Raw genomic sequence first — 57671 nt, forward strand, 5'->3', positions numbered from 1 at the left:
TGATGGCGGTGGCAACTCTGGTAACAGTCGCGATTGGCGGCCTGGTCCAGATCACACCGTTGTTCTACCTCGACAACACTATTGAGCAGGTCGAAGGGGTACGCCCTTACAGCCCGCTGGAGCAGGCGGGGCGCGACATCTATATTCGCGAAGGCTGCTATGTCTGTCACAGCCAGATGATCCGTCCATTCCGTGACGAAGTCGAGCGTTACGGCGCCTACAGCCTGGCAGCGGAAAGCATGTTCGATCACCCTTTCCAATGGGGGTCAAAGCGCACCGGGCCTGATCTCGCCCGTGTCGGCAATCGCTATTCCGATGAATGGCATGTTCAGCACTTCGAGAATCCGCAGAGTGTCGTTCCCGAGAGCATCATGCCGCAATACGGCTTCTTGAAGGATACACCGCTTAAGGTGCCGGACGCGGAAGGCATGCTGGTCGCGCTCAGCCGCGTAGGCGTGCCCTACAGCGATGCCGACATCGAAATGGCTGAAGCCGATCTGATGGGGCAGGCTGATCCGGATGCCAATCCGGGCGACCTGACTGAGCGCTATCCCAAGGCGCATGTCCGCGACTTTGACGGAAACCCTGACATGGTTTCAGAGATGGATGCGCTGATTGCGTACCTGCAAATGCTGGGCACGCTGGTCGACGTAAATAGCGCCGCCGCGCAGCAGGAACTGGCGGAGGAGACCGGCCGATGAGCACTTATGAAACCTTGCGTCACTTTGCTGATAGTTACGGCCTGCTGGTGACCATGCTTCTCTTCGTTGGTCTGTGTGCTTGGCCGTTCCGTCCCGGCGCGAAAGACCGCAATCACCAAGCCGCCAACTCCATCCTTGAGGACCATGACGATGGCGAATGATCCGAACATTGAAAAACGTATCGATGAACCCACCGGCACTGAATTTGTCGGCCATGAATGGGACGGCATCGAAGAGCTGAACACGCCGCTGCCGCGCTGGTGGCTGTGGACCTTCTATGCAACTGTTGCCTGGGGACTGGCTTACACCGTCGCATACCCGGCGTGGCCCATGCTGAGCCAGGCGACTGAAGGTATGATGGGCTGGACGAGCCGCGGCCAGTTGGCGGAAGAAATCGCTCAAGCCGAGGTGGCCCGCGAGGAAGTTCGTGCACAAATCGCTGCTGTACCAACCGCCAGCCTGACTGAGAATGAGGGTCTGTTCCAACAAGCCGTTGCCGGCGGCGCGGCCGCGTTCAAGGTCAACTGCGTTCAGTGCCATGGATCTGGCGCGGCGGGTTCTGAAGGCTACCCCAATCTCAACGACGATGATTGGTTGTGGGGCGGCGATCTTGAAGCGATCGAATTCACTATCCAGCACGGTGTGCGTTGGGAGGGTTCACGCCAGAGCCGCTTCAGCTTGATGCCGGGCTTTGACGGCCTGTTCCGCGATGCCGAAATCAATGCACTGGCCGGCCATGTCCTTTCGTTCACCGGCGCGGGCGAGACAAGTCCGCGTGGAGCCGAGCTTTATGCAAACAACTGCCTTGCCTGCCACGGACCTGCTGGCGGTGGCGATCGTTTCCAGGGCGCACCCGCGCTCAACGATGCGATCTGGCTCTATGGTGGTGAGGAGAGTGACATTCGCGCTCAGATTTTGAACCCCAGCCACGGCGTCATGCCTGGTTGGAAGGATCGCCTTGATCCGGTAACAGTTAAGATGTTGGCCGCCTATGTCCACTCGCTGGGCGGAGGTGAATCTTCACCGGTGGCTGAAGAAGCCGAAGTCGCGGTAGAGGGCGATGAGCAACCCTGACCAGCCAAGAGACGCGAAAGAAGCGCCGAGCCGCTGGGAAAAGGCGGTGCCCGGCGCTTCTGCTCGTCCAGCAACTCAAGGCGCTTCGGCGCCTATGGAGCTGTATGAGAAGCACAAGGTCGTCCACAATCAACGTATCGATGGGCCATTCCGCCGCTTCAAATGGTTGGTGATGATCGTCACTTTGACGATCTATTGGGGCACGCCGTGGTTACGCTGGGATAGAGGGCCATTTGCCCCTGACCAGGCTGTGCTGGTCGATCTGGCCAATCGCCGTTTTTACATGTTTGGCATCGAGATCTGGCCGCACGAATTCTATTTCGTCGCTGGTCTTTTGATTATGGCCGGGATTGGGCTGTTCCTGGTGACCAGCGCGGTCGGTCGCGCCTGGTGTGGCTATGCCTGCCCGCAAACAGTGTGGACTGACGTCTTCCAGCACGTTGACCGGTTCTTTGACGGTGATCGCAATGCCCGTCTCCGGCTGGACAAGGCACCATGGGGACTAAAGAAGATCGCACGGCGGCTCTCCAAATGGAGCGTCTATCTGCTGATTGCATTTGCAACAGGTGGAGCTTGGATTCTCTATTTTGCCGATGCGCCGACGCTCTTCCGCGACTTCTTTTCGCTGGAGGCCGCTCCGGTTGCCTATGCCACAGTTGCCATTCTCACCGCGACCACGTTCACCTTGGGCGGCTTCATGCGCGAGCAGGTTTGCATCTACATGTGCCCTTGGCCGCGCATTCAGGCCGCGATGCTGGATGAGAAATCGCTCATCGTCACCTACAAGGACTGGCGCGGCGAAAAGCGCGGCAGCTTGAAGAAGGCGCAGAAGAACCCGGATGAGTATGGCGACTGCATCGATTGCATGAAATGTGTCGCGGTGTGCCCGACGGGTATCGACATCCGCGAAGGTCAACAGATCGGCTGCATCACCTGCGCGCTATGCATCGATGCGTGCGACCAGGTCATGGCCGAGATCGGTCGCCCCCGCGGACTAATCGACTATGCAACGCTTGAGGACTGCGAACGAGAGGCTGCTGGTGCGGAGCCGCGTGCAGCATGGAAAGCGTTGGTCCGCCCCCGTACATTCATTTACCTTGGCGTTTGGAGCGCAATCGGATTGGCTTTGCTATTCGCGCTTGGTGTGCGCAGCCATACGGACCTGACTGTATCGCCCGATCGCAATCCGCCTTTCATGCTGCTGAGCGACGGGTCAGTGCGCAATGCCTACACGCTCAAGCTGCGTAATATGGAAAGCCGACCGCGCCAGATGGAGATCAAGCTGGAGGGGTTACCAGGCGCGGTTCTTTGGACGGACACCATCCCGCAGAGCGCCGCTGCTCGCAGCCATGTGCTAGATGTTGCACCAGATCTGACCCGCACTGTGCGGGCTTATGTCGCTGCGCCCGCTGGCGTAAGCGAGCAAAACTTCAGCTTTGTCCTGACTTCAAAGGATGAACAGGCCGAGCAGGACTCGGCAGAAACACTCTTCAATGCTCCGGGAGGCAGATGATGCAGACCAAACCAACAAAGGGCCAATTCACCGGGCGCCATATGCTGATGGCCATGATCGGCGGATTTGGTATCGTCATCGCAGTCAATTTTTACATGGCCAGCCTTGCGACAAGCGGTTTTGGCGGCGTGATCGTCAAGAACACCTATGTTGCGAGCCAGAAGTTCAACGGCTGGCTCGACGAGGCTGAGCGCCAACGCGAGCTGGGTTGGGAAGCACAGCCCCAGCGTGCGGATGACGGACATTTGGTAGTTGAGACACTTGGTGTGCCAGAGCTTGCCATGGCATCCGCCATGATCCGCCGCCCACTGGGCGAACTCGAGGCCAGCGAGCTTGAATTGGTTCGTCAGACTGACGGCAGGTTCCGTTCCGTCGAACCAATTGCGGAGGGACGCTGGATCGTGAGGCTGGAAATAACGTCCGCCGGGCAAAGCTGGCGACAGGAGCAGCAGATCCGGTGAGCGCCCACCGCCCCTTGACCGTTGATGATGCCGTAGAGCTTGTCGACAGCCGTTTTTCCGTTCCTGGCATGCGCTGCGCAGGCTGCATCGCCAAACTTGAGCGTGAGTTGCCCAAGGTCGAAGGCGTTGCGGAAGCGCGCGTGAATTTCTCTGCCAAACGCGTCGCCTTGCGTCACGCTCCCGCCGTTGACGAAGACGCTCTGATCCATGCCATCGAGGATCTGGGGTTCGAGGCGCAGCGTATCGAAGACAACCCGCTTGGCACCAATGACGCGGATCGCAAACTCTTGCTCCGCGCGCTGGCTGTCTCCGGCTTTGGAATGATGAACATCATGCTGCTTTCGGTCAGCATCTGGTCCGGGGCGAGCGACATAACCAAACAGCTGTTCCATTGGCTTTCAGCGATCATCGCAGTTCCAGTCATTGCCTATGCCGGACGTCCATTCTTTGCTTCTGCCTGGATGGCGCTGAAGCACTGGCGGACCAACATGGACGTTCCGATCTCCCTTGGGGTTCTGCTCGCCAGCGCAATGAGCTTCTATGAAACCGCGACCGGCGGAGAACACGCCTATTTCGAAAGCGTGGTCATGCTGCTGTTCTTCCTGCTGTGCGGACGCGCGCTCGATGCGATGATGCGCGGCAAGACCCGCGCCGGGATTGATGCGCTGCTCGGCAAAATGGGGAAGAGCGCTGCTGTGGTCGGTGAAGATGGCAGCGTCAGTCGCGTGCCCGCAAACGAAATCGAACCAGGCATGGTGATGCTTGTCGCAGCTGGCGAAGCGCTGGCAGCTGACGGCGAGGTTATCGAAGGCTCCAGCGCGATCGACAACTCGATGCTGACCGGTGAGAGCCGGCTTGAACCGGCCAAACCGGGCAGTGAAATTCATGCCGGCACGATCAATGTCATGTCACCCCTTCGCGTGCGCGCCACTGCGGTTGCCAGCAATACCAAGGTCGCAGAAATTGCGCGGCTCATGGATGAGGCCGGGCAATCGCGCAGCCGCTATGTCCGCATTGCTGACAAGGCTTCGCGCTATTATGCCCCTGCGGTACACACGCTGGCCGCACTTGCCTTTACCGGGTGGATGATCGCGGGCGCAGGTTGGCATCAATCGCTGATCATCGCGATTGCGGTCCTGATCATCACTTGTCCATGCGCGCTGGGGTTGGCCGTGCCTGCTGCGCAAGTGGTCGCGAGCAACCGGCTGCTAAAAGAGGGGCTTCTGGTCAAGGATGGCACAGCGCTTGAACGCTTGGCTGAAGTCGACAGCGTATGTTTCGACAAGACCGGCACGCTGACGCTGGGTGAGCCTCGCCCTGATGTGAGTCAGCTGAGCGAAGAGGCGAAAGCGGTGGGCTTGGCCCTTGCCCAGAACAGCCGACATCCGCTCAGCAAGGGCCTTTCGAAGACACTGTTGTTAGAGGGAGCTGCACCTGCGGCGATCTCTGACGTTACTGAGCGCCCCGGTGAAGGTGTGTTTGCCAGTCTTGATGGAACGGAGGTTGCGCTTGCACGTCCATCCGAAACATCGGACCACCCAACCAGCGAGCTGCGGATCGGCGACAAGGCGTGTGTGATCCATTTTGCTGACCCACTACGGGAAGATATAGCCGAGACCTTGAAATCGCTTGACGAGCTTGGCCTTGAATCCGCGCTGCTCTCAGGCGACCGAGTCGAGGCGGTTGATGCTGTGGCCAGTCGCTTTGGCCTTGCCGGAAAGGGCGGCTTGTCGCCGGCAGACAAACTCGAATTGCTCAACGCGATGAAGGCTGCGGGCCAGCTTCCGCTAATGGTGGGAGATGGGCTGAATGACGGTCCAGCTCTTGCTGCGGCGCATGCCGCGATTGCGCCGGGCAGCGCCAGTGACGCCAGCCAGCAGGCCGCGGACGCGGTATTCATTGGCGAGAGATTGATGCCGGTTGCAAAGGCAGTGCGGGTCGCGCGCGCAACCATGCGGGTAGTTCGGCAGAACTTCGTGCTCGCGATTGGATACAATATCCTTGCAGTTCCGCTTGCCTTTTTCGGCATGGTTACGCCGCTTATCGCGGCAATCGCGATGTCGATCAGTTCGCTCATCGTGGTCGGCAATTCACTCAGGTTGGCAGGAGCGATCAAATGAACGGATTGATGTTCCTTATCCCGGTTGCGTTGGGAATGGGCGCATTTGGCTTGGCGATGTTCTTTTGGGCCATGAAGGACGGACAATTCGAAGATCTTGATGGGGCTGCACAACGCATTCTGATCGATGACGAGGATGAGCCAAAATGATCCCGCGCCTAGCTGCTTTTGCCTTTGTGCTCGCTTCAATCCCTGCGCCGCCAGCAAATGCGGAGGCAGATGTTCTGATCGCGGCGCTGTGTAATGGTGGCACCATTTCCATCCCGCTTGGCGACGGCGAAGACAAGGCCCCGGATGAGCCTTGCGACCTGAAGGCATGCCACGCTGGCACGTGCCGGCCAAAATCGAAAAGGACGGTTTGATCTGGCTCAAGGACGCTACGCGCGCCCTGCGCTTTAAGCGTTTGTATGTGGACGTACTACCCAGAGCTACTCGAGCAGCCAGTACCTAGGTACACGAGCTATCCAACGGCCGCCGACTTCGACGACCTTCCCTCGGCGGCGATGCGGGATGCTTTGGAGCGAACTTCGGGGGATGTTTCGTTGTATGTCCACATTCCCTTTTGTGAGAAAATCTGTTTCTATTGCGGTTGCAACACTGCGGCAGCTGGCAGGCGACAGCGTGTGGGAAGCTATCTTACGGCGCTGCACGCTGAAATCGTCACAATGAGCCGCATTCTTCCAGGTTATGCGAAAGTTCGGCGGATCGTATTTGGCGGGGGCAGCCCCAATGCAATCTACCCCAGCGAGTTTCTAGATCTGGTTGATGCCTTGCATGAAAAATTTCCGATCGATGATGCTGAATGGTCGATCGAGATTGATCCGCGGACAATGACCGCCGACTGGGCACGGGCCATCGGCGCTGCCGGCGTCACCAGAGCCAGCATGGGAGTGCAGACATTTGCACCACATTGTCAAAAGGCCATCGGTCGCGAGCAAAGCGACACGATGATCTGGCGCAGCACGGATTGGCTGCGCAATGCAGGTGTAACCTCGCTTAATTTTGATCTGATGTACGGACTGCCGCAGCAGACAATGTCCGATCTGGAAGAGAGCTTGGAAAACACGCGTCTGTTCGGGGCAGACCGGATCGCGCTGTTTGGCTATGCGCATGTGCCGCATATCGTGAAGCGTCAGACAGCGATTGATGCAGATGCTTTGCCCGATGCCCGAAAGCGATTTGACATGGCGCGCCATGGTTATGAGTTCCTGACCACGCATGGCTATGACGCGATTGGCTTCGATCACTTTGCTTTGCCGAACGATCCGATGGCGCATGCTGCGCGCGAAGGGACGCTAAAACGCAATTTCCAGGGGTTCACAGATGATAGATCTTCGACGCTCATTGGTCTGGGGGCTTCAGCGATCAGCGTGTTCCCGGACCTGTTAATCCAGAATGAAAAGAACAGCGGACGTTATCGGATGCTCGCTTCCCAAGGGCTCCTTACCGGTTCTCATGGTATTGAGCGAAGAGCACGGGATCTGATGGTGGGCAAAGTTATCGAAGGCCTGCTTTGCAATGGACGTGCACGGCTCTCACCCTGCCAGCTGGCCTCGCGTGGTTCGCTGCTCCAGCCGTTTGTTGAGCGAGAACTCGTTACGATTGAGGGACTTGATCTGACTATCACCGACGATGGCCGACCCTACTCACGGACCATCGCAGCGATTTTCGACCAGTACCGACAGGCAGGCCAATTTCGCTTCAGCTCTGCAGTTTGACCGCACTGCAGCCAGTGTGTTGCTGACGAGACACAGCTGATCCAAATAAGTCAACTTGGCCGTCACAGATACTTGATAGCCATGACTTTACGATGTTTATCTAAAGGTCCGGGGCTGACGTTGGCGAGGTGTACACCTTGTCAATTCAACATTTGATAGGATGCTGAAGTAGCTCAGCCCGACAGGGGAAAACTCATGAAAAGAAGTTCCGGATTCTCGGATCCGAAAGCCGTACGATGGCTAACCAGTGCTGGCGTATCAGCATTGGCTATAACACTTGCAAGCCCAGCATTGGCACAAGACAGTGCAGCCGAAGGTCAGGATGAAGTTGTCGTAATCGATGACACCAATGCCCAGACTCAAAGCGAGGGCCAGATTGTTGTCACCGGTTCTCGCATTCGCCGCAATGAAACGACGAGCGCTTCTCCGCTAACCATCATCGATCCGGAATTGCAGCGTAAGCAGGGTTTGAACACTGCGGCTGAAATCATTCAGCAATCACCGATTGCGAATGGTTCGACACAAATTACGTCGGCGATTTCGGCAAACACCATTTCCAACGGCGGACCTGGTGCTCAGACGGTATCGTTGCGTGGCTTGGGTGCCGAGCGTACGCTTGTTCTGCTGAATGATCGTCGTGCAGGCCCTGCAGGCACACGTGGCGCGGTCTCTGCCTTTGATCTCAACGTTTTGCCGGGAATCATCATTGAACAGGTCGATGTGCTGAAAGACGGCGCATCGTCGATTTACGGCTCAGACGCAGTTGCCGGTGTGGTAAATATCCGTACCAAAAAGCAGACCGATGGGTTGGAGTTTGACTTCTTCCGCTCCCAGACTTTTGAAGAGGGTGGCGAGGAAACCAGCGTCAGCCTTGCTTGGGGCAAGGAATTTGATCGAGGCCACATTCTGTTGGCAGGCGACTATTACAAACAACGCGAGTTGCAGCGTCAGGATCGCGACTTCCTAGGGTGTCCGCAAGATTACGTGTTTAGCGAAGATGGTGAGCGTCGACTCGACCTGATTGATCCGCGCACTGGTGAAATTGGTTGCCCGGATGGTACGCTTTGGGGTCACGTCTGGACCTATTTCTCTGACAACTTGCAGGATCAGGATCCGAACTTCTTCAACCCGACTATCGTGTCACTACTGCAATATAGCTACGGCAATGACAACTTGGGCGCATACATCCCGCCTCCGGGCCCGGCAGTTAACCCGTTCAACGTAATAACACCGCCCGATTGGTATGTGGTTAGTTACGAAGACCCCAACGCCTATATCCTGCGCAATGCCTATCACCCGTTTGAGCAGGCGAGCACAGTTATTCCTGAGACCGAGCGTTTCACAGCCTATCTCGATGCCTCTTTCGAACTGACCGAAGGCGTAGAGATTTATGCGGAAGGTCTCTTCAATCGCCGCGAAACCTACGTCGATACATATTCGCAGTTCTATAATTTCGGCTACACGGATCTTTATGCTCCGGGTGATCCGGACGACCCGTTCCCGGGCTGGACCTCTTTCGGTGGTTTGGGGGCCTTCATCAGCCCGACAGGCATCCTTGATCAGTACGACAACTGGATCGACGTTGACTATTACCGCGGCGTCCTCGGCGCGCGTGGAGACCTGAGCGACACTTTATCGTACGATATCCATGGCCAGTACAGCCGTTCAGAAGGCAAATATACGCTGCAGCAGATCCTGCAGGACAGTATCACGCAGCAAACTGACCGTGCTTACGGTTATGGCTGCTCCGGCTTGTTCACCGCCATTGAGGAGAAGCCTTGCTTGCAGATCAACTGGGTTGATCCGCGCGTCATGGCTGGTGATCTGACACCGGAGGAAGTCGACTATCTGGTTGATACTGAAACCGGCAAGACAGTATACGAGCAGATGTTCGCTGAAGCTTCTGTTTCGGGTGAATTGTTTGAGTTACCCGCAGGTCCGCTTGGTTTCGCAGTCGGTGGTGTGATCCGCCGCGATGAAATCAACGATACGCCAGGCGACATCACATATGCCTTGGTGCCGGGTGGCGATCCGAACAATCCGGATGATTATGTCGACAACGGCTTTGCAAACAACTTCTCGTCGACGCCAACTCGCGGGCGGACAACCACGAAGGAAGCTTTTGCCGAAGTCCGCATTCCTTTGATGGTCGATCAACCTCTGGTTCAGAACCTGGAGGTATCTGCTGCTGCGCGTGTCACTAATGTGAGCGCAACCGCACCTGATGGTCGCAGCGACTCAAGCAACGGAAACTGGACTTACAAGTTGACCGGTAATTGGCAGGTGTCAGACTGGCTCCGGCTGCGTTCAACTTACGGTACATCCTATCGAGCTCCGGCATTGTTCGAGCAATTCCTTGGCAGCCAGGCCAGCGGAGCGCGCCAGCGTAACGTTGACCCCTGTGTCCGTTGGCAGGAACAGCTTGATGATGGAACGATCACGCAAACCATGGCAACGAACTGCCAGGCCGATCAGACATTCCTGAACGGTCCGGCCGGTGGTATCCCTGCCGATCACACAGGCGCAGGAATTCAGGTGACTGTGTTTACATCTGGCGGGCTCGGCGTGCTTGAGCCGGAAACGTCCACTGCTTTCACGGCCAGCATGATCCTTACGCCATCGTTCGATTTCCTGCCCGATACAGATATTGCTCTGACGATCGACTACTTTGACATCAACGTCGAGGGCGAGATCTCGCAGCTTGATCCGTATCAGATCGTTTCGGGCTGCTATGACGCCGCTGACTTCCCGAACAGCCCGTTCTGCTCATTCTTCGAGCGTGGTCAGGACGGCGATATCAATAATATCCGCTTCGTGAACCGTCAGTTCATCAATATTGATGAACAGAGCAACAAGGGTTTCGATTTCACTCTGCGTGTTCGGCACGATCTGGGTGACATGGGCGAATTGTCTCTGCTCGGTCAGGCCACTCTGCAAACCAAGGACCAGATCATCACGTTCGGGTCCGATGCTGCAAACCTGACGGAGGACGAGAAGCTTAACGGTGACGTTGGTGATCCGAAGTTCACCGGCAACATGATAGCGACCTGGGAAAAAGGTAACACAACTTTGCTATATGGTGTCACTGTTATCGGTGCTTCATCGAGCGAGGCAGACTACATCGAAGACTTCGGTAGTTTGTGTAACCCGACGCCCTCTTTCGAGGTGGTCTATGGCGAGCCTTACTGTGTTGTGCCGCGCACGAATGCAGTCTGGTATCACAATGCCTCAATCACCCAGAGCTTCCAGGATGATCGCTTTGAGGTCACACTGGGCATTGCGAACCTGTTCGATACCGAGCCACCTCAGGTCTCAGGTCTCGTTACACCGTTCGCAAACGTGCCACAGGCATCGCAGTATGACTTCCTTGGTCGTCGCGCATTCCTGCAAGCTCGTGCGAAGTTCTAAGTCGAACGCGTAGACGATAGTAGAGGGGTGGCGGGCATTGTCTGTCACCCCTTTTTTATTGGGCTTGGCCTCATTGACCCGTTACATTGAATCCGATCATGCCTGAGATTCACCTCAAACCTGACGATCTGAACGCGCGCAATGCTGAATTCGAGCAGGTACCACTGGAAAAGCATCTGTTCCTGAATTCGGTGCCGAAATCAGGCAGTCATTTGCTGCGCAATATCGTCCGAATGTTTGTGCCGGTCGAGCAGCATTATGATCGGGATTTTATTCAGTATGGAAACCTGCGCGATCATCTGGCCGCATTTGACGGCCCGCCAGCCAAACTGAGCTGGGGGCACCTGTTTCATTCAGATGTATCCGCGATTGCGACCAGTGTGGCTAGGAAAGTGCTATTGGTACGCGATCCTTACAGCTGGGTGCTATCCAAAGCACGTTTCATGCTGTCGGATGAATTTACTGGCGAATTGGAGATGTTGAAGTCAGCGCCGATTAGCGCTGATGACCTCATCAGCATGGTCATCTTTGGCATCCCGCGAGCGCTGCCAGCGCTTAAGGAAACCTACTCCCACAACGCAGTAGCCTGGCTCGGCACCGGTGTTCATCTCGTGCGATATGAGGAGCTGGTAGCGGCCCTGCGTGATCTTGATGCGCCTGCGTCTGAGGTGTATTTTCGCGACCTGCTTGAGGCTTGCGGCATCAACATGCCAAACGACTGGCGTGATCGAGTGAAGATTGGTGCTGACCCGGCTAATAGCGGTACCGCGAAACAGAACCTATCGGGCAACCTTACCTCTCTTCCAGAGGAACTGACAGAGCAGCAGCGAGCCATCGTTGACTTCGCAAGCCCCGGTTTGCGCGCGATACTGGGTTATGGATGAGCCGAAGATCGTGAAGAACGGTAATTCAACATCCGGAATTAAGGAAACCGATCCACGCACCGTTCTGACCGAGTTGCAAGGGCAGTTGAGGCTTTCGCCACACGACCCCAAGCTTTTGCGCGCTGCAGCAGCGGTGCACCGCCAGTTGGGTGAGGCTGCTGAAGCGCATCAAGCGGAGATTTCGGCCATTCATCACAGCTCTGCTGTGCAGGCACTGACCGAAGCTGCAAGACAGATGAATGCGAAGGAATTTGGCGAAGCTAGTCGAGTTCTGGCTGAGCATTTGCAGCGTGAGCCTGAAGACCTGGCCGCACTAACGCTGTCGGCAGAAGCTGGAATCGCTCTTGGTGTGGCATTTAAGGTGCTGCCCATGCTGGAGAAAGTCCTCAGCCGCGCTCCGGGGTTCCTGCGTGCGCGAATTCTCTATGCCAATGCGCTGATGCTGGTTGATAGGTTGACTGATGCCTTGCGGATAATTGAACCGGTTGTTGCGAGACGCCGCGATGACGCCGAACTGGTCAATTTGGTTTCGCGCATACACACGGAGCGCGGTGACTATGCGAGCGCGACCAAGGCCAATAAGGAATTAGTCCGGCTCGATCCGAAATCGCCCGAGGCACTTACCAACCTTGGTGACAGCCTGCGTTTTGACGGCAAACGTGCAGAAGCATTGGCAGCTTATCGCAGCGCGATTGCGCAAGATACCAATCATGGTCGCGCATGGTGGAGCCTCGCTGACCTTGATGCATCTGTTCTTACAGATGATGATATCGCGCAGATCGAAAAGTCGCTTGCTCAGCGCGGCGATCAGCCCGAGCATGCGGGCAATCTTCACTTCGCGCTCGGCATTGCGCACGATGCGAGAGGCAAGTTTGAGTACGCATTCGCTCAATTCACAGCGGGAAACAGGCTTCGCCGATTAGCGCAGCCCTATGATGCGAAAGAGATCACATCGCAAGTTGACAGATATCTTGATGCACTTGGCGACAATCCCGAGCCCGCCGTGCATCGACCAGACTCCAAAGAGCCAGTTCCAATCTTCGTTCTCGGAATGCCCCGGGCAGGTTCAACCTTAGTCGAGCGAATGTTGGGCAGGCATTCGCGCATTGAGGCTTTGGGCGAGCTTTCGATCGTGCCGCATATGGTCGATCGGCTTCGTAACGATGCAGGCGAAGACAGACTGGAACACACCGTCGCGGGGCTAAGTGATGGGTCTCTTGCCAATATGGGGCAATGGTATGTGGCTCGCGCAAAGGAACGCATGAAGACTGACGCTGGCTTCTTTGTCGACAAGCTTCACATGAACTGGCGCCATTTGCCGCTGATCCTACGCATGCTGCCCCAAGCACGCATCATAGACATTCGACGCGATGCGATGGATTGTTGCTGGTCAAACTTCAAGACGCTGTTCGCCAGAGGTCATCCAGCCGCCAGCGATCTATCCGATATCGGCCTCTTTTACCGAGATTATGTTCGCCAGACGGATACATTGTCGCGGCGTTTTCCGGGGCGGATCCAACTTCAGAACTACGAAGCTTTGGTGGATTCAGCCGAGAGTGAGACCATGTCCATGTTCTCGGCGATGGATATCCCGTTCGAGCCGCAAGTGCTTGAGTTCCATCTTTCCAAGGAACCGGTTGCGACCGCGAGCAGTGAGCAAGTGCGCAAGCCGCTCAATCGCAAGGGCATCGGCGTATGGAAGGCCTATGAACCTTGGCTAGGCCCCTTGCGCGCTGCTTTGGGAGAATTTGCGCATGACTGATCCTCGCAGTGATCCCTTGCGCAAGATCCTGATCGTCGGCGGTGGTTCAGCCGGTTGGATGGCTGCAACATTTCTCTCGCGCATATTGGGACGCGTTGCTGAAATCGAATTGCTTGAAAGCGATGCAATTGGCGTCGTGGGTGTAGGCGAAGCGACGATCCCGCCGATCCGCAAGTTCAACCAGTTCTGCGGGATTGATGAGGCTGCGTTTCTGCGCGACACGCAAGGTACCTTCAAAGTTGGTATCCAGTTCGAGAATTGGGGAAAGGTAGGGGATCGGTACCTTCATGCTTTTGGCCGTGTCGGCCAAGAGCTGGACGCACTGGTGAGGATGCATCACTGGTGGCGCCTCGGGCAGCAGGCGGGTGCAGCCGACTACCCCAGATGGGAAAGCCTGTTCTTGGGCCGCGCAGCAACTGATCAAAGCCGGTTTGGGTTCGATCCCCGCAATCCTGGACAACTCAGCGACTTGCTACCTCATGCATACCATTTTGACGCCATTGCCTATGGAGCGCACCTGAGGAAGGTGTCTGAAACCCAAGGTGTAACGCGAATTGAGGGTGTTGCTGTGGGTGTAGAGCGCTCACCCGAGAGTGGGGATGTAGACGCAATCAATCTCGAAGATGGACGCAGGATCAAGGCAGATCTGTTCATCGATTGCTCCGGTTTTCGCAGCATGCTCTTGGGTGAGGCGATGGATGAGCCCTTCGACGATTGGAGCCATTGGCTCCCTGCCGACCGCGCTGTTGTTATTCAGAGCAAACCTAACTCCTCTCAAATCATACCAGCCACACGCTCGATAGCGCATGCAGTAGGTTGGCAGTGGCGGATCCCCCTTCAGCGCCGTGTGGGCAACGGCCATGTCTACGCCAGTTCGTTTTCGTCCGACAATGACGCCGAGGCGCGCCTCCTGACCAATCTGGACGGAGAACTCATAGGTGATCCGCGTCTATTGCGATTCACCACAGGGCGCAGGCAACGGGCCTGGGTGGGAAATGTAGTCGGATTAGGGCTGGCTGCGGGTTTTCTCGAGCCGCTGGAATCCACCAGCATTCATCTGGTGCAAACTGCGCTGGAACGACTTGCTGACCTCCTGCCAGCAAGGGACATCAGTCCTGCCTTACGCGATCGATTCAACAATCAAAGCTCTAGGGAATGGTGTCAGGTGCGAGACCTTATAATCGCACACTATAAGGTTAATCAGCGCGATGACTCTGAATTTTGGCGCTATTGCGCGGCGATGGACGTGCCGGAGTCGCTGGCTGAAAACCTGGATCTCTGGGAACGCGAGGGAGCACTAACCATAGATGGTGGACACCTGTTCCAGCTCGGCTCGTGGGCCGCTGTTCTGATTGGTCAGAACCTATTGCCCCAACGCGTTCATTCCTTGACTGCGCGCGTCGCCGCCAGCGACATCGCGCCGCATATCGAACGGCTTGCAAAGTCTCTACAGCAACAGGCGCAATCCCTTCCCGACCATGCTTCCTTTCTTGAAAGATACGGGGCAAGTTCATCCTGAAAAGGCGGCCAATCCGCCTGCACAAATGCTGAGAGTGGTAAAGCAAACCTGTGATCCGCGATATTCTGCGCCCTGTCTGAAGGTGGAGGGCAAATATCGCAGGCGTCGCGCATCTGTGCGAAGCTGGCCTGCCAGTTATTGTGGGGACGGTGGCGCGGAAGTCGGCGCGACCGGGTACAATATGCTTGGAACGTCACCTGAGCCGGCAGCCGGTAAATTGATTGCAGAGTCAATGCAGGGTCACCCCCCCACCTTGATTCACACGCTTAGTCGCCCAAAGGGTTCTAATAGTGGTGCTTGTCCGGCTGTCGGAAACTTGTCTCGTTCTGTGAAAGCATCTCTCAGGCTAAGATCAGGCGCCGGTTTGCTTCAAGTCTTCACAAAATCGCTTGGTCCAGTCCTGCACGTTATCATCGCGGATCGTGTCGATCATCGCCAGATAGCGCGCCTTACGTTCTTTCAGAGGCATGTCGAGTGCAACGCGGATGGCGTGACTGAGGTCATCGGGGCTGTGCGGATTGACCAGCACTGCGTCACCTAGCTGGTGCGCAGCACCTGCGAAACGTGACAGAATCAAGACGCCAGGGTCATCGGGGTCTTGCGCCGCGACATACTCTTTTGCGACAAGATTCATGCCATCCCTCAGTGGCGTAACCAGACCGATTTTTGAAGCGCGGAAAAAGCCATACAACTCCGCATGACTGTAGCCATGGTTCACGTAACGGATGGGGACCAGATCGACCTCGCTGCGCGCGCCATTGATCTGCCCTGTTTTCTGCTCAAGCTCGGTCCGGATCTTCTGATAGCTTTCCACATCCTCCCGACTTGGCGGCGCGATTTGGATGAACACCAGATCGCGGACGCGTTCGGGATGCTGGTCAAAAAAACGGCCGATGCCATCAATCCGCTCTGGAAGACCCTTGGAGTAATCGAGACGGTCCACTCCGATCATTGCTGTCCGGTCGCGTGTAGAGGATAGAAGCCGCTTCTCGGCAACTTTTGCTTCCTCTTTTGCCCCTTGCGCCTGAAAGTGTTCCCAATCGATCCCGATGGGATAGGCCCGGGCAATAGCGGTTTGTCCTTCAAAGCTGATCTGGCCGCTGTTCTCGTCGACATCAGCGCCCAGCTCCTTGCGGCAATAATGCAGAAAGCTCTCGAGCCATTCCTCCGTCTGGAACCCGATCAGATCATAATCGAGCATCGTGCGAACCAGCCGCTCGTGATAAGGCAGCGAAACGAACAGTCGCGCTGGCGGCCAAGGTATGTGCAGGAAGAATCCGATGCGGTTCTTTAGACCCCGTGACCGCAGACGTTCGCCCAGTGGCAGCAAGTGATAATCATGCACCCAGACTAAATCATCTTCTTCAATCAGCGGCGTAACGCATTCGGCAAAGCGCTCGTTTACGCGCTCATACCCCTTGCCGGTCTCACGTTCATATTCGGTCAGATCGAGCCGATAATGGAATAAGGGCCAGAGCGTCGAATTGGCATAGCCGTTATAATATTCATCGATATCACGGGTTGAGAGATCAATGGTCGCGGTCGTGACACCGTCATTGCGTTGCAGGTTAATATTGCCGGTGCGATCTTCACTTTCCTCGCCCGACCAACCGAACCAGATGCCGCCGTAATCCTTCAGCGCTGAATTGAGCGCGCCTGCCAAACCACCCTGCGCACCTGCCACGCCGCGTGCCTTAGGCACAGCAACACGATTAGAGATAACGACAAGGCGGGTTATCGGACTTCACTCCATGGTTTCGACAGCAGGCCGGCGCAGTTGATCACTCCAACCAGCGAGTAGGTTTGCGGGAAATTCCCCCAAAGTTCGCCGGTTTCATAATCGAGGTCTTCGCTGAGCAAGCCTGATTGCGTTCTGTGGCTTAGCATGGTTTTGAACAAATTGCGGGCTTCTTCGTCGCGGCCGGCCAGATGCAGCGCCTCGATCAGCCAGAAGGTGCAAACATTAAACGCAGTTTCGGGCGCACCAAAATCATCTTCTGCAGCATATCTCAGCATATGGTCGCCGCGGCGCAAATGCTTCTCCACGGCAGCAAAAGTTTGTTGGAACCGGTCATCTTCTGGCGCCAGGAAACGCAGCTCCACCATCTGTAAGAGGCTTGCATCGAGATAGTCGCTTTCAAAGCTGGCGCCGTAGTGTCCGCCTGCTCCGTTTTCCTTCCATGCTTCGGTTTCAATTTTTGCCCGAACCGTGTCCGCCCGTTCGCGCCAAAGCCTGGCGCGATCCGATTTTTCCAGCCATTCAGCGGTGTTTGCCAAACGGTCGCACGCCGCCCAGCTCATTACAGCGGAATAGGTGTGCACTTCCTGTCGCGTGCGGAATTCCCAAAGGCCGGCGTCGGGTTGGTCATGCATCGCCCATGCCATTTCACCGACTTCTTCCAGGCTTTCGTAGTCACGATCGTCGGCGATACGCAGCAATCGTTCATCTATGAATCCTTGAACCGTGGGCAGCACGATCTGTCCGTAACAATCGTGCTGAACCTGTTTGTAAGCAGCATTGCCGCGCCGCACGGGCCCCATGCCGCGATAGCCCGCCAGATAGGCGGCGGTGGTCTCATCAAGTTCGCTCTCGCCCATTACGGAATAAAGCGGTTGAATCTGACCTCCCTTTGCACTGTCGACGATATTGCGCAGATAGCCGAGGTATTTTTCAAGAACATCGAGTGCGCCCAGCCGGTTGAGCGCTTGCACCGTGTAGTACGAATCGCGGATCCAGCAGTAGCGGTAGTCCCAATTGCGTTCCGAATGGGCCGCTTCGGGGATCGATGTGGTCAGCGCGGCAACGATCGCGCCAGTCTCTTCATGCTGACACAGCTTGAGAGTGATCGCGCACCGGATCACCTCTTTTTGCCATTCGAGCGGGATGGCCAGACTGCGGACCCATTCTTGCCAGTATTTACGCGTTGATTGTTCCATCCGCCGGATTTCTTCGCGCAGGTTCCCTGCAAACGGCTCATCCGGACCAAGAAAGAAATGCGTGTCTTCTTCGATACGGAAAGTTCGTTGCTCAAGGATGTATCCAACCGGCGCGTCAGTGCTAAGCCGCAGCGCTTGCGGACCAACTAGGTAACGGATATGGTTGGTGCCGTTCGTAGTCTCTGCCAACCCCGCGCCATAATTCTTCATCGGACGCATGATGACCTTGATCCGCGGATTACCCGCGATCGGCCTCACAATCCGTCCGAATGCAACGGGGCGATACATTCGGCCCTTGCCTTCATAACGCGGGGCGAAATCGAGCACTTCGATCACGCTTCCGTCTTCGGATTCGAGCCTGGTGACCAATATGGGGGTGTTGCGGATATATTCCTGAGTTGCGGAGACCTGCCCATCAAGTTCGAAGCGCCAAACGCCGGCTTGATTCTGTTCTCCATTGAGAAGTGAGCAGAAAACCGGGTCGCCATCAACGCGCGGGATGCAGCCCCAGACCAGGCTCCCGCTTTGATCAATCAGGCCAGAGACCTGACAATTTCCGATGGGCCATAGCTCAAGATTGGCACTAGTCGCCGAAATGGCTGATTTTGAATTTGTCACAGGTCTAACCATTGATGAACTTCTTCGACCGAGGCAAGGATGTAGCTGGCAAGACTTTCCCTTGCCTCCCCAACCAGTATGCCAAAGCCGCCAAGATCTTTGGCAGCGGCAAAGCCGTCTTCGTCGGTAACATCGTCACCAACGAAAACCGGTACAGTCTGATTGAATGGCGAAATCTCCATAAAAGCCCGAACTGCCGACCCTTTGTCTGCGCCTTTGCGCACCAGCTCGACCACACATTTGCCTGTCTTGATTGCTAAACCGTGTCTGGCTGCAACTCTCTCTCCGAATTGCAGCGCGATTTTATCCAGCTGTGGGTTCTCGCGGAAATGCAAAGCGCCGCCATGCGTCTTGGCCTCATAGCGCAGGCCGTTCTTCGCAGAAAATGCGGTCAGCGCGGCGATCGCTTCTTCTGGCAAACTTTCTGGCGGTTGACCCAACGGCTTGCCATCAGCCATGCGCCTGTCTGCACCATGCGACCCCGCTTGGGCGACCTTCAAGCTGCCGCCCATATAGGTAGCCAGATCTTCAAGAGATCGACCGCTGATCAAGGCCATCCGATTTCCGAGCCGTACAGAAAGTGCCTCGAGCGCAACAGGAAGCCTGGAAGGAACAAATATTGAGTCCGGAGTTGGGGCAATCTCTACGAGGGTCCCATCGAAATCGAGAAACAGTGAAATAGGGCTGGTTTCATTGATGTCATTCAAGGACGGCGGCCGCTGAAGTTCGCGATGATCGAGCATAGTATCAGCCTATCGTAGTCAGCAGGTCAGCGGAACACATTTCGGTCCATCCAGAGTACGTAATACGTATGTGCAATTTCATGGCAGTAGACTTTCTCGCCGTGATGTGAGAATTGTTTACTTGGGTCGTTGGGGAAAGATATGATTTTACGGGGCAATTGCCTCTCCGCTCGACCTGTTTTCAACGCTGTTCAGGTGTGTGTTGAGCGCTGATCCCATCAAGGTTGCCGTGATCGGTGGCGGGTGCGCCGCAATGGCGTTGGTATGGGAATTGACCAAACCCGAATTGAACGGCCGCTATCAGGTTACGGTCTACCAGGAAGGCTGGCGACTAGGAGGAAAAGGCGCTTCTGGCCGCGGTCCTAGTGGGCGTATCGAAGAGCACGGTCTCCATATCTGGCTCGGCTTTTATGACAATTCCTTCCGCATGATGCGCGAATGCCATGCCGAGCTGGAAGCTGCGGGGCTGGGGGATCTTTATGGCGATTGGCGCGAGGCGTGGACGCCTGAAAATGACGTAGCGCTATGTTCACCTGCGGAAGGTGGAGGATTCGAGAAATGGACGGCGCACATGCCGCCGCGTCCAGGATTGCCGGGCGACCCCTTGCCGCCTGACGCGGTGTTCTCGCTCCCCTATTACATTGCACGCGGTTTCGAACTCTTCCGCTCGCTTGTGCATGATACGAGGGTGGATGGAGAAACCACGCTGGCAGGGTTCGAGAGGCCTCCAGAAGGTGATGTCGTTGCGCGCATCGCCTATCTTGCAAAGCTTGGCACATTCGCCGGAACCGCTGCGCTGGCAGAGGCGCTGGGAGTTCTCGCATCGCTCATCCGCTCAGTTTCCCCAGCAGGGGCGGAGAGCATTCTGAAAGCTGCGGAAGGCAGCCTTGAGCAGCTGCGCGGCTGGATTGAAGATCGCTGGATCGCCGATGATCCGAACCGCTTTCTATGGGAAATTGCCGATCTTGCCTTGGCATCGACGGTTGGCCTGATCCGTTATCAGGTGATGAGCGACCCACGTGGCCTAGACTCGATCGACGACTATGAATGTCGCGAATGGATGCGCATAAACGGAGCTTCAGAGCGCTCGCTGCAGTCCCCTTTCATGCGCGGCTTGTACGATCTCGCAATGGGTTACGAAAACGGTGATCCTGACAAACCCTGCATATCTGCCGGCCAAGGCCTACGCGGGACAATGCGAACTTTCTTTGGCTATCGCGGCGCATTCATGTGGCGCATGCGGGCCGGGATGGGCGACGTTGTATTTGCACCGCTCTACACCGCCTTGAAGCGGCGCGGGGTTAAGTTCGAATTCTTCCATCGTTTGACCAATATGGGGTTGGACAAAGGAAAGGATCACATCGGCAGCCTGACTTTTGATGTACAGGGCAAGATCAAGGGCGGCGGGGAGTATGACCCATTTGTCACCATTCAAGGCAAGCCATGCTGGCCCTCGCAGCCGGATCTCGATCAGCTGACCAATGGCAGGAAGATTGCACGAGAGAATTGGAATCTGGAATCGCATTGGGATCGGCGGCGGGCGACTGAGAAGACGATCAAGGTCAGTGAGGACTTTGACTTCGTCGCGCTGGCGATTGGCCTTGGCGCTGTTCCCTATGTGTCGAAAGAACTTGTCGAGAATGACCAGCGCTGGGCGGGCATGTGTGCCAATGTAAAGACCGTTGCTTCGCAGGCATTCCAGTTGTGGTTGGACGAAGATATTGATCAACTGGGTTGGGAAGGGCCAGCCTATATCACCGGCGCATCTGCCAAACCATTCGATACCTGGTGCGATATGGCGCATGTTGTACCGGAAGAGAATTGGCGTAAACCGCCAGCAACATCGGTCTATTTTTGCGCCGTTTTGCCGGATCCGGACGAACCTCCATCAGACGATGACCGTGACTACCCAGCCCGCCGCGCAGAGGAAGTTCGTAGCTTAGCCGAAAATTATCTAACGGGCCCGATGCGCGAAGTCTGGCCCGGCGCTTTCACCGAAACTGGCGATTTCCGATGGTCGATTCTCAAAGCGCCCGATGACGGTACATTTGATCAAAAGCTAGGCGGGCAAGCTCTTTTCGCGACCCAGTACTGGCGGGCCAATGTGAACCCGTCAGATCGCTACGTGATTCACAAACAGGGCACGCATCATTTTCGAATTTCGCCGCTCGACGTGGATTATGATAATCTCACAATCGCCGGCGACTGGACCGATAGCGGATTCCATTCCGGCTGCGTTGAAGGCGCGGTCATGTCGGGACTGCTGGCGGCGCATGCATTAAGCGGATCACCCAAGCTTGAGGACATCATGGCTTATGACCACCCGTAACAAGAAGAAGAGCCCAACAAGAACAACCAAACCGGCTTTGGCCCGAAAGGCACCCGACCGTAGCGGCAAGACTTCGAAACGAATTAAGAAGGGCAAACGCGGTGCGGATGAGAATGGCGCCAGCGCTGATATCGCCGGAAATGGAGCTGCGGGCGATGATACCGATTTTGATGACAAAGTCTCGGATTTGGTAAAGAGTGCCTACGATGCGTTGTCAGAGACGATCGGTCAGGGGCGAAAGGCGGCAGAGCAATTCCGCCAAGGAGAATACAACTTCCGGCAAGTGCCCGGCGACGTCGAAGAAATGGCACGTCGCATGTTGCAATTGGCACGGCAGCTAAGCAGCACGACTTTCGATGTGTGCGAGCAATTGATCGGGCAGATCTCCGATTTTGCCGAGCCACCCGAGCCCGGAACGACGAAAGTAGCGCCCTTCCGTACGCACCAGCCGACAAGGGGTTCATCGGCTGCGCCACCGTCTTCCACTGCTCAGCCAACTGGCAATGGTGCAATGCGGCTTGCCGTGGAATTCGCCGGCCGCAAGGCTGCAAGTTCGACGACCACTTCAATTGCACGGCCAGCCAAGCCGACCAGGGCTGAAGACTTGAAGGCCACTCCACTCGCTCCTGTAGAAGGAGAGGGTAAGGCACTCTCGGACGTCAAATTTTCCGCTGATCTTTCTGACGGCGGGGTCATTGCCACAGTAGGGATTCCGTCCAAACAGGCTAACGGAACATATGTCGGCTATGTCCATACCAGCAAGGACAAGACTCCGCTTGGCATGCTCATCGTGACTTTAGGCAAGTAGCAGTGCAGCAGGGGGGGAAGATCACACCGGACCATCCCGCAGCCCCTCCAGAGGGGTTGATAGCCAGATATGCGTCGGCGACACGCGAAGAGCTATCTCGTTATCTTGAAACGGACACTCCGGTCCCGTTCCTCGATCCCTTGCTTGCCGACTATCCTCAAAGAGGCGGCAAGATGCTCCGCCCGGCGATGTGCCTCGCCAATGCAGCGATCTTTGGGAAGGTGACGCACGATGTAGTGCGCTGCGCTGCGGCGATCGAGTTGCTGCATAATGCACTGTTGATTCATGACGACGTGCAGGACGGCAGCGATATGCGGCGTGGCAAACCAACGCTTCACGCGATGCATGGAACGCCGTTGGCAATCAACGCCGGTGATGCACTGCTTTTTACGGCGTTCAGACCACTGCTCGACGCGGTGCATTCGATGGGTTCTGAGGTCGGCCGGAAAGTCTTCGATGTAACCAGTACAATGGCGCGACAAACGGCAGAGGGACAGGCGCTTGAGCTCGGCTGGCGTGACCAGAATGTGACCGACCTTACTGAAGCCGATTATTTCCGCATGGCGATGAAGAAGACTGCCTGGATGGGCATGATCTGGCCTGCGCAACTGGGTGTGATAACGGGTTCCTACGGGCAAGCTGATCATCAGCGTGTGATCCGGTTCGGGCACTTTCTCGGGATCGCTTTTCAGATCGAAGACGACCTTCGTAATCTGTCTGAGGATCCCGGTTACGGCAAAGAACAAAATGGTGATTTGTACGAGGCCAAGCGCACGTTGATGCTCATTCATGTGCTGAATGCAGCCAGCGCGAAGGAGAAGCAGCGGATCGATTCGTTTCTGGGACTGAAGCGAGAGCAGCGTAGCGAGGACGAGATGCTCTGGCTTGCGCAGTTGATGCGCAAGAAGGGATCCATAGACTTCGCTCGCAAGATCTCCGGTGCAATGGCGGGTGCTGCGCTCCAGGAATTCGACATCGCCTATGGCGAGTATCCTGACAGTGAAGACAAGAACTTCCTTCACGGTCTCGTTCGCTGGGTGTTTGATCGCTAATGACAGGCAAGGTGATCCTTTACGGCGCGAGTGGCTATACTGGGCGAAAAATCGCCACACAAATCGCAGACGAAGTCGATCTTGTTCTGGCTGGGCGATCAGAAGAACGCGTGAAGGCAATTGCGCAGCCGCTGGGCTTGAAATGGAAGGCGTTTGACTTGAGCGATGCGGGTGAGAATGCCCGCATGCTTAGGGGGTCAACATGCGTTGTGAACGCAGCCGGGCCGTTTGATGCGACAGCCTCTGCGTTGATTGATGCATGTCTCAAGACGGGCACGCATTATCTTGATCTGGGGGGTGAGTGGCCTGTCTTCATTGAGATTATGGCACGCCATGATGAAGCTCGTGATAAAGGCGTCATGCTGCTTCCCGGCATTGGTCTGACAATTGCGGCGACGGATTGCCTGTTGAAAAGGGCGGTCGAACTATGGCCTGAAACTCGTCATCTCTACCTTGGAATTTCCCGAGCGCAGGTAGTCTCGCGCGGCAGCGCCACAAGCATGGCCGGTATGGTCAACCCCACTGCGCTCATACAGCGCGACGGCGAATTGGTAGAGGTGCCTTCCGGCAGCCTATCGCGCGCCTTCGACTTTGGAGAAGGTATGAGTGAGGCGGTGGCAATGAGTTGGGCTGATGTGGTCACAGCCCCTTTCACGACCGGTATACCCAATATCGAAGTTTACAATGAAATGCGCTGGCACGAACGGGCCACCTATCGTGGAATAGGCCTGGGCATGGGAGTGACGGGTGCCAAGCCTTGGCGGTCGGCTGGCGGCCTGATTGCAAAGGCTTGGCCCGAGGTTCCAGCTGAGCACACAAGACAGAACGCGCGCTTCACAATGGTGGTTGAGGCGGTCGACCGATGGCGCCGTTCGCACTGGCTCCGCATGGAAACGCTAGATGGTTATGGGGCGTCGGTGAGGCTGGCCGAGACGGTCATTAATCGCGTCTTGGCAGGTGAGACGCAAGCCGGGTTTGTTACTCCGGCAAATCTTTTCGGGTCGCAGCTCGTCGAAACCTCAGGGGCGGGAGTTATTGAAGCTCCTGATGGAAGGAGTGCTGCATGAAACAACCACGCACAAACATCTGGTATGTCCAGTCTGCAGCGAGTCAGGACATTCCGCCGCCGTACTATTTCCCCGATGTGTCGGTTCATGCGTTTGTCTTCGAGGCGAACGTCAAGGCAGTGCAGGAGTATTGCGACCGATTTCTGAACCTCGGCTCGAAACAAGAGCGCGGGTTCGAGTATCGTGCGGTTCCATATTGGCCTTACGCGACCCTCTTGTTCCTCAACTATCCGGTGATGATCAGTGCCAAGAAGAGCGAACTCTCAGTCGAAGAGCCAAATGAAGGTCTTCCTCACGGAGGAATGGCATTCGGCCATTCGCGATACGAGGTGCCTTATTCTGACCGAGGCATCATGCGCCAACGCGAAGTTTTCGTTGCGATGCCGGTCATTCGGTATGGGCTCGGCGCGAAGGGGCTGGTGACGGAATCAGAACTTGAGTGGATCATACCATGGATCGTCGTCAACAAACCCTGGTCATGCGTGTGTGGACGCGAAATGCTTGGTCTTGGCAAGTTGCTCGCCGGAATCGACATCGATCAGGGATTTTTTCCGGACAGTTTTGAAGGGCAGGTGAGAATGCCCGGCTGGAAGGATGAGCGACAGGGAGAGATGCAGGGACACTACAAGTTCATGAAGGTGTCGACCGGGCCGATTCTGCCTACTTTCCGAACCAGTCATAGCCCCGAGAAATCGATTGAGACCTTGCTCGCCAACAGCCCGGTGCGTTGGGGGATGGAAAACATGACCGGCCTTTCCAACTTCATCGACTATGCATCGTTGGGGGTAATCCCGACCGCTATGCGGACCATCGGCCTCAAGCAATATCGCGATGCTGGCAGGCCCGACAAGGCGATCTATCAAGCGCTGGTCAGTTGTCGATCCAAATACTCAAACGTGCGTGATCTACAGCTTTATGATGAAGGGGATGTGACCATCGAGTTCAATCGCATGGGCAGTTTCTCGAACGCAATAGATACGATCTTGGGTCAGCCTGAAGCCGGGCAGCTTTCGCATTTCCCGGGCATGCCCGAATCAGAACCGGCGACAGGGAGAAAAGTCTCGGTCAAAGCCGGTCTTCGATTTCACGCGGACATCAATTACGACAAGATGAGCATCGTACATGAGTTTCCGATAAACCCGGAAGGGGGCACCAATTCTAGGCCAACCACAGGCGATCTCACAGCGCGCTGGTTCAGGCCATTCAAGGGGTTCTTTGGCAGGAGGCCGCTGCCATGACCGATTTCGTCGAATCCTTCACCACGCAGCAGTTATTGCCGCCTTGGTATTCGCACGGCGCGAAAACCTGGATGTTCCTGATCAAAGCAAACAAGAAGCTGATGCAGGATTATCTAGATGAGCATTTCAACGATCCCGGTCCGGACGTAGCCCCCTACTACTATGAACCATGGAGCGACCCGTGTTTCGGGTTCTTGCAGTTCGTCGATCATGTAAACTTTTCGTCAGAACATGCCCGTCCTGATCTTGCGCCGGGCGTTCCACTTGATGATACCTTCGATCCATTAGACGATCACCAGCATTGGGATACGCTTCAGCACCGGGAAGTGTTCTTCACTTTCCCTGCCGCTCGATACCGTCGGACTTCTGATAATTTGTTGATCGATAAGAAGCTGGTCTGGATACAGCCATTCTTCTTCGATAATTCGAGCTATGTAATGTTCTCAAGCCGCGAGATCTGGGGCAGCGAGAAGGAAATGGCGATGATCGACATCGAGTATGGCGATACACGCAATCAGCTGCATATCGATGTCTCGATAGATGGCTTCAAGAAATTCGATCCGCATTCGATTTCTGAACGGATCGGCGTGATGCATTTGCGCATGGACCAGACATCAGAACAGACCTTGCTGGGCACCATGAAGGACAAGAGCCCCAGGATCAGTGACATCATCGATAGCCTGAAGGGGTACCTGCCCGACGCCTGGCTTGATGCGACAGAAGATAAAAAGCTGCATCTGCCTACGTTCAAGATCAACACGCTGAAGCAATACCGCGATGTCTTTAACATGCACGATGCGGCGTATCGCGCGATAATTGCTTCGGAAGCCGCACATTCGGATATTACCGATCTCTCTGTGTTTCACGGAGAGAGGGTTGATGTGCAGTTCCTGTGGTCTGACAGCATGAAAGAGACCTTCGAGACGCTGTTTGATCTGAAGCCGCCGAAAGAAGACGCGAAGAAGGGAATCGATGGCAGTGGAACTGCAGTCGTTCCGGACGGCATCGATTGGGATATGCCGGCTGTGAAGCTTGAAATCGAGCTCGCCGTGTTCTTCACATCGAACGCGCATTTCGATGTCCTGGGAACACTCTTCACCTATGGCGGTGGGCCTCAGTACCCACCCCCTGACGGAAGGAACCCCGAAGGTTAAGCGGTCAGCGTCTTGTGCACTTCTGCTTTGAAGTCATAAGGTAATTCATCGATCCGGTCAGGCCAGATGCCCGAGCTGACCCAATAGTCGCACAGGCCCAGCCGCGCGCAGAGCTTCACAAATCGCGGGTAGTTCTTGATCGTGCTCCACGGTCCAAACATTGTGCCTGGAAAGTGCAAGGCTGCGCGATCACCCTCTGGTTCGAAGATGTAGTCGTATGACGCTTTCTCTGCGATATCGAGTGCTTGCTCTGCACGGCCAAATACGCCGCCGGCGGTTATAACATTGAGGGGCAGCGTTCCGGTCTTCTCGACCACTTCATTGTATCGTTCGATGCGGTGATCGCGGACGGCATCATCCTCGATCCGCACCGCTTCGGCGTACGCCTTGGTGGCGCGCAAATCCGCGGCTTGCCAGCCGTCAAATTTGTCAATGTCGCCAATAAATTCGTCATAGGCATCCCACTCGCCCGTTGTCGCCGCAATGTTCAGAAGGTGGTGCAGCATACCCGGATTGTCGGGCCATCGCTTGTAGAGTTGCCGGTGCTGGCTAACCGACCCCTGATAGTCGCCAATATAGGCTCGCAATGCAGCCACCAGAACTGCCGCCGGCGGCATCATTGGATCGAGTTCGTAGGCCCTTTCCGCCATCGCGAATGCGTCGCGAAGCCGGCCTACAGACCAATAGAAGTTTGCAAGTTCGGTAAGCGCAGTGGTGTCGTTGGGCTGGGCAGTAAGGGCTTCCTCAAGCAGCGCCTTGCGCTTCGCGTAGGCACCCCATGGTTCAAGCATGGCGAGTGCCACCAAGGCACCGCTGCGTTTTGGATCGAGCGATAGTGCGGTCTCTGCAGCGTCAATAACCGCCTTGCGGCCTTCAGCGTAAGCCTGGCTGGTATGGCCAGAACGCAGTTCGGAAGCGCGCGCGTTGGCGAGCAGTTCCCAGGCTGGCGCAAAATCCGGTCTTGCTCGCGTAACCTGTTCAAGGAGAGGTATTGCTCTGAGGGCGCTATCATCGAAGACGTAATCACCGCCTGAAAGGATTGCGCGCGCGCGCAAGAACCTTTCGTAGTCCATGGTCCCTAAAGGCTTTTCGGCCACCGGCGGAGTAAGCGCAACTTTGAGAGCCTCGGCGACGGATTCCGCTATCGATTCCTGCAATTCGAACACGTCATCCAACGTCCCATCGAAGCGATCCGACCAGACGGAAGAACGGTTTGTGCAGTCAACTAGTTCGGCGGATATTCGCACACGATCTCCGCCGCGCCGGACGGACCCATCCAGCAAGTGGCTGACACCAAGTGCGCTAGCCACTTTGCCGGTTTCCTTTTCTGGTCCGCGAAACTGGAAACTCGACGTGCGCGCAACAACCTTAAGCTGTGTTCCGCGCGCAACCGTACGTTGTATTTCTTCTGCTACTCCGTCGCAGAAGTAGTTCAGGTCCGGATCAGCGGAGATATTATCGAATGCAAGCACGGCCAACAGCATTTCACCGCTCCGTGTCGGTTGTCGGACGGAGCCCGTTTTCGAAGGCTGTGGCGTTGCTGCTTCCCCCGCCAATTGGCTCACACTTGCTTCGATTTTCGCCCAACTGGGGTGCGAAGGGTTTCCGTCCCACCCTTGCATCAGCTCGCATTGAAGCCGGTTGAACGGCAATGGAGGCAAGGCGCCATCAAGGCTGATTTGAATCAGCTTGTCTTCATTGTGTGCCAATTCTGCTTCCGCAGGTACCCAGCGTGAATTTCGCGCATCCGCAGACCACAGGACCAGCGTGGCTTTCGACTCGCGTAACTTCTCTTCGATCACACTCGAAAAAGCTCGGTGCGCAGGCAGTGCATCATCAATCCAAACCGAATAGCCCAAGCTTTCCAGATTGCGCGCAGCTGCACGTGCTTGATCTTGCGTTGATCGCGCATAAGAGATGAAGACGTCCGTCACTAATCTGCCCAGATTTCCAACCGTTACAGCAAGTGATACGCACATGCTTTGCACATGACAACTCGCGGAATTGCGGTGGCGTCCGGATTTTCTTCGTCGCAGCCGAAACCTTTCCGCCGGTTGACATCCGCAAAGGCAACCGACACTCGAAGTCGATGGGCAAATTATCCGGCATAACCGTTGTCGATCTGACGCAGTTTCTTCCTGGTCCGATGATGACCGCCATGATGGCGGACCAAGGGGCTGAAGTTTACAAGATCGAGCCGATGGGCGGCGACCCTGCGCGCGAACAGGCACCGTTCGATAACTATGGCGACACCCGGCATTCGGTCTGGTTTGCCAATCTCAATCGCGGCAAGCGCAGTCGTACGCTCGACTTGAAAAGTGATGAGGGCAAGCAGATGCTCCGCGATCTGATCGGCAAGGCGGATGTCTTTGTAGAGGGCTTTCGCCCTGGCGTGATGAAACGATTGGGTTTTGACTACACCAGCGTGAAGGCAATCCGGCCCGACATCGTTTATTGTTCGATTTCAGCGTTCGGTCAGGAGGGTGCGCTATCGCACCATCCCGCGCACGATATGGCTGTTCAGGCCATGGCAGGATTTCTGGCGGTGAACGATGGTTCTGATGGCGTCCCTGTAGTTCCAGGGGTCGCCAGTTCGGATATGGCGGCCGGGCTCACGGCTCTCTCAGCAGTCCTGATGGCGTTATTGGGTCGGGAACGAACCGGTGAAGGTGCTTTTATCGATTGCGCGATGTTCGACAGTTTGCTGCCATGGTGCGCGCACACCGCAGGAAGCGCGATTGCCGGCGGAGACAGCCCGGTCTCGGGCAAGCAGCGTTCGCTTGGGGGTGCAGCTTTCTATCAGGTCTATCCAACCAGAGATGGCAAACACGTTGTGCTGGGTGGCCGCGAATTGAAGTTCGCACGAAACTTGTTGTCCTACTTGAATCGTGAAGACCTTTTACCCATCGCTGAAGCCCCTGCAGGCGAACAAGAAAAGCTGATCTCTTTCTTTCGGGAAACCTTTGCCACCAAAACTCGCGATGAGTGGGTGGAATGGTTCGCAGACAAGGATGTGGCCTTTGCGCCAGTACTCGACTTTCGCGAAGCGCTACACGAACCGCACGTAGCGGAGCGTGGGTTGTGGGTGGAAACGGATGGAGGCGGGAAACATATCGCACCAGCCATTCGATTTGCAGGCGAGCAATGGACGCCCGGTCCAATACCGAGGTTGGGAGAAGATCGGTGACAGAAGAGCCGTCCAGTTCTGATGGACAATGGCAATTCTGGATCGATCGGGGTGGCACCTTTACCGATGTGATTGCGCGCGCACCCGGTGGGACGCTTCAGACGCGCAAATTATTGTCGGAGAATAAGGAAAGCTACGCCGACGCCGCGCTTCACGGAATTCGAGAATTTCTGGGCGTTGACGAAGGTGACGAGATACCACTCGCGCAGATCGAAGCCATCAAGATGGGCACCACTGTTGCCACCAATGCGTTGCTCGAGCGCAAGGGTGAACGCACCCTGCTGGCGATAACGCGCGGGCTGGGTGACGTAATAGAGATTGGGTATCAGGCGCGCTCCGAAACGTTTGCGCTTGATATTGTGAAGCCGGTGCCGGTCTATTCGGCTTCATTGGAGATTGACGAGCGCATTCTGGCGGACGGGACGGTTGAGATGCCTCTCGATGAAGCTCAGGCATATGCGGCCTTGCGGGCCGCGTATGAAGATGGTTACCGGGCCGTCGCTATCGTTTTGATGCACGGTTACAAATATGTGCAGCATGAGCAGGCATTAGCCCGGATCGCGCATGACATCGGCTTCACGCAAGTTTCTGCCAGCCATCAAGTGAGCCCGCTGACAAAAATCGTATCGCGCGGCGAGACCACGATTGTCGATGCATATCTGACGCCGATCCTGAGGCGCTATGTAGACAGGGTTGCCGCAGCCTTCTGCGATGAACCTGCCCCGGGTCAATTGTCCTTCATGCAGTCTTCAGGTGGCCTCACCGATGCGGCGCAGTTCCGTGGGCGCGATGCAATACTTTCCGGGCCTGCCGGGGGTATCGTGGGATGCGTTGAGACTGCGCGATTGGCCGGCTTTGACAAAGTCATCGGGTTCGACATGGGGGGCACTTCCACTGATGTTTCTCACTACGCGGGCGAGTTCGAGAAAGTATATGAAACCGAAGTCGCTGGCGTGCGGATGCGGGTCCCGATGCTGCATATCCATACGGTGGCCGCAGGTGGTGGATCGATCCTGTCCTACGAAGACGGGCGCATGCAAGTGGGGCCGGAATCTGCGGGAGCGGATCCTGGACCGCGCTGTTATCGGCGCGGTGGCCCGCTAGCGGTGACTGACATCAATGCTTGCCTTGGTAAGCTGCAACCTGATCTGTTTCCGGCGATCTTCGGGCCGAACCAGGATCAGCCGCTTGACACTCAGTCTTCGCGTGCAGGCTTTGCAGAGATCGCGGAGAAAATTGGCGACGGGCGCAGCGCAGAAGATGTTGCCGAAGGTTTCCTCGAGATTGCTGTCGAACACATGGCGCAAGCGATCAAGAAGATATCGATTTCTCGCGGCTACGATGTGTCCGACTATGTCCTTAACTGTTTCGGCGGCGCTGGAGGACAGCATGCATGCCTGGTGGCAGAACGATTGGGCATCAGGACGATCCTGATCCACCCCATGGCGGGCGTTCTGTCGGCATTGGGAATGGGTCTGGCGAAGACGAATTGCGAGACGCAGCGCGTGATCGATACGGCGCTTATTGGAGATACGATCAAGGCACTGCGTGCAACCATTACAGAATTGGAGGCGGCGAATATCGCCAGTCTCGGTTTGCAAGGCGTGGCAGCGAACTCGGTTAGCCATACGGTTTCCGCGCTCCTGCGATATCGTGGCACTGAGACAGCGATCAGTGTGCCGGTGTCCGAGCCTGGCCAGATGGCCCGTGAATTTGAAGCTGCACATAATCGTCAGTTCGGCTTTGTCGCGCCTGACAAAGAGCTATTGCTCGATACGCTGGTGGTTGTGTCCGAATGCGGCGGGGATGCCTATGCAGAACAGCAGGCACGGGAACCCTCGTCAGAACTGCTCATCCCGGTCTCTCAGCGCAAAATCTTCACTGGCGGCGTATGGCATGCAGCCTCCGTCTATCACACAAGCCAGCTCAATTTTGGCCATGAGCTTGCCGGCCCTGCCATTATAAGCAGTGACACCGATACGATCATTGTCGAACGCGGTTGGCGTGCGGCGGTCAATGCTTTTGGTCACTTGATTCTTGAGCATGTCGACACGAACCGTGGCAGCTCCATAGACAGCACCCAATGTGGACCGGTGATGCTGGAGATCTTCAACAGCCAGTTCATGTCCATTGCCGAGCAGATGGGCATAGTGCTGCGCAACACTTCGCAATCGGTAAACGTGAAGGAACGGCTCGATTTCTCCTGCGCAACCTTTGACCGATCCGGAAATCTGGTCGCCAATGCGCCGCATGTGCCGGTTCATCTCGGCTCCATGGACGCGAGCGTCAAAGTGATCATCGAAAGCGGGGTTCAGATAAATCCCGGCGATGCTTTTGTCTCCAACAACCCGTACAACGGCGGCTCGCACCTCCCTGATATTACAGTAATATCTCCGGTCTTCGATGAAGCAGATGACGAGATAATGTTCTTCGTGGCGAGCCGTGCGCATCACGAAGATATCGGCGGAGTTTCCCCTGGGTCCATGTCGCCTTTCGCAACAACAATTCACGAAGAAGGTGTGCTGCTCGACAATCTGAAGCTGGTTGAACGTGGCGAATTCAAGACAGAGCGGATCGAGCGGACGTTGACCGAATGCGAATTACCCGCACGAAATCCGTCTCAGAACATCGCCGATCTGATGGCTCAAGTGGCGGCGAACGCTGCCGGCGGCGCTGAGCTACGCAAGCTTGTCGGAAGCTTCGGGCGTGAAATCGTCCATGCCTATATGGGTCATATTCAGGACGCTGCAGAGGATGCTGTGCGCAGGGTTGTGCGTGAACTGGATGATGGCGAATTTCGGCTTGAGCTTGATAGCGGCGCGGTGATCGAAGTTAAGATTTCGACCGACAGGGAAGCGGGTGATGCTTTCATCGATTTCACAGGCACGAGCGCGCAAATGCCAAATGCCTTCAACGCGCCCCCGGCGATCACCCGGGCGGCGGTTTTGTATGTATTCCGTTGTCTGGTCGACAGCGAGATCCCGCTCAACGCCGGTTGCATGAAGCCGTTGAAAGTCATGGTCCCGGAAGGCTCGTTACTGAACCCTGATTTTCCCGCGGCCGTCGTCGCAGGGAACGTGGAAACCAGTCAGGCCATTACCGATGCGCTGTTTGGTGCTTTGTCCCGGTTAGGGTCCAGCCAAGGGACGATGAACAATCTGACCTTCGGCAATGCGCGTTATCAATATTACGAGACGATTTGTTCGGGTGCGCCTGCGGGGCCGGGCTTCGACGGAGTTGCGGCGGTTCACACGCATATGACCAACACCCGCATGACAGACCCTGAAATACTCGAGCATCGATATCCAGTGACCCTGGAAGAGTTTCGCATTGATCGCGGCTCAGGCGGGAAGGGCAAGTGGAATGCAGGCGACGGGATCACCCGCCGGATCCGCTTTCGCGAAGCCATGCATTGCTCAATTCTGTCTGAGCACCGCAAGATTGCCCCCGTTGGCGTGCAAGGTGGAGAAGAGGGACGCTTGGGGCGCAACTGGATCGAGCGTGGCGATGGCGGCGTGGAAGATCTGGGTCGATGTGCACAGGCTGAAGTCAGAGCGGGCGATTGTATCGTGATTCAGTCGCCCACAGGGGGCGGCTTTGGGGATCCTCGGGATCGTGGACACGAGGTAAGTGAATGATCGGCAAGCTGCGCGAGATAGGACGCAATATCGGTCCCGGTGCAATGGTCACCGCGGCCTTTATCGGGCCGGGCACGGTTACCACTTCGACCCTTGCGGGAGCTAACTTTGGCTATGCACTGCTTTGGGCACTGCTTTTCGCGACGGTTGGCACAATTGTCTTGCAGGAAATGGCTGCGAGGCTTGGTGTGGTGACGCGAAGAGGGCTGGGCGATGCGCTGGCAGATCTGTTTCATGAGTCAGTCTGGCGGTGGCCGCTGATCGCGCTGGTCGGCGCGGCGCTTTATATGGGCAATGCTGCCTATGAGGGAGGCAATCTGGCTGGAGCTGCACTGGGTTTGTCGGCGATCGCAGGCGAGAGTAAAGCGGCTTTCCAGGGTTCGATAGGTGTTATCTCGCTACTCGCTGCGGTGCTGCTCGCATCTGGGAGTTACCGTCATATCGAACGCGTGCTGATAGCGCTGGTGATGGTTATGGCGCTTGCGTTCGTGGCCACATTTCTGATCGTGCAACCGGACTTGGGTGCGATGTTCGGCGGAATGTTTTTGCCAAGCATTCCGGACGGTGCATTGATGACAGTGGTCGCGCTGATCGGCACGACTGTGGTGCCTTACAACCTTTTCCTCCACGCGAGTGCTGTGCGAAACCGGTTCAGTGGGCCGGAAGATTTGCCAGTTGCACGCGCGGATACAGTTGTAACAATCGGGATCGGCGGTTTGATCGCGATGCTGGTCGTCGCGACCGCATCTGCCAGTCTCTTTACTGCAGGAATTGCTGTTGCCAGCGCGGCTGACATGGCGGCGCAGTTTGAGCCTTTGTTCGGTGCGAATGCGAAGTATCTGATGGGGCTAGGGCTGTTCGCCGCAGGGTTGACCAGCGCGATTACGGCGCCGTTGGCAACGGGATATGCGATGTCCGAGATTCTTGGTGTCAGTGAAGCGGCCAAGCCCAATGTTTTGCGTTGGGTGGCGCTAAGCGTAATCATCATCGGCGCAGTCCTATCATTGACCGGCATCCGCCCTGTGACGATCATTCTCTTCGCGCAATTTGCTAATGGCATCCTGCTGCCGGTGATCGCAGGGTTCTTGCTGTATGCCATGAATCAGGAAAGGCTTCTGGGTAAATATGTAAACAAGGTAGTCGCAAATGTAGCGGGTGTAGCTGTGCTGGTAATCGCGGCGGGCCTTGGTGTGCGGTCAATATTGAGCGCGCTGGGTGCGATCTAGCCGCCGCGAATGGTATCAATCAGCTTTGCTTGCGGATGAGCAGCCAGCAGCTTGGCTAACCAAATGTCCAGCGCATCATTTTCAACGCAAGCCACAATGCAACCGCCGAACCCGCCGCCAGTCAGCCTGGCTCCGACTGCGCCGAATTCCTGAGCATCGGCTACCAGAGCATCGATTGCGGGCAGCGACATTTCGAAATCGTCGCGCATCGACACATGGCTCTCGTTCATCGCTTGTCCCAGAGCGGCGATGTTATCGGCCTTCAGAGCTTCAACTGCAGCCAACACGCGGCGATGCTCTGTCGCGCAGTGCAGCGCGCGTTTCCGCGGAATTTCAGCGAGCGATGATCGTGACACATCCTCTGGATCGAGCAGGCAAAGTTTCTCGGTCCCGAAAAAGGCTTTTGCCGCATCGCATTCTTGCTTGCGTTCAGCGTAGCGGCCATCGGTCAGCTTGCGGATCACGCCGGAATGAACAACGGCGATGGTATGGGTGCGCGGAAGCTCGACCAGTTCGTACTTCAGTGTCCTGGTATCTAGCGCCATCGCTGTCCCCGGCGTGGCAAGTGCAACCGCCATCTGATCCATGATCCCGCACGGGACGCCCATAAACTCGTTCTCGACCCGGCGCGCGGCGACAGCGATCTCAACGTCTGGCTGCACTCCACTGCCGGCTTCGCGCGCTGCCTTCAGCACAGCGACGATTAGCGCGGCGGAGGATGATAATCCCGAACCTGCGGGTATTGTCGACTTGATTGAAACATCAGCGCCCTGTGCGATGAGCCCCATCGCGCGCGCTTCCCGCAATGCGCCGACGACTGGATCAGACCATTCTCCGCTCGCGCTGTCTGATAGGGTGCGCAGCGTTTCGTCGTAACCGGCACTTCGCGTGATGACCTGATCATCGCTGCGTGCTCCAAGCGTCAGTTCGAGCCCAACCGACAGTGCCGCGGGAAGCACCATTCCGCCATTGTAATCGGTATGCTCACCGATCAGATTGACGCGACCCGGTACCCGGACACGGACTTCAGACATCGCGCAGCGCCTTTGCGGCGTCTTCCGGCATGACATCGACCGTGAACGTCCCCGTATGCTGCTCGACAGATGCGAGAAATTTCACGCGGCCCGGCGCACGCAGCAGCGGGTAAAACTGCACGGTGAAGTGATAAGCAGAGGAACCACCTGACGGCGCCGCATGAAATGCCATCATGGTCGCGGCTGGCCCTTCGAACAGCGCATCATAGCGGCGTGTCACCTCGCCCAGCATATGCGCCAGCGCATCCAACTCTTCGTCTGTGCAGTCCCACGGTCCTTCGCGGCGGATGCGCGGAGCAAGCCAGACTTCGTAAGGGAAGCGGGCATAGCGCGGCACGAAGGCGGCGATCCCGCATTGCTCTTCAATTCCGTATTCAGGCATGGCCGCCGAGATTTCGCTCGCCAGATCATAGCCCCCCGCAAAGACATCCACGGCGCGCTGATGTACCTTTGGCACTCGCTTAAATCCGTAGATCTGACCGTGCGGGTGATGCAGCGTCACTCCGACCTCGTCGCCGCGATTCTCAAATGGCAGCACATATTGGCAGCCCGCTGCAAACAGGCTGTGATAGCGATCGAGCAGTGCAGCGAGCAGCACGCGCCGCCGATCTTGCCCGATGGTGTGGAGGTTCCCTTCAGCTTCCGGCCCATAGACCACCACTTCGCATTTCCCGCGTGCCGGTTCGGTTGCGATCCCTTCGAGCGAAGCGGCTTCGCTGGCCAGCGGATGGAAGGCGGCAAACTTGTTGTCGAAGATCGCCAGCTCGAAATCCGCAAAGGGAATTTCGGTTGCTGGTCCGCCAGCGCGTGTCGGGGCAAGCGGGTCGTCAGCTGCAGACGGTTTGAATGTGCGGTTCTGCCGATGCGCCGCATAGACATTCCACTCATCGCGTAGGGGATGGTGGCGAATTTCGCCGCCAAGCGGCAGGCCTTCTGACTCCTCCGGCAAGGGCTCGAGACTGTGCGGTGCATGCCCGTAAAGACGTAACATCCGCTCGTCCGCCTTGATATGCTCACGGCAGTAAACGGGCTTCCCGCCGATACCGCGCGCAAGTTCGAACGCGCCGCTCATGCCAATACCTCGGCTTTCACAAACCATGCCGCAACGCGTTCCTGCGCAGCCTTGTCCAGATGCAGACCCAGCTTGCTGCGCCGCCACAACACGTCTTCCGCATCGCGTGCGAATTCATGCTTCGCCAGATAGCGCAATTCCGCCTCATACAGATCACCACCCATATGCTCGCCCAGGTCTTCCAAGCCGTTCGCGCCGCCTAGGATCGCGTCGATCCTGGTGCCATAAGCTCGGCAAAGCCGCCGCACGCCCCCGGGCCCAAACCACGGATATTTGGCCATGCTTTCGGCAAAGAAGGTATCGAAACGTGCGGGATCGATATCGCCGCCTGGCAAGGGGGTGCTGCCAGTCCAGCTTTCACCTTCGGCCAACCCCAGCTTTTGCAAAGCATGCTCGGCCAGCTTGCGATAAGTGGTGATCTTGCCTCCAAAGATCGACAGGATTGGCGCGCCGTCACTCTCGTCCAGATCGAACACGTAATCGCGCGTCACTGTGGAGTTGTCGGATCTGTGATCGTCATAGAGCGGACGAACCCCGGAATAATCCCACACCGCGTCATCGGGGGTGACATCATGGCGCAGATATTCATTGATCGCATCGCAGATATAGGTCTTTTCTTCGTCCGAAATCGCGACCGTGTTGGGGTCATCCCTGAACAGGACATCAGTAGTCCCGACCAAGGTGAATTCGCGCTCATAGGGGATCGCAAAGACGATGCGATTGTCGCGGTTCTGGAAAATATAGGCGTGCTTGCCTTCGTAAAGCTTGGGGAAGATGAGATGACTTCCCTTCACCAGCCGCAGATTGGTGTGATTGCGGCCCGGCTGGGCGGTATCGAGCACTTTGTCGACCCAGGGGCCGGCAGCATTGACCACGATTTTCGCTGATACTTGTACCTCACCGGTGTTGCCGCGCAGCGTTGCGGTCCAGCGATCCGCCGCACGCTTCAGCCCAATGCATTTGGTCCGCGTGCGAACGTCTGCCCCGCGTTCATTTGCGTCCTGACAGTTGAGGGCAACCAGCCGTGCATCCTCTACCCAGCAGTCCGAATATTCCCATCCCCGGGTCAGCCGATCCTCAAGGATTTCCCTGTGCGGATGATCGCGTAGCTTGACTGATCTGGTGGGGGGCAGCAGTTTTCGCCCACCCAGATTGTCATACATGTAGAGGCCAAGTCGCAGCAGCCATTTGGGCCGCAGCCCCCGATCATGCGGCAGAACGAAGCGCAGCGGCCAGATGATGTGCGGGGCTATTCCAAGCAACCGCTCCCGCTCAATCAGGCTTTCCCGCACCAGCCGGAACTCGAAATGCTCAAGATAGCGCAACCCGCCATGGACAAGCTTGGTTGATGCGCTGGAGGTGTGCGAACCCAGATCATCCTTTTCGACCAGCAGTACCTTCAGCCCGCGCCCGGCGGCGTCACGCGCAATACCTGCGCCGTTGATTCCGCCGCCAATGATCAGCAAATCATAGGTGTCGTCGTCGCTCAATTCTCTGCTTTCAAATGATAGATCAGGCAGGTGTCAGGATAGGTCTGCGGCAGCTGTAATCCGTAGCCCATCAGCGCCGATCCGGCAAAGCTGCCGATACCCTTGGCCAGGAATTCGGGCCACAGCAGGCTGACCTGATAGTGTTTGCCAGGGTCCAGTCCGGCGAAATGGAGCCGCGGCGGATGCGTCGTGGGGTGCTGGTCCAGCACGGCCAGCTGGACAAGCGCTTCCGTGGCACGGTTGGAAACCACTGCAATCCCGGCCAGATGTTCAGGCGTCTCGAGCCGATGATATTCACCGCCATGGATCAGGTCGCGGTGCTGCGTGTGCAGCGCGATCGCACGTTTCAGGACCTCGCGATCGGCCTCGCTTTCCTTGGCGAGATCGAGTTCCATTCCCATGTGCCCGAACACCGCTGTGCCCGCGCGGAAATGCATATCGGAGCGCCGTCCGGTGATGTGGCATTTCTTCGGGCCCACATGATTGCCCAGCACTGCCAGCGGCAGAAAATACGCCGCGCCGCGCATGATCGAATGCCGCGCGCGGGCATCGTTATTGTCGCTGGTCCACACACGCCCGGTGCGCTCGACCATATTGTAGTCAGCGCGCGCGCCTCCGCTTGAGCAGGTTTCGATGGCGAGCTCTGGACATGCGCCGCGGATGCGGTTGATCAGTGTCGAAACTGCTTGCGTTTGCGCATGCATCATCGGGCGACCATTCGTGCCACCGGGATGCTGGATATCGCGGTTCATGTCCCATTTGATGTAGGCGATATCGAGCTCTTGCACGAGCAATGTGATCCGTTCGAACAGATATTCGCTGACTTCCGGCCGGGTCAGGTCAAGCGGCAGCTGATGGCGCGAGGCAATCGGCTCAACACCTTCGACTTGCAGAACCCAATCGGGGTGCTCGCGGTAGAGGTCGCTGTCTGGATTGACCATTTCCGGTTCGAACCACAGGCCGAACTCCATGCCGAGCGCGCGGACGTGGTCTGCGAGCGGCTTTAGCCCGTCAGGATAGACATCCTTCGCGACGTACCAATCGCCAAGGCCAGCCCGGTCATTGCGCCGCGCGCCGAACCAGCCATCGTCGAGCACGAAACGTTCTGCGCCGATCTCGGCGGCTTGCTCTGCCAATGAGAACAGCTTTTCCGGTGAGTGATCGAAATAGACCGCTTCCCAGGTGTTGAAATGGACCGGGCGCGACTTTGCGCCTTTGACCAGGTCATCGCGCACAAAACGGTGCAGCTTGCGGGTAACATCGCCATAGCCTGCGTCCGACCATGCCGCGAAGATCGGCGCGCAGATATGCTGTTCGCCAGCTTGCAGCGTTATCTCGCCCGGTAGCAGCAGATCGCCCGCCTGCAGTGACAGGGTATTATCGGCCAGTCGATCTATGCGCATCCGGTGGTTGCCGCTGGCAGCCAGATGCACCGCGCAAGCGAGCCCATGCGCCTCGCTGGTGGTTGGTGTTCCCAGATAGAATCCCGGATAGGTGTCATGGCTTGGGCGTCCGGCGCGGTTTTCCCGCACAAACGATCCACGCACCAGATCGTGTTGCTCGGTTTGGAACTCGTGCGCCCATTTGCCTGTGAAGCTGGTGACGCGAGTGAGACGCGGATCAATAGGCAGGCACACCGCGCTCAACCACTCGAGTGAAACAGGCGCACCACCCTCATTGCTCAGGATCGTCGCGAATTGCACTACGCCGCTGCGGCCAATCAGATTGATCAGGTGATGCAGCGTCACGCCGCTTGGCGTGTCGACCGCTGTAATCCGGCAATGACCTTTTCCGTCGGTTTGTACATTTGTCACTCGCGGATCGAGCGCCCAGTGCTTCCCTGCCGAATGTGCAAGCAGGCCCGGAGGAGAAGGATGCCCGGTTCCGATGCAATTAAGCCAAGAGGGTGCAATGGGTTGCAGTGGTCCGCCCGGCGCATGCTGACGCTCTGCCAATGCCTCTAGCTCCTGCGCCTTGGCATTTGGCAAATTGGGGCCGCCATAAAGGATCTGTGGACGCTGACCTTTTCGCGCGTCGACGGCAATCATGGTTCCTCCGTTGCGAAGAACGATGGGACCTGTGCTCGAATCTGCGGTCATGCGTGCGCTATCCATTGCCTTTTCGCATCCGGCTCTATCGGATTTCATTAGACGCCGCTATCGCGCGAAACGAGGGAAGGGGAGAAAAATCAATGGCCAACCCGGTGCAGGTCGCGGTTTTCCTGATTTTGATGGCGGTTCTGGCGGGTATGACCTGGCGCAAGGTTGCTGCGGCGCGTGCGGCAAGTCATGCCTCGGCGGACAAAGAGATTTTCCTCGCTGGCGGGGGGCTCAGCTGGTTCTTCGTCGCTGGCGCAATCACGCTGACTAATTTGTCGACCGATCAACTGGTTGGCATGAACGGCGCGCAAATGCTGCTTGTTGCCTGGTGGGAGCTGGCGGGCTTTGTCGGTTTGCTGATGCTCGCCTTTGTTTTCGTGCCGATCTATTATCGCAACAACTGCACGACGGTGACCGAACTGTTGGAAAAACGCTATGACGGTGCGAGCATTCGCACGGTCATTTCCGGCCTGTTTCTTGCCGGCAATATCCTGATATATCTGCCGGCTGTGATCTATAGCGGATCGCTGTTCACGCAGACCGTCTTCGGTACAGACCTACCCTTGCTGGTGATTGCAGCAGTCTTCGCGGTTGTGGGCGCCTCTTACGCTATTCTGGGCGGATTGCGCGCGGTGGCCGTGCTCGACACCTATAGCGGAATCGGCATTCTGGGTCTGGCGCTGGTAGTGGTGTTCCTCGCGCTTCAGGCAATCAATTTCGACTTCTCTGGCATACCGGCCGAGCGTCTTTCGATGGTCGGAGACAATGATTCCCAGATTCCGTTCCACACGCTCTTTACCGGCATGCTGTTCATCCAGATCTTCTATTGGTCGACAAATCAGAACATCACGCAAAAGGCGCTGGCCGCTCCAAATGTAAAAGAGGCGCAAAAAGGGATCATCGCAGCGGCGATAATTCGCGTTCTGATCGTTCCGCCAATCGTCGTCGTGCCCGGCGTGGTTGCCTTCAAATTGTTCGGCGGTGTGGGTGACGAGGCCTATGGCATGCTGGTGGGCGAAGTCTTGCCCAGCTGGACCAGCGGGCTCTTCGCAGCAATGATCGCGGCGGCGGTATTGACGACCTATTCGGCTGTCATGAACGCCACGATCACGCTGTGGTCAGTCGACTTCCACCGCAAGTTCATCAACCCTGAAGTCAATGTGGTAAGCCTCAATCGCAAGGTCGGGATTGGAGCGATGATCATTTCTATCGCGCTTGTCCCGATTTACGCGAATGCGGAGAGCATTATCGACCTTCTACAGCAGTTAAACGGCCTTCTTTCGATGCCGATCCTGTCCGCATTCGCGGCTGCACTGCTGTTCCGGAACATGGATGCGCGCGCAGCTGTTTCAGGCCTGATTTATGGCGTTGCGATCTATGCCCTGCACACGTTTTACCTTTACACTGAGCAGGGGATATGGGGCGGCACAACCTTCTATCGCTACCTCGGCCTAGACTGGCTGCACTACATCGATGTGATGGTGTTTGTGCTGTTCAGTTCGATCATCGTCTCGCTGCTGGTTAACCGGATTGCCTTTGGTCAAATCGCCCGTCCGGTATGGAAGGCAGCCCACACATAGGGTATCAGACATCGGGGTGCGGGAACTCCCACGCCCTTCCATGGGTTGGAAAGTTGCAATCGCTGCAGTTACGCGGCGGCAATCGGGGCAGTCCATGCGTGATCATCCTCTGCGAAAACAGGCCGTTGGCGAGATGCATTTGCGTCGCTGGCCAGAGCTGCCCGTCCCGTGTGTGATCGTCCAATGGGTTTTGATTGTCGATGATACAGAGCGGGAAGAGGAACTCGCAGCTATCGAGGAGCGAGCTCTTCCGGGTGATATCCTCGCGAATCCGGCCTTTCGCGCGGGTAATCTGACCGATGACATCAAGTTCGTGTGGGAAAAGCACAGCGAAGGCACATCCCTGACTCTGTTTGCGCGCGATATGGGCCCCGATGCATTCTTGGAGCCAGAGAATAGCGCCGATCTGAAGGCAGCGCTCGAATGGGCACAGGGCCTACCCGGGCAGATCGTGCGAAGCACGCGAATCTGGGTTGCGGAGAATGACGCGCAGATCGAAGATGTGCTGCCAAGCCTGAACCTGGTGCGGGCCGAACTGGTTTCTTGCCACTTGGGGCGCAATATTCGCATGTGGTCCGATTTTCGCTTGAAGGGCGATGGCTTCGGGCGGCTGTTGATTGCCGCCAACGGAGCGGAACCAGCAGAGATTACCCGGCAGGTGCAGCGGGTTCAGGAACTTGGCAATTATCGCAACCGTGCCTTGCTCGGCTTACCGGTAGCACGGGAATGCTGGCCAAAGCTGGATGAGGCCGAAGACCGCCTGCGAGATCTTGCGGCACGCATTGACAATCAGGACGAGAGCGATGACCGCCTTACCGATACGCTGTCCAAGCTGTCGCTGGAACTGGCGGCAATCGAGACTTCCATATCTTTCCGAATGGACGCGACCAAGGCTTACGCACAGCTGGTCAAGGATAGACTCGTCCAGATAGATTCGCGCCACATCCCGGGCTATTCCTCTTTGACTGACTTCACTCAGCGGCGGTTCTTTCCTGCGATGAACACCTGTGAAGCGACCACGGCGCGGGTGCGGCAGCTGGCCTTGCGCGCAGCGCAGTTGGCATCGCTTTTGCGCGCGCGGATCGAGACACGGATCGAGAACCAGAACGCGAAGCTGTTGCGGTCAATGGAACAAAGCACCAGCATGCAGGTTCGGTTGCAGCAGCTGGTCGAAGGCTTCTCGGTCGTGGCCCTCAGCTATTACCTGATCGGATTGATCGGGTATCTGATCAGCGCATTGCCGCTTTCTCAATACGGGCTGAGCAAGGAATGGGTACTGGCTGCTCTTGTCATTCCCGTGGTCGGCACAATCTGGATCGGGATGCGGGTTCTAAAACGCAGGCTGTTCAATGAAAGTAAGTAGCCGACGGGAAAACTAAAACTTGTCCTGACGCTTTAACTTGTCCAGACTATTGGACACATGGCGCGTTTTCCATTCTCTGCGATCGTCGGGCAAGACGAGATGAAGCTGGCGCTGCTGATCGCTTCGGTTGATCCAACGATCGGCGGGGTCATGGTTTTCGGAGATCGCGGGACCGGCAAATCGACCGCTAGCCGCGCGCTTGCATCCTTGCTTCCGCCGATGATCATGGTTGAGGGATGCCGCTATCATTGCACGCCGGAACAGTTGGGCACCTGCCCTGATCCCTGCACCTCAAAGCGCAAGGTCAAGCATCCTATCCCGTTCGTCGATTTGCCATTAGGCGCGACGGAAGACCGCGTTGTCGGTTCGCTTGATCTGGAAAAGGCGCTGCGCCAAGGCGAGAAAGCGTTTGAACCCGGATTGCTGGCCAAGGCGCATCGCGGGTTTCTGTACATCGACGAGATCAATCTGCTTGAAGATCATCTGGTGGACTTGTTGCTTGATGTGGCCGCTTCAGGCGAAAACGTGGTTGAACGTGAAGGCCTCTCGATCCGCCACCGTGCCAAATTCGTGCTGATCGGCAGCGGGAACCCCGAAGAGGGTGAACTTCGCCCGCAATTGCTGGACCGGTTCGGGCTTTCGGTTGAAGTGCGCACACCCACTGAAGTGAGCGAGCGCGTGGAGATCATGCGGCGCTGCGGTGCGCAAGAGCGTGATCCAGAGGGTTTTGCTGCGGAATGGCAGGCAGAGGACGAGAAGATCCTCAAACAAATTGCGCGCGGGCAAAAGCGTGTTCAATCCATGGACGTGCCTGATGAAGTTATGGCGGACATGGCCGAGCTATGCACGGCGGTTGGCGTGGATGGCCTGCGCGGAGAACTGACCTTGATGCGAGCCACGCGGGCCTATGCCGCGCTTTCCAATTCGCGCAAAATCAAACGCGAGCACATGCTTAGCGTCGCACCGATGGCTTTGCGGCATCGTTTGCGGCGCGATGTGCTTGATGAAACCGGCTCGACCGTGCGGATCGAACGCGCGGTACAAGAGCTGTTCGGATGAGCCCGGGCGCAACTGCGCCAAATCACGAAATCGACCCTTTGGCCGATGCATTGCTCGCGGCAAGGTTGCTTGCCTTCGCTCCCGAAGCACTTGGCGGAATGAGTCTTAGGGGCGGTGGACCGGCCCGCGATCTTGTGCTCGCCAAACTGCGCGAATGGGTAAGTGAGAAGTCCCCATGGCGCCGGTTGCCGGCGAATGCTGATCAAGAGGGTTTGCTTGGCGGTGTCGATATCGCTGCGAGCCTGGCTCAAGGCCGCGCGGTTCATCGGGGTGGGCTGTTGCACGATGTCGCAGGCGGTTTTCTGATAGTCTCCATGGCAGAAAGACTTCGCGATGCCATCGCTGGGCAATTGGCACAAGCGATGGATGAGCGCAGCTTTGCTACCCTCCTGCTCGATGACGGGATCGAAGTTGACGAAGGCCCTGCAGCGGGACTGTCAGATCGGATGGCCTTTATTTGCGATCTGACGCGAGTATCATCGCTTGAATCTGACACCACGAGCCACGGGCGTCCGCGGGCATTGAATGCAGTTGGCGAAGTGTCGGGCGAGCAGATGGCGGCGTTGGCAAATGTTTCGGCAGCGTTGGGCGTAGATTCGGTACGCCCGCTGTTATTTGCACACGCGTGCGCCCGTGCGCACGCAGCGCTGAATGGACGCAGTCAGGTTGAACAGGAAGATCTGACCGTTGCTGTCCGGCTGGTGCTCGCCCCACGCGCAACACAAATACCGCAATCTCTGAGCGATGAAGAAGAAGCGTCACCTCCGCCGCCGGAACAATCCGATGATCCGGGTGAGGGCGAACGCCATAGCCAAGGCGAGCTTCCGCCAGATGAAATGCTCATTGAGGCCGCGCTTGCCGCGATCCCGCCCGATGTCCTCGCACAAATTGCCGGGGGACGTACACGGCGCAATTCGAGCGGCTCGGGCGGCGGTAAACGAAGTCATTCGACGTTACGCGGCAAGCCGCTTAGCGCACGACCGGGTACACCCAGAGGCGGTGCGCGGCTTGCCTTGATCGACAGCCTGCGCGTCGCAGCGCCATGGCAACCCCTGCGCCGTCGCGAGCGCGGAGCAAGCACTTCGACAGCGCTCTATGTCGATAAGGATGATCTGCGGATTCGCCGCTTCGAAGAGCGCGCCGGGACCGTCACGATCTTCTGCGTCGATGCCTCTGGCTCAGCTGCTGTGGCTCGGCTTGCCGAAGCAAAAGGCGCAGTCGAGCGTATTTTGGCACAAGCCTATGTCAGTCGCAGCGAAGTCGCGCTGGTGGCGTTTCGAGGGGAGGGGGCAGAGCTTCTCTTGCCACCGACACGATCGCTAACGCGGGCGCGGCGGGCGCTGTCTGAATTGCCTGGTGGAGGGGGCACGCCGCTCGCCTCTGGTTTGCAAACGGGTTTGCAGGTTGCCGAAGCGGCCGCATCGCGCGGACGTACGCCGTTCCTGGTGGTTTTGACCGATGGTAGCGCGAATATCGCAGCTGACGGCTCACCGGGGCGAGCTCAGGCGAAGGAAGATGCCTTGTCTGCCGCAAGGGCTTTACGCTCGCGCGGGGTGGACGGGATTGTGATAGACATCTCGCCTCGACCGCGCCCCGATGCAGGCGAGATCGCCCAGGCGATGGATGCGCGGTATTTGCCGTTGCCGATGGCGGATGCTGCCGCGCTTGAACGTGCTGTCAGCGCAGCGCAGCCCGAACCGCAGCTTGTGCGATGAGCTCTCTCGACTGGGAGCGTGATGGAAGAAGCTGGCCGAACCGTCAGCACAGCCGATTTATTGAAGCAGACGGGCTCAACTTCCACTACCAGCAGATGGGCGAAAGGCCCGTTATCCTTCTGCTACATGGTACCGGCGCTTCCACGCACAGCTGGCATGGCGTCATGCCGTCGTTGGCAAGGCGCTTCGCTGTGATCGCACCAGACCTGCCACTGCATGCATTCACAGGAGGGGAACCGGTCAGCCGTCGTACGGCCATGCCCGGAATGGTGCGGGCACTCGCAGCATTGCTTGATGCACTCAAAATCAGGCCTGCAGCGATCGCCGGACATTCGGCCGGCGCTGCTATCGCGCTGGAGATGGCTCGCACAGGCGTTGTTGCGGAGACTGCGCCGATAATCGGGTTCAACCCGGCTTTGACACCGTTTCCCGGTGCCGCGGCACAAGTCTTTCCGGGGTTGGCCAAGCTGCTGTTACTTAATCCCTTTGTGCCAAAGATATTCTCTGGTCTGTCAAGGTTTGCCGGGGATCCCGAGCGCTTTCTTGAACGTTCCACGGGATCGCGGACCGATCCCGTGTCGCTCAGATGCTATACCGCGCTGTTTGCTAATTCGCACCATACGCGCGGCGCTCTGGCAATGATGGCGCATTGGGATCTTGAGACCTTTTCCAAGAATCTGGACCAGATAGCGAACCCCGTTCAACTGATTCATTCGCGCGGCGATCTTGCTGTTCCGCTGGGGTCGGTTGAAGGCGCAGCGGCGAGGCTTCCCAATGCGCGATTGGACGTATGGGATGATCTTGGCCATCTTGCGCATGAGGAGGCGCCGGAGAGAGCGGCGCAAGCGATTGCGGACTTCGTTAGTGAACAGGTGCAGGGAGCCAGCACATAATGTGGGAGCAGTGGAGAGCCTGGGTCGTCCCGAATTTGGGATTGATTGAGATCGGGATGACCTTCTTTCTGGTGATCGGGTTTTGCGTGCATCAATATTGGAAGATGGACCGCGAGCTTAAGAAAGACCGCGCCGAACGTGAGGCGCGCGAAGCGACAGAGATGTCAGACCGGGAGGACTAGCGCTTGGCGCGCGGCATGCGATAGGGCAGCATGAACTGAACAAGACCCGAGGCGAACCGGTCCATATCCAGGCTTTCCTGCACCGCAATTACGTCTTCTCCGTTGATCCGAGAGGCGAGCGTTGATCGCGCGTAGAACGGCGTATCCTCCCATGTCGTCAGGACTTTGGCATGGCCGTTGTCAGACCGCGTTCGCCGGGTGATTTGCCACAAACTGTTGGGCAAGGGGGCGACCATGGGAAGCTCGACTTGGTCGGTGGAGCCGTTTTCACCAAACCGGATCGCGCTGGCAAAGCCGCTGCCGTCACGGCGGATACCTTCGTAGCAAACGATGGCATCTTGCCCGATATGCGCGCGCGACCAGTGCCAAACTCGAAACCCTTCTTCCAGAGACTCGCTGCCGAAATTGGAGTCGAGGTAGGCTTCGCCTGACCAGACGATGTCAGGCTCGCTCATCTCTACTTCGACCCGGGCGCGCGGGGACAAGCAATGCCAGATGTGACTTTGCCCGGGATCCAGTGCGAAGGCGGTGGGGTTGGCAATCTCGGGATAGACCCGCACTGTGCCGCGCACTCGTCTGCGGAAGGGATTGAACAGGCGCTTGTCTCTTTCGACAATTCCGATTTCCAGATGATCGCCCGCCCAGCGCAAATGGCTTGGCCCGATCTGCAGATTGGCTTCATCCCGCGCTACCGAACCGCTTGGCCGTTCGGTCATCGTCCAGCGTGCCTTCGGACCATAGAGCGCAACATTGATCGAGCTGTGATTTTCCGGATCACCGCGACCCGAGCGCTTGTAATAGGGCGAGAAGACGCTGCCGATAAAGGCAATGATGGTCAGGCCATGTCGCCCGTCTGCGCTGAGCGCGTCGACGTACCACCAGCCATAACCACCGAGTGCAATTTCCTCGTCGAAGCGAGGTCTTGCATCACTGTGTTTGCGGCCAATTGCCCTGACAAGGCCGCCATCGGTACGCCCGCCCCCGGATGGGTACTGCCGCCCGCGCAATACAGCCCAGGGATCTTCGTTTTGCTGCCCTGCCTTAGGAAGGATGCCGCCCAACCGCGCGTGGCCCGTCCATAAAGCGCTCCGCCGGTCGAGGGCCAAAGCCTCTCGAACTCGCTCGGCGTCGCCAGTTGATGCGGAAGCGGATCCTCCAGATCCAACCCGCATCGGCTTAGGCTTGCCCTCATTGCCAGAGTGCATCGATCAATCTCCTCAGCGCTGTATGTATGGGTGTCGCCATTGGCAGGTGCATTGACGATGATTTGCAGTCTTTCGCGGTCTTCTGGCGGCGATGCGCGTCCAGGCTCGGCCAGTGCGTCGCGGTCTTGTGCGCAGACATATACGGTCGGGTCTGCGGGTGGATCACCGCTGGCTATATCTCTGAATTCACGAATATAATCGGAAGAGAAGAACACATTGTGCCGCTGCAGCGGGAAACCCGATGTCCTGGCATTTGCGTACCATACGAAAGCGGAAAGCGAACGGTTCGCGGGTGTGGTTGCGGATACAGCTTTGGATGCCTGAGCGCCGAAGAATCCGTTCCCGATGGCGGAGGGATCGGCATTGCAAATGACCGCATCAGCGGCGATGCGCTCACCCTCCGAAAGCACCACGCCTGAGGCCTTCCCTCCCGCAGTTTCTATCTGCTCGATACTCTGACCAAAGCGATATTGCGCCCCATTTGCTTCGCCAAGTCGCTTGAGCGCATCGGCGAGCGCGGCAATCCCGCCATCGATCAGCCACACCCCCATCGCCTCAACATGCGCGACAAGCATCAGCGTTGCGGGTGCATCGAACGGTGAAGAGCCGCAATAGGTCGAATAGCGGGCAAAAAGTTGGCGCAGCCGTTGGTCTGGAAAGAAATCGCCCAGCGCTTTCCAAAGGCTAACATAAGGATGTTTGCCCGCGAAATCGCCAATATTGGACAGTCCCATCCGCCATATCAGGCTGAATGGTGTTGCGGGTTTTGGTGCACGCATCATGGTGTCATTCAGGGAGTTGTAGATTCTGCGCGATTCCTCGCGGAACTTGCGATACCCCTCAGCGCTTGCTGTGCCGGCAAATTCCCTGATCGCTTCTTCGCTGCGCGCCGGGTCCGCATGCAGATCCAGAGTGGCTTTGTCGTCCCATGCATGCCGCGCCAGTACCTGCGCGCGCCGCATCGTCACGAAACTATCCAACTCCGCGCCGCAGCTGCGAAAGATTCCATCAAACACGTCACGCAGAGTGAACACGGTCGGGCCACCGTCAATTCGGCTACCTTGGACATGAACGGAGCGTGCTTTCCCGCCAGCCCATGCCTCTTTCTCAATGACGGTTACAGGGTAGCCGCGTGCGGCGAGCAAGGCAGCGCTTGCAAGCCCGCCAATCCCCGCTCCAATGATAACCACGCCTGAAGACAATCCACACATCCCAAATGTTATTTGACCTTTACATAACAGATGTCCAATCAATTGGACATATGGAGTCGTCCGATGTCACACAAACTGTCCAGCAGCCGCTGACTTGGCGGATGCGGTGGGTTGCTTGGCGCAATCGGATCCTGTCTTCACCACGCTTTCAAACCTGGGCTGCGCGCAATCGATTGATGCGGCCCTTTGCCCGCCGCAAAGCTGGCGAGTTGTTCGATCTCGTCGCTGGTTTCACCTACACACAGACTCTGCTGGCATTTGTAGAAAGCGGCCTTTTGGAAAGGCTTTCCGCGGGCGCTTGTCGCGTGGCTGACGCTGCGGAAGTGGCAGGATTGAGCGAGGAAGCCGCCGCGCGATTGCTCAAGTCCGCCTCTGCAATCCAGCTCACAGAGGAAGTGGCGCCAGGCGTCTGGATGCTGGGAGAGCGTGGCGCATCGCTCCAGCCGCAGGAAGGTGCCAAGGCGATGATCCGGCACCATAAACTGCTTTATCGTGATCTGGCGGATCCATTGGCCTTGCTGCGCGACAATCGCCAGAGCCCGACCGAGCTTTCAGAATTCTGGCGTTACGCCGCGCGCGATCAGGTGTCTGAAGAGAGCGAGGAGAGTGTTTCTCCATACTCGCAGCTAATGGCGACATCTCAGGCCATGGTCGCGGATGAAGTGCTTGGAGCGTTCGATTTTCGCGGCGTGTCTTCGATGCTTGATGTTGGCGGCGGGCACGGAGCGTTTGCATCCGCAGTTGCGCGCGCCCGTCCGAATCTGAAGCTTGGTATTTTTGACCTGCCCGGCGTTGTTGACGGCGCGCGTGCAAGGCTTGGGCGCGATGACAGCACGTGTTCAATCGCCTTGCATAGTGGGGACTTCTTCAAGGATGCATTGCCATTTGGCTACGACTGCATCTCGTTCGTTCGCATCTTGCACGATCACGATGATACTCCTGCGCAAGCCTTGCTCGACTCGGCACGGCGTGCCTTGCCCAAGGGCGGGAGAATCCTGATCGCGGAGCCATTGGCTGACACAACTGCAGCAAAGGCAATGGGGGAAACATATTTCGGTTGGTACTTGTGGGCGATGCGTTCAGGACGCCCGCGTTCGGCAGAAGAAATCTCGAAGATAGTTGAATCGGCGGGATTTTCTCGCATCAAACAGCTTTCGACTGCCCAGCCAATGGTCACAAGCGTGATTGTCGCTTTTGCCTGACAGTTTATTTGTCTCAAATCATTGACAGATTAAAGTGTCAGGCTATGATGACACTTGGAGAATTTAACATTCGCGCAAAGGGGTTGGTCGCGGATCCACCAGGGGGATTACCCGGGAATGGATGCACTGGCGGTCATACTCGACGCACCCAAGCGGCTGTCGCTGAGGTCGCTCGCGCTGAATCCACCTTCAAGCAGTGATGTCATCGTCGAAACCGCGTGGAGCGGGATTAGTACGGGTACGGAAAAGCTCCTCTGGACTGGCGAGATGCCGCGTTTCCCGGGGATGGGTTATCCGTTGGTGCCGGGATATGAATCGGTCGGGCGGATCGTCGATGCCGGGCCTGACGCACAATCACGCATTGGAGAATGGGTCTTTGTACCCGGCGCGAATTGTTATGCAGAGGCGCGGGGTCTGTTTGGCGGGACCTCCCAGAAGCTGATTGTTCCTTCCGCGCGTGCGCTCACTATCTCGGAAGAACTTGCAGAGAAGGGTGTGCTGATCGCGCTGGCGGCAACGGCGCTACATGCACTGGCAGGTGGCGAGCCACCTGAGCTTATCGTTGGTCATGGCGTCCTGGGTAGACTGCTTGCTCGGATGACGATCGCATCAGGTGCGCCCGCGCCAGTTGTCTGGGACAACAAGGAAGAGCGACGCAAAGGCGCGGAAGGCTACGATTGCATCGCGCCTAAGGATGATGATCGCCACGATTACCAAACAATCTTCGATGTTAGCGGCTACGCGCATGGCCTCGACAATCTGATCGGCCGGCTGGCTAAACGCGGCGAGATTGTACTTGCCGGTTTCTATTCGGACCGGCTGAGTTTCGGCTTCCCTCCGGCCTTCCAAGCCGAAGCGCGGCTGCGCGTTGCAGCCGAATGGAGCCCTGAAGACCTGGCCTCGACTCAAGCGCTGATCGAGACCGGAGCAGTGAGCCTTGACGGGCTGATCACTGACATTCGCCCGGCGAGCGAAGCCGAAAAGGCATACCCCGCCGCATTCACGGAAATCGACTGTCTCAAGATGGTGTTGGACTGGAGCAGTTACGAATGACGATGCTTGATACTCAAGCCTTAAGGGACGAGGCGGCGCAAGAGCCGGACCCCGTTCACACAGGCGAGGTGACCAGCGAAACGCAGGTCATCGCGATTTATGGTAAAGGCGGTTCTGGCAAGAGCTTCGCCTTGTCTAACCTCAGCTACATGATGGCGCAGCAGGGCAAGCGTGTGCTGCTGATCGGTTGTGATCCCAAGTCGGATACGACCAGTCTGCTGTTCGGCGGCAAGAGTTGTCCGACAATCATTGAGACTTCCTCGAAAAAGAAACTCGCCGGTGAAGAGGTCACGATCGAAGATGTCTGCTTCCAGCGTGACGGTGTGTTCGCGATGGAGCTGGGCGGGCCAGAGGTTGGCCGCGGATGCGGTGGGCGCGGCATCATCCACGGTTTTGAACTGCTGGAAAAACTCGGCTTCCACGAATGGGGCTTTGACTATGTCCTGCTCGACTTCCTGGGCGATGTCGTGTGCGGCGGGTTCGGTCTGCCGATTGCGCGCGACATGTGTCAGAAGGTGATCGTTGTCGGCTCGAACGATCTGCAATCGCTCTATGTCGCCAACAATGTCTGCCACGCGGTCGAATACTTCCGCAAAATGGGCGGCAATGTCGGCGTCGCCGGTATGATCGTGAACAAGGATGACGGCACCGGCGAAGCGGCAGCGTTTGCAAAGGCTGTCGACATTCCGGTCCTCACTGCAATTCCCGCGGATGAAGACATTCGCCGGAAGTCGGCAAATTACCAGATCATCGGAAAGCCAGGCGGCGAGTGGGGAGGGCTATTCGAACAGCTCGCCACGAATGTCGCCAAGGCGCCGCCGCGCCAACCTGCTCCCTTAGACCAGGACGGGCTGCTTGGCCTCTTCTCCCCCGAAGACACCGGAGGCGACATTGAACTCGTTCCGGCGACCCAGGCCGATATGCGCGGCGGCACATATGAACCCAAGCCCAGCCTTGAAGTGATTTACGATGAGGTATGATGCTTGAGTGATCTAAACGCCTCGACGCGGAGACGCGATCAGCTCGAGATCGGAGCAACCGAAGGCGCGTGCTCGAGCAAGGAGACAATGCGCGAAGCGGCCCGCAAGGCGGGCAATAGTGAGGTTCTTGATCGATACGCCGCTGACTATCCGATTGACCCCGCACGTGGCCCGCATGATCAGCCTCAATCGATGTGTCCGGCATTTGGCTCACTGCGTGTTGGGCTCAGGATGCAGCGCACGGCCACGGTGCTGTCAGGCTCTGCCTGTTGCGTTTACGGTTTGACCTTCACTTCGCATTTCTACGGTGCGCGCCGCACGGTCGGTTACGTGCCATTCAACTCTGAAACGCTGGTTACAGGCAAGCTTTTCGAAGACATAAAGGAAGCGGTCGAAGACCTCGCCGATCCTGCGAATTACGACGCAATTGTCGTCACGAACCTCTGCGTACCAACTGCCAGCGGGGTGCCATTGCGGCTCTTGCCGAAGGCGATCAACGGGGTGCGTATCATCGGGATCGACGTACCTGGTTTTGGCATTCCAACCCATGCCGAGGCCAAGGACGTGCTCGCTGGCGCAATGCTGCAATATGCGCGCAGCGAGGCCGAGCAAGGTCCTGTCGCCGCTCCGAAACAGCGCTCGGACCGGCCAACGGTGACCTTGCTCGGGGAAATGTTTCCCGCCGATCCGGTAGGCTTGGCGCAACTGATTGCGCCGATGGGACTTGCGACCGGGCCGGTTGTGCCCACGCGAGAATGGCGTGAGCTCTACGCTGCTCTCGACTGTGCAGCAGTGGCTGCGATCCATCCCTTCTACACAGCCAGCGTGCGCGAATTCGAAGCGGCTGGACGCTCAATCGTTGGCTCTGCACCGGTTGGTCGCGACGGCACAGCCGCATGGCTGGACGCGATTGGCGCTGCGTGCGGCGTGGCACAAGACCAGATCGATGCGGCGAAGAGCGCAGCGCTGCCAGCAATCGAAGCGGCCCTTGCAGCAGCTCCGATCAAAGGGCGCGTGACAGTTTCGGGCTATGAAGGCTCTGAACTGCTTGTTGCACGCTTGCTGATCGAAAGCGGTGCCGACGTGCCCTATGTGGGCACAGCTTGTCCGCGCACGCCGTGGTCAGCGCCAGATCGTGAGTGGCTCGAAGCCAAAGGCGTGAAGGTGCAGTACCGGGCAAGCCTAGAACAGGATATTGCCGCGGTTGACGAGTATCGCCCGGATCTCGCCATCGGCACAACTCCGGTGGTTCAGCATGCCAAGCAGCATGGTATGCCGGCAATGTATTTCACCAACCTGATTTCCGCACGTCCGCTGATGGGTGTCGCGGGCGCGGGTAGCCTGGCGCAAGTCATCAATACGGCGATTGGCAATAAGCATCGCTTCACGAAGATGACAGAGTTCTTCGAGGGTGTCGGCAAGGACATGAGTGCGGGCGTTTGGGAAGACACCCCGCAAGACCGCCCGCTATTCAAGAAGAAGTTTGCAGCCCAGAATATCGCCGCTCGCAAGGCGAGTGAGGCGGTGGGCAAATGACGCTGATCCTCGATCATGATCGCGCAGGCGGGTATTGGGGCGCAGTCTACGTCTTTACTGCAATCAAGGGATTGCAAGTGGTGATTGACGGTCCTGTTGGGTGCGAGAACCTGCCGGTCACCTCCGTGCTGCATTACACCGACGGGCTGCCGCCGCACGAATTGCCCATTGTTGTCACTGGTCTTGGCGAGGAAGAACTGGGCAAGACCGGGACCGAAGGTGCGATGAAGCGCGCTTGGGAAACACTCGATCCAGATCTGCCTTCTGTGGTGGTAACGGGCTCGATCGCCGAGATGATTGGCGGCGGTGTGACGCCGGAAGGCACAACTCTCAAACGCTTCCTGCCGCGGACCATTGACGAAGATCAGTGGGAATCGGCGGATCGTGCGCTTAGCTGGTTGTGGACCGAGTTTGGCCCCAAGAAGATGCCCAAGCGGCGTGATCGCAAAGAAGGCGAAAAGCCCAAGGTCAACATCATCGGCCCGGCTTACGGCATGTTCAACATGGCGTCAGATCTTGCTGAAGTGCGGCGCCTGATCGAAGGCATCGGCGCTGAAGTAAACATGGCCTTCCCACTGGGAAGCCATTTGGCTGACATCAAGAAACTGGGCATGGCGGATGCCAATGTCTGCCTTTATCGCGAGTATGGCCGCAATCTCTGCGAACTGCTCGACCGACCGTATTTCCAGGCGCCGATTGGTCTCGACAGCACCACGCGTTTCCTGGAAGCGCTCGGTGATGAGCTGGGGCTCGATCCCGCACCATTCATCGAGCGAGAGAAACACACCACGATCAAGCCGCTATGGGATTTGTGGCGCTCGGTCACGCAAGACTTCTTCGGCACCGCGAATTTCGGAATTGTCGCGAACGAAACATATGCGCGCGGTATTCGGAATTTCCTGGAGGGCGAGATGGGCTTGCCCTGCAGCTTTGCGTATGGCCGCTCGGCAGGCGTAAAACCTGATAACGCCGCGGTACGTCAATCCATTCACGCAAACCCGCCGCTGGTGGTGCTCGGATCCTATAACGAGCGCATGTATATGGCGGAATGTGGTTCGCGGGGCATTTACATCCCGGCCAGTTTCCCGGGGGCGGCTATCCGTCGCCATACCGGCACACCCTTTATGGGGTACGCGGGCGCCACCTATCTGGTGCAGGAGGTGTGCAATGCGCTGTTTGATGCGCTGTTCCACATCCTGCCTCTCTCCACACACTTGGACGCCGGTGAAGCCACTCCGGCGCGCGATTACGAAGAGCTTGAATGGGACAAGGACGCCAAGGCGAAGCTGGACGAACTGGTTGAGGCGCAGCCTGTGCTGATCCGGATATCGGCTGCCAAGCGATTGCGCGACGCCGCCGAACAGGCCGCGCGCCGTGCCGGCGAAACACACGTCACAGCTGATCGGCTGGCGGACGTCCTGCTCGAAGGAAATGGCGCATGAATGCGCTCACACAGATCGCCCGCAGAGATGCGGGTCCAGCAATCCTGGCGAAGAAATTCGTCTGGATACCGACGGAGGCACGTCGCCTCTCGCACAACAACCCAAATGGGAGAATAGGCTATGAGTGATGTGGGAATGAGCACATATCTCACCCCAGAAGAAGCTAAGGAGTTCCACAAGCTCTTTATGTTCTGGTTTGGTGCACACACCGCGATCGCTGTGGTGGCACACCTTCTGGTGTGGACCTGGCGTCCGTGGATCGGCATCTGAACCGACTGGCGCTGCTTGGCGGCCGCCAGGTGGCAAAGTTCAATATAAAACAAGGAATTAGACCATGTGGAGAACTTGGCTAACATATGATCCGCGCAGAGTTTTGGTAGGCCTTCACGTCTATCTGGCTGTGCTCGCGTTCACTATCCACTTCATCCTGCTGAGCACGGATACTTACAACTGGATGGATGGCCCCAATGCGCGGGCAACCATCGAGCTGGCCGAGTAACTGAGGCTCTCAGCGAAGGGATAAACATTCGACAGTGCGAGGGGCGACGGCCGGCAAAATCGGCCGGCCTCGCCTCACAGGTCGAAGATATCAATCTTGGATCCCGCCACGGATTGGGCGGGGGAGGAATGGGTTATGGCGCTCCTTAGTTTTGAGCGGAAGTATCGCGTGCGTGGGGGCACGCTGATCGGTGGAGACTTGTTCGACTTCTGGGTCGGGCCTTTCTACGTCGGATTCTTCGGAATCGTTACCGCGATCTTCGCAACCTTGGGAACAGCGTTGATTTTCTACGCTGCGTCACAGGGCCCAACCTGGAACCCGTGGCTGATAAGCATTGCGCCACCTGATTTGAGTTATGGACTGTCCTTGGCCCCGCTCAAGGAGGGGGGCTTCTGGCAAGTCATCACGGTCTGTGCGATCATCTCTTTCGTCTCATGGGCGCTTAGAGAGGTGGAGATCTGCCGCAAGCTTGGCATGGGTTACCATGTGCCAATTGCTTTCGGTTTTGCGATCCTCGCATACGTCACGCTGGTTGTAATCCGGCCTGTACTGATGGGTGGATGGCACTTTGGCTTCCCATACGGGATATTCAGTCATTTGGACTGGGTCTCCAACACCGGGTATCAATACCTCCACTTCCACTACAATCCGGCGCATATGCTGGCCGTCTCGTTCTTCTTCACGACGACGCTAGCTCTCGCGCTTCACGGGGCTTTGGTTCTCTCTGCTGTCAATCCGGAACGCGGCGGTGAAGTCAAAACACCCGAATATGAAGACACCTTTTTCCGCGATCTGATCGGCTATTCAGTCGGAACGTTGGGCATCCACCGCGTCGGTTTGCTGCTGGCGCTCAATGCCGGCTTCTGGAGCGCGGTCTGTATCGTCATCAGTGGTCCGTTG

General features: G+C 57.3%; 46 protein-coding genes (2 of these 46 running past the window's edge). 36 read left to right on the forward strand and 10 right to left on the reverse strand.

Going from position 1 to position 57671, the window contains the following annotated elements:
- The 13 genes from ccoO to A6F69_RS04645 all read left to right on the forward strand — a co-directional run.
- Positions 1–701 carry the 3' portion of a cytochrome-c oxidase, cbb3-type subunit II gene (gene ccoO, locus A6F69_RS04585; RefSeq protein WP_067597974.1) on the forward strand. It extends 61 nt beyond the left edge of the window, so only the last 701 of its 762 coding nucleotides appear in the window; its start codon lies off the left edge, out of view; it ends in the stop codon at positions 699–701.
- Positions 698–862, forward strand: a complete 165-nt coding sequence (locus A6F69_RS04590; protein WP_067597977.1) for a CcoQ/FixQ family Cbb3-type cytochrome c oxidase assembly chaperone — start codon at positions 698–700, stop codon at positions 860–862. The genes ccoO and A6F69_RS04590 overlap by 4 nt, the downstream gene beginning before the upstream one ends.
- Positions 852–1775, forward strand: a complete 924-nt coding sequence (gene ccoP / locus A6F69_RS04595) for a cytochrome-c oxidase, cbb3-type subunit III (protein WP_067597980.1) — start codon at positions 852–854, stop codon at positions 1773–1775. Before A6F69_RS04590 ends, ccoP begins: the two co-directional genes overlap by 11 nt.
- A 94-nt stretch (positions 1776–1869) precedes the next feature.
- Positions 1870–3288, forward strand: a complete 1419-nt coding sequence (gene ccoG, locus A6F69_RS04600) for a cytochrome c oxidase accessory protein CcoG (RefSeq protein WP_067602470.1) — start codon at positions 1870–1872, stop codon at positions 3286–3288.
- Complete coding sequence (locus tag A6F69_RS04605; protein ID WP_245638287.1) at positions 3285–3749, forward strand: FixH family protein; 465 nt, start codon at positions 3285–3287, stop codon at positions 3747–3749. The genes ccoG and A6F69_RS04605 overlap by 4 nt, the downstream gene beginning before the upstream one ends.
- A 68-nt stretch (positions 3750–3817) precedes the next feature.
- Positions 3818–5869, forward strand: a complete 2052-nt coding sequence (locus tag A6F69_RS04610) for a heavy metal translocating P-type ATPase (protein WP_083984835.1) — start codon at positions 3818–3820, stop codon at positions 5867–5869.
- Positions 5866–6018, forward strand: a complete 153-nt coding sequence (gene ccoS, locus A6F69_RS04615) for a cbb3-type cytochrome oxidase assembly protein CcoS (RefSeq protein ID WP_067597986.1) — start codon at positions 5866–5868, stop codon at positions 6016–6018. Before A6F69_RS04610 ends, ccoS begins: the two co-directional genes overlap by 4 nt.
- A complete protein-coding gene (locus A6F69_RS04620) occupies positions 6015–6230 on the forward strand; it encodes a hypothetical protein (RefSeq protein ID WP_067597989.1) in 216 nt (71 codons plus the stop codon). The genes ccoS and A6F69_RS04620 overlap by 4 nt, the downstream gene beginning before the upstream one ends.
- 45 nt (positions 6231–6275) lie before the next feature.
- Entirely contained in the window at positions 6276–7586 is a 1311-nt protein-coding gene (hemN, locus tag A6F69_RS04625; protein WP_067597992.1) for an oxygen-independent coproporphyrinogen III oxidase, read from the forward strand.
- Positions 7587–7781: 195 nt separating this feature from the next.
- A complete protein-coding gene (locus A6F69_RS04630) occupies positions 7782–10994 on the forward strand; it encodes a TonB-dependent receptor domain-containing protein (protein ID WP_083984687.1) in 3213 nt (1070 codons plus the stop codon).
- A gap of 98 nt (positions 10995–11092) precedes the next feature.
- Positions 11093–11878: a hypothetical protein gene (locus A6F69_RS04635; RefSeq protein WP_067602480.1), complete on the forward strand. Its 786-nt coding sequence runs from the start codon at positions 11093–11095 to the stop codon at positions 11876–11878.
- Positions 11871–13640, forward strand: coding sequence for a tetratricopeptide repeat-containing sulfotransferase family protein (locus A6F69_RS04640; protein ID WP_067597996.1), 1770 nt, complete (start codon positions 11871–11873; stop codon positions 13638–13640). Before A6F69_RS04635 ends, A6F69_RS04640 begins: the two co-directional genes overlap by 8 nt.
- Positions 13633–15159 carry a tryptophan halogenase family protein gene (locus A6F69_RS04645; protein WP_067597999.1) on the forward strand — a complete coding sequence of 509 codons (1527 nt, stop codon included), beginning with the start codon at positions 13633–13635 and terminating at the stop codon, positions 15157–15159. The genes A6F69_RS04640 and A6F69_RS04645 overlap by 8 nt, the downstream gene beginning before the upstream one ends.
- Before the next feature lie 352 nt (positions 15160–15511).
- Here A6F69_RS04645 and A6F69_RS04650 read toward each other — a convergent pair whose 3' ends face one another.
- From A6F69_RS04650 to otsB, 3 genes are read right to left on the reverse strand one after another with little or no spacing between them, the layout of a single operon-like run.
- A complete protein-coding gene (locus A6F69_RS04650; RefSeq protein ID WP_067598002.1) occupies positions 15512–16897 on the reverse strand; it encodes an alpha,alpha-trehalose-phosphate synthase (UDP-forming) in 1386 nt (461 codons plus the stop codon).
- A complete protein-coding gene (locus A6F69_RS04655) occupies positions 16894–18726 on the reverse strand; it encodes a glycoside hydrolase family 15 protein (RefSeq protein ID WP_067598005.1) in 1833 nt (610 codons plus the stop codon). The genes A6F69_RS04650 and A6F69_RS04655 overlap by 4 nt, the downstream gene beginning before the upstream one ends.
- Positions 18711–19457, reverse strand: a complete 747-nt coding sequence (gene otsB / locus A6F69_RS04660; protein WP_067598008.1) for a trehalose-phosphatase — start codon at positions 19455–19457, stop codon at positions 18711–18713. The genes A6F69_RS04655 and otsB overlap by 16 nt, the downstream gene beginning before the upstream one ends.
- A gap of 202 nt (positions 19458–19659) precedes the next feature.
- On the opposite strand from otsB, the gene A6F69_RS04665 reads away from it, so the two are divergent.
- Genes A6F69_RS04665 through A6F69_RS04690 form a run of 6 tightly spaced genes read left to right on the forward strand, consistent with a single transcriptional unit; the run spans position 19660 to position 27105 of the window.
- Positions 19660–21786, forward strand: a complete 2127-nt coding sequence (locus A6F69_RS04665) for an FAD-dependent oxidoreductase (RefSeq protein ID WP_245638289.1) — start codon at positions 19660–19662, stop codon at positions 21784–21786.
- Positions 21773–22594 carry a hypothetical protein gene (locus tag A6F69_RS04670; protein WP_067598011.1) on the forward strand — a complete coding sequence of 274 codons (822 nt, stop codon included), beginning with the start codon at positions 21773–21775 and terminating at the stop codon, positions 22592–22594. Before A6F69_RS04665 ends, A6F69_RS04670 begins: the two co-directional genes overlap by 14 nt.
- Before the next feature lie 2 nt (positions 22595–22596).
- The gene (locus A6F69_RS04675) at positions 22597–23646 is read left to right on the forward strand and encodes a polyprenyl synthetase family protein (RefSeq protein ID WP_083984689.1); all 1050 of its coding nucleotides are present in this window, start codon (positions 22597–22599) and stop codon (positions 23644–23646) included.
- Positions 23646–24713 (forward strand): saccharopine dehydrogenase family protein, encoded by a 1068-nt coding sequence (locus A6F69_RS04680; protein WP_067598013.1) that lies wholly within the window; start codon positions 23646–23648, stop codon positions 24711–24713. The genes A6F69_RS04675 and A6F69_RS04680 overlap by 1 nt, the downstream gene beginning before the upstream one ends.
- A complete protein-coding gene (locus tag A6F69_RS04685; RefSeq protein WP_067598015.1) occupies positions 24710–25951 on the forward strand; it encodes a hypothetical protein in 1242 nt (413 codons plus the stop codon). The genes A6F69_RS04680 and A6F69_RS04685 overlap by 4 nt, the downstream gene beginning before the upstream one ends.
- Positions 25948–27105: a hypothetical protein gene (locus A6F69_RS04690; protein ID WP_067598017.1), complete on the forward strand. Its 1158-nt coding sequence runs from the start codon at positions 25948–25950 to the stop codon at positions 27103–27105. The genes A6F69_RS04685 and A6F69_RS04690 overlap by 4 nt, the downstream gene beginning before the upstream one ends.
- Here the strand turns inward: A6F69_RS04690 and A6F69_RS04695 are convergent.
- Complete coding sequence (locus A6F69_RS04695) at positions 27102–29084, reverse strand: TIR domain-containing protein (RefSeq protein ID WP_083984690.1); 1983 nt, start codon at positions 29082–29084, stop codon at positions 27102–27104. The genes A6F69_RS04690 and A6F69_RS04695 overlap by 4 nt on opposite strands.
- Positions 29085–29194: 110 nt before the next feature.
- On the opposite strand from A6F69_RS04695, the gene A6F69_RS04700 reads away from it, so the two are divergent.
- Genes A6F69_RS04700 through A6F69_RS04710 form a run of 3 tightly spaced genes read left to right on the forward strand, consistent with a single transcriptional unit; the run spans position 29195 to position 35156 of the window.
- Positions 29195–30292 (forward strand): CaiB/BaiF CoA transferase family protein, encoded by a 1098-nt coding sequence (locus A6F69_RS04700; protein WP_067602489.1) that lies wholly within the window; start codon positions 29195–29197, stop codon positions 30290–30292.
- On the forward strand, positions 30250–33930 hold the full coding sequence (locus A6F69_RS04705) for a hydantoinase B/oxoprolinase family protein (RefSeq protein WP_144573731.1): 3681 nt from the start codon (positions 30250–30252) through the stop codon (positions 33928–33930). The genes A6F69_RS04700 and A6F69_RS04705 overlap by 43 nt, the downstream gene beginning before the upstream one ends.
- Entirely contained in the window at positions 33927–35156 is a 1230-nt protein-coding gene (locus tag A6F69_RS04710) for an Nramp family divalent metal transporter (protein WP_067598026.1), read from the forward strand. Before A6F69_RS04705 ends, A6F69_RS04710 begins: the two co-directional genes overlap by 4 nt.
- On the opposite strand, the gene galK is transcribed toward A6F69_RS04710, so the two are convergent.
- From galK to A6F69_RS04730, 4 genes are read right to left on the reverse strand one after another with little or no spacing between them, the layout of a single operon-like run.
- A complete protein-coding gene (galK, locus tag A6F69_RS04715) occupies positions 35153–36190 on the reverse strand; it encodes a galactokinase (protein ID WP_067598029.1) in 1038 nt (345 codons plus the stop codon). The two genes, A6F69_RS04710 and galK, sit on opposite strands and share 4 nt — an antisense overlap.
- Positions 36183–37262, reverse strand: a complete 1080-nt coding sequence (locus A6F69_RS04720; protein WP_067598033.1) for a galactose-1-phosphate uridylyltransferase — start codon at positions 37260–37262, stop codon at positions 36183–36185. The genes galK and A6F69_RS04720 overlap by 8 nt, the downstream gene beginning before the upstream one ends.
- A complete protein-coding gene (gene glpD, locus A6F69_RS04725; protein ID WP_067598036.1) occupies positions 37259–38752 on the reverse strand; it encodes a glycerol-3-phosphate dehydrogenase in 1494 nt (497 codons plus the stop codon). The genes A6F69_RS04720 and glpD overlap by 4 nt, the downstream gene beginning before the upstream one ends.
- A complete protein-coding gene (locus A6F69_RS04730) occupies positions 38749–40851 on the reverse strand; it encodes an alpha-galactosidase (protein ID WP_169816552.1) in 2103 nt (700 codons plus the stop codon). Before A6F69_RS04730 ends, glpD begins: the two co-directional genes overlap by 4 nt.
- A gap of 92 nt (positions 40852–40943) precedes the next feature.
- On the opposite strand from A6F69_RS04730, the gene A6F69_RS04735 reads away from it, so the two are divergent.
- From A6F69_RS04735 to A6F69_RS13060, 6 genes are all read left to right on the forward strand, one after another.
- A complete protein-coding gene (locus tag A6F69_RS04735) occupies positions 40944–42431 on the forward strand; it encodes a sodium:solute symporter family transporter (protein ID WP_067598038.1) in 1488 nt (495 codons plus the stop codon).
- 94 nt (positions 42432–42525) lie between these two features.
- Positions 42526–43794, forward strand: a complete 1269-nt coding sequence (locus A6F69_RS04740) for a DUF3422 domain-containing protein (RefSeq protein WP_067602495.1) — start codon at positions 42526–42528, stop codon at positions 43792–43794.
- A gap of 57 nt (positions 43795–43851) precedes the next feature.
- Entirely contained in the window at positions 43852–44853 is a 1002-nt protein-coding gene (gene bchI / locus A6F69_RS04745; RefSeq protein WP_067598041.1) for a magnesium chelatase ATPase subunit I, read from the forward strand.
- Positions 44850–46568 carry a magnesium chelatase subunit D gene (locus tag A6F69_RS04750; RefSeq protein WP_067598044.1) on the forward strand — a complete coding sequence of 573 codons (1719 nt, stop codon included), beginning with the start codon at positions 44850–44852 and terminating at the stop codon, positions 46566–46568. The genes bchI and A6F69_RS04750 overlap by 4 nt, the downstream gene beginning before the upstream one ends.
- A complete protein-coding gene (gene bchO, locus A6F69_RS04755; protein ID WP_067598046.1) occupies positions 46565–47461 on the forward strand; it encodes an alpha/beta fold hydrolase BchO in 897 nt (298 codons plus the stop codon). The genes A6F69_RS04750 and bchO overlap by 4 nt, the downstream gene beginning before the upstream one ends.
- Positions 47461–47643 carry a hypothetical protein gene (locus A6F69_RS13060; RefSeq protein ID WP_144573733.1) on the forward strand — a complete coding sequence of 61 codons (183 nt, stop codon included), beginning with the start codon at positions 47461–47463 and terminating at the stop codon, positions 47641–47643. The genes bchO and A6F69_RS13060 overlap by 1 nt, the downstream gene beginning before the upstream one ends.
- On the opposite strand, the gene A6F69_RS04760 is transcribed toward A6F69_RS13060, so the two are convergent.
- Both A6F69_RS04760 and crtD read right to left on the reverse strand, forming a co-directional pair.
- Positions 47640–48590 carry a hydroxyneurosporene dehydrogenase gene (locus A6F69_RS04760; RefSeq protein WP_342669877.1) on the reverse strand — a complete coding sequence of 317 codons (951 nt, stop codon included), beginning with the start codon at positions 48588–48590 and terminating at the stop codon, positions 47640–47642. The two genes, A6F69_RS13060 and A6F69_RS04760, sit on opposite strands and share 4 nt — an antisense overlap.
- Positions 48479–50038 (reverse strand): 1-hydroxycarotenoid 3,4-desaturase CrtD, encoded by a 1560-nt coding sequence (crtD, locus tag A6F69_RS04765; RefSeq protein ID WP_342669871.1) that lies wholly within the window; start codon positions 50036–50038, stop codon positions 48479–48481. The genes A6F69_RS04760 and crtD overlap by 112 nt, the downstream gene beginning before the upstream one ends.
- Before the next feature lie 71 nt (positions 50039–50109).
- Between crtD and A6F69_RS04770 the strand changes: the two genes are divergently transcribed.
- From A6F69_RS04770 to pufL, 8 genes are all read left to right on the forward strand, one after another.
- Complete coding sequence (locus A6F69_RS04770; protein WP_245638290.1) at positions 50110–51261, forward strand: methyltransferase; 1152 nt, start codon at positions 50110–50112, stop codon at positions 51259–51261.
- A gap of 117 nt (positions 51262–51378) precedes the next feature.
- Positions 51379–52314: a chlorophyll synthesis pathway protein BchC gene (gene bchC, locus A6F69_RS04775; RefSeq protein WP_067598055.1), complete on the forward strand. Its 936-nt coding sequence runs from the start codon at positions 51379–51381 to the stop codon at positions 52312–52314.
- Positions 52311–53294 carry a chlorophyllide a reductase iron protein subunit X gene (locus tag A6F69_RS04780; RefSeq protein ID WP_067598058.1) on the forward strand — a complete coding sequence of 328 codons (984 nt, stop codon included), beginning with the start codon at positions 52311–52313 and terminating at the stop codon, positions 53292–53294. Before bchC ends, A6F69_RS04780 begins: the two co-directional genes overlap by 4 nt.
- Before the next feature lie 87 nt (positions 53295–53381).
- Positions 53382–54830, forward strand: coding sequence for a chlorophyllide a reductase subunit Y (gene bchY / locus A6F69_RS04785; RefSeq protein ID WP_083984836.1), 1449 nt, complete (start codon positions 53382–53384; stop codon positions 54828–54830).
- A complete protein-coding gene (gene bchZ, locus A6F69_RS04790; protein WP_067598064.1) occupies positions 54827–56272 on the forward strand; it encodes a chlorophyllide a reductase subunit Z in 1446 nt (481 codons plus the stop codon). Before bchY ends, bchZ begins: the two co-directional genes overlap by 4 nt.
- A gap of 120 nt (positions 56273–56392) precedes the next feature.
- Positions 56393–56542 carry a light-harvesting antenna LH1, beta subunit gene (gene pufB, locus A6F69_RS12925; RefSeq protein WP_083984691.1) on the forward strand — a complete coding sequence of 50 codons (150 nt, stop codon included), beginning with the start codon at positions 56393–56395 and terminating at the stop codon, positions 56540–56542.
- Positions 56543–56606: 64 nt separating this feature from the next.
- Positions 56607–56771 carry a light-harvesting antenna LH1, alpha subunit gene (pufA, locus tag A6F69_RS12930; RefSeq protein WP_083984692.1) on the forward strand — a complete coding sequence of 55 codons (165 nt, stop codon included), beginning with the start codon at positions 56607–56609 and terminating at the stop codon, positions 56769–56771.
- Positions 56772–56906: 135 nt separating this feature from the next.
- Positions 56907–57671 carry the 5' portion of a photosynthetic reaction center subunit L gene (gene pufL, locus A6F69_RS04795; protein WP_067598068.1) on the forward strand. Its footprint extends 60 nt past the window's final position, so only the first 765 of its 825 coding nucleotides appear in the window; it begins with the start codon at positions 56907–56909; its stop codon lies off the right edge, out of view.

Source organism: Altererythrobacter ishigakiensis (genome assembly GCF_001663155.1).
Taxonomy (GTDB): domain Bacteria; phylum Pseudomonadota; class Alphaproteobacteria; order Sphingomonadales; family Sphingomonadaceae; genus Erythrobacter; species Erythrobacter ishigakiensis.

Excerpts from the sequence above, each read along its gene's own strand:
- bchZ (WP_067598064.1), top strand. The coding sequence starts at position 54,827 with ATGACGCTGATCCTCGATCATGATCGCGCAGGCGGGTATTGGGGCGCA.
- A6F69_RS04705 (WP_144573731.1), top strand. The coding sequence starts at position 30,250 with ATGGACGCCCGGTCCAATACCGAGGTTGGGAGAAGATCGGTGACAGAA.
- bchI (WP_067598041.1), top strand. The coding sequence starts at position 43,852 with ATGGCGCGTTTTCCATTCTCTGCGATCGTCGGGCAAGACGAGATGAAG.
- A6F69_RS04710 (WP_067598026.1), top strand. The coding sequence starts at position 33,927 with ATGATCGGCAAGCTGCGCGAGATAGGACGCAATATCGGTCCCGGTGCA.
- A6F69_RS04640 (WP_067597996.1), top strand. The coding sequence starts at position 11,871 with ATGGATGAGCCGAAGATCGTGAAGAACGGTAATTCAACATCCGGAATT.
- A6F69_RS04735 (WP_067598038.1), top strand. The coding sequence starts at position 40,944 with ATGGCCAACCCGGTGCAGGTCGCGGTTTTCCTGATTTTGATGGCGGTT.
- galK (WP_067598029.1), bottom strand. The coding sequence starts at position 36,190 with ATGTCTGAAGTCCGTGTCCGGGTACCGGGTCGCGTCAATCTGATCGGT.
- pufA (WP_083984692.1), top strand. The coding sequence starts at position 56,607 with ATGTGGAGAACTTGGCTAACATATGATCCGCGCAGAGTTTTGGTAGGC.
- A6F69_RS04770 (WP_245638290.1), top strand. The coding sequence starts at position 50,110 with ATGGAGTCGTCCGATGTCACACAAACTGTCCAGCAGCCGCTGACTTGG.
- ccoP (WP_067597980.1), top strand. The coding sequence starts at position 852 with ATGGCGAATGATCCGAACATTGAAAAACGTATCGATGAACCCACCGGC.
- A6F69_RS04605 (WP_245638287.1), top strand. The coding sequence starts at position 3,285 with ATGATGCAGACCAAACCAACAAAGGGCCAATTCACCGGGCGCCATATG.
- A6F69_RS04670 (WP_067598011.1), top strand. The coding sequence starts at position 21,773 with ATGACCACCCGTAACAAGAAGAAGAGCCCAACAAGAACAACCAAACCG.
- A6F69_RS13060 (WP_144573733.1), top strand. The coding sequence starts at position 47,461 with ATGTGGGAGCAGTGGAGAGCCTGGGTCGTCCCGAATTTGGGATTGATT.
- A6F69_RS04730 (WP_169816552.1), bottom strand. The coding sequence starts at position 40,851 with ATGACCGCAGATTCGAGCACAGGTCCCATCGTTCTTCGCAACGGAGGA.
- A6F69_RS04685 (WP_067598015.1), top strand. The coding sequence starts at position 24,710 with ATGAAACAACCACGCACAAACATCTGGTATGTCCAGTCTGCAGCGAGT.
- ccoG (WP_067602470.1), top strand. The coding sequence starts at position 1,870 with ATGGAGCTGTATGAGAAGCACAAGGTCGTCCACAATCAACGTATCGAT.
- A6F69_RS04690 (WP_067598017.1), top strand. The coding sequence starts at position 25,948 with ATGACCGATTTCGTCGAATCCTTCACCACGCAGCAGTTATTGCCGCCT.
- A6F69_RS04610 (WP_083984835.1), top strand. The coding sequence starts at position 3,818 with ATGCGCTGCGCAGGCTGCATCGCCAAACTTGAGCGTGAGTTGCCCAAG.
- A6F69_RS04590 (WP_067597977.1), top strand. The coding sequence starts at position 698 with ATGAGCACTTATGAAACCTTGCGTCACTTTGCTGATAGTTACGGCCTG.
- bchY (WP_083984836.1), top strand. The coding sequence starts at position 53,382 with ATGCGCGAAGCGGCCCGCAAGGCGGGCAATAGTGAGGTTCTTGATCGA.
- A6F69_RS04645 (WP_067597999.1), top strand. The coding sequence starts at position 13,633 with ATGACTGATCCTCGCAGTGATCCCTTGCGCAAGATCCTGATCGTCGGC.
- A6F69_RS04630 (WP_083984687.1), top strand. The coding sequence starts at position 7,782 with ATGAAAAGAAGTTCCGGATTCTCGGATCCGAAAGCCGTACGATGGCTA.
- A6F69_RS04695 (WP_083984690.1), bottom strand. The coding sequence starts at position 29,084 with ATGTGCGTATCACTTGCTGTAACGGTTGGAAATCTGGGCAGATTAGTG.
- A6F69_RS04780 (WP_067598058.1), top strand. The coding sequence starts at position 52,311 with ATGACGATGCTTGATACTCAAGCCTTAAGGGACGAGGCGGCGCAAGAG.
- A6F69_RS04655 (WP_067598005.1), bottom strand. The coding sequence starts at position 18,726 with ATGGTTAGACCTGTGACAAATTCAAAATCAGCCATTTCGGCGACTAGT.
- ccoS (WP_067597986.1), top strand. The coding sequence starts at position 5,866 with ATGAACGGATTGATGTTCCTTATCCCGGTTGCGTTGGGAATGGGCGCA.
- hemN (WP_067597992.1), top strand. The coding sequence starts at position 6,276 with ATGTGGACGTACTACCCAGAGCTACTCGAGCAGCCAGTACCTAGGTAC.
- A6F69_RS04720 (WP_067598033.1), bottom strand. The coding sequence starts at position 37,262 with ATGAGCGGCGCGTTCGAACTTGCGCGCGGTATCGGCGGGAAGCCCGTT.
- A6F69_RS04740 (WP_067602495.1), top strand. The coding sequence starts at position 42,526 with ATGCGTGATCATCCTCTGCGAAAACAGGCCGTTGGCGAGATGCATTTG.
- A6F69_RS04700 (WP_067602489.1), top strand. The coding sequence starts at position 29,195 with ATGGGCAAATTATCCGGCATAACCGTTGTCGATCTGACGCAGTTTCTT.
- A6F69_RS04680 (WP_067598013.1), top strand. The coding sequence starts at position 23,646 with ATGACAGGCAAGGTGATCCTTTACGGCGCGAGTGGCTATACTGGGCGA.
- pufB (WP_083984691.1), top strand. The coding sequence starts at position 56,393 with ATGAGTGATGTGGGAATGAGCACATATCTCACCCCAGAAGAAGCTAAG.
- A6F69_RS04620 (WP_067597989.1), top strand. The coding sequence starts at position 6,015 with ATGATCCCGCGCCTAGCTGCTTTTGCCTTTGTGCTCGCTTCAATCCCT.
- A6F69_RS04635 (WP_067602480.1), top strand. The coding sequence starts at position 11,093 with ATGCCTGAGATTCACCTCAAACCTGACGATCTGAACGCGCGCAATGCT.
- bchO (WP_067598046.1), top strand. The coding sequence starts at position 46,565 with ATGAGCTCTCTCGACTGGGAGCGTGATGGAAGAAGCTGGCCGAACCGT.
- otsB (WP_067598008.1), bottom strand. The coding sequence starts at position 19,457 with ATGCTCGATCATCGCGAACTTCAGCGGCCGCCGTCCTTGAATGACATC.
- bchC (WP_067598055.1), top strand. The coding sequence starts at position 51,379 with ATGGATGCACTGGCGGTCATACTCGACGCACCCAAGCGGCTGTCGCTG.
- A6F69_RS04750 (WP_067598044.1), top strand. The coding sequence starts at position 44,850 with ATGAGCCCGGGCGCAACTGCGCCAAATCACGAAATCGACCCTTTGGCC.